The sequence below is a fragment of the Serratia sp. YWN4 genome (assembly GCF_055790845.1).
In genome coordinates this window covers 2,644,538-2,702,208 of sequence record NZ_CM147696.1, presented here as the reverse complement: position 1 = coordinate 2,702,208, position 57,671 = coordinate 2,644,538, and the positions used below count along the sequence as shown (strand labels likewise).

At 53.9% G+C, this 57,671-nt stretch carries 50 protein-coding genes (2 of these 50 running past the window's edge); 23 read left to right on the top strand and 27 right to left on the bottom strand.

The genetic code is table 11. The annotated features are described in order from the left end of the window. Positions 1-605 carry the end of an elongation factor G gene (fusA, locus tag ACX9GT_RS12885; RefSeq protein ID WP_473191420.1) on the top strand. It extends 1,501 nt beyond the left edge of the window, so the window shows 605 of its 2,106 coding nt (coding positions 1,502-2,106); its start codon lies off the left edge, out of view; its stop codon occupies positions 603-605. Between the two features lie 30 nt (positions 606-635). Here fusA and ACX9GT_RS12880 read toward each other — a convergent pair whose 3' ends face one another. Further along, entirely contained in the window at positions 636-1,601 is a 966-nt protein-coding gene (locus tag ACX9GT_RS12880; RefSeq protein ID WP_473191419.1) for a DMT family transporter, read from the bottom strand. Positions 1,602-1,824: 223 nt separating this feature from the next. On the opposite strand from ACX9GT_RS12880, the gene ACX9GT_RS12875 reads away from it, so the two are divergent. Both ACX9GT_RS12875 and ACX9GT_RS12870 read left to right on the top strand, forming a co-directional pair. Then, a complete protein-coding gene (locus ACX9GT_RS12875; RefSeq protein ID WP_459398522.1) occupies positions 1,825-2,172 on the top strand; it encodes an ArsR/SmtB family transcription factor in 348 nt (115 codons plus the stop codon). 3 nt (positions 2,173-2,175) lie between these two features. Continuing rightward, complete coding sequence (locus ACX9GT_RS12870; protein WP_473191418.1) at positions 2,176-2,709, top strand: SRPBCC family protein; 534 nt, start codon at positions 2,176-2,178, stop codon at positions 2,707-2,709. Positions 2,710-2,757: 48 nt separating this feature from the next. On the opposite strand, the gene ACX9GT_RS12865 is transcribed toward ACX9GT_RS12870, so the two are convergent. Continuing rightward, a complete protein-coding gene (locus ACX9GT_RS12865; protein WP_473191417.1) occupies positions 2,758-3,402 on the bottom strand; it encodes a hypothetical protein in 645 nt (214 codons plus the stop codon). Positions 3,403-3,475: 73 nt separating this feature from the next. Between ACX9GT_RS12865 and nudI the strand changes: the two genes are divergently transcribed. Then, the gene (nudI, locus tag ACX9GT_RS12860) at positions 3,476-3,904 is read left to right on the top strand and encodes a nucleoside triphosphatase NudI (protein WP_473191416.1); all 429 of its coding nucleotides are present in this window, start codon (positions 3,476-3,478) and stop codon (positions 3,902-3,904) included. Positions 3,905-3,970: 66 nt separating this feature from the next. Here the strand turns inward: nudI and dcp are convergent, their stop codons facing one another. Continuing rightward, positions 3,971-6,151: a peptidyl-dipeptidase Dcp gene (gene dcp, locus ACX9GT_RS12855; RefSeq protein WP_473191415.1), complete on the bottom strand. Its 2,181-nt coding sequence runs from the start codon at positions 6,149-6,151 to the stop codon at positions 3,971-3,973. A 269-nt stretch (positions 6,152-6,420) separates the two neighbouring features. On the opposite strand from dcp, the gene ACX9GT_RS12850 reads away from it, so the two are divergent. The 4 genes from ACX9GT_RS12850 to ydfG all read left to right on the top strand — a co-directional run bounded on the left by ACX9GT_RS12850 (position 6,421) and on the right by ydfG (position 10,366). After that, a complete protein-coding gene (locus ACX9GT_RS12850; RefSeq protein WP_473191414.1) occupies positions 6,421-7,866 on the top strand; it encodes an MFS transporter in 1,446 nt (481 codons plus the stop codon). A 3-nt stretch (positions 7,867-7,869) separates the two neighbouring features. Further along, on the top strand, positions 7,870-8,928 hold the full coding sequence (locus ACX9GT_RS12845) for an aldo/keto reductase (protein WP_473191413.1): 1,059 nt from the start codon (positions 7,870-7,872) through the stop codon (positions 8,926-8,928). 98 nt (positions 8,929-9,026) lie between these two features. Then, a complete protein-coding gene (locus tag ACX9GT_RS12840; protein WP_473191412.1) occupies positions 9,027-9,551 on the top strand; it encodes a GNAT family N-acetyltransferase in 525 nt (174 codons plus the stop codon). A 65-nt stretch (positions 9,552-9,616) separates the two neighbouring features. Continuing rightward, a complete protein-coding gene (ydfG, locus tag ACX9GT_RS12835; RefSeq protein ID WP_473191411.1) occupies positions 9,617-10,366 on the top strand; it encodes a bifunctional NADP-dependent 3-hydroxy acid dehydrogenase/3-hydroxypropionate dehydrogenase YdfG in 750 nt (249 codons plus the stop codon). A 39-nt stretch (positions 10,367-10,405) separates the two neighbouring features. Here the strand turns inward: ydfG and ACX9GT_RS12830 are convergent, their stop codons facing one another. Further along, positions 10,406-10,732: a YnfA family protein gene (locus ACX9GT_RS12830; protein ID WP_473191578.1), complete on the bottom strand. Its 327-nt coding sequence runs from the start codon at positions 10,730-10,732 to the stop codon at positions 10,406-10,408. A 163-nt stretch (positions 10,733-10,895) separates the two neighbouring features. Between ACX9GT_RS12830 and ACX9GT_RS12825 the strand changes: the two genes are divergently transcribed. Together ACX9GT_RS12825 and ACX9GT_RS12820 are read left to right on the top strand one after the other, a co-directional pair. Continuing rightward, entirely contained in the window at positions 10,896-11,231 is a 336-nt protein-coding gene (locus ACX9GT_RS12825) for a DUF1283 family protein (protein WP_473191577.1), read from the top strand. An 82-nt stretch (positions 11,232-11,313) separates the two neighbouring features. Beyond that, positions 11,314-11,619, top strand: a complete 306-nt coding sequence (locus ACX9GT_RS12820) for a DUF1161 domain-containing protein (protein WP_473191410.1) — start codon at positions 11,314-11,316, stop codon at positions 11,617-11,619. A gap of 38 nt (positions 11,620-11,657) precedes the next feature. Here ACX9GT_RS12820 and ACX9GT_RS12815 read toward each other — a convergent pair whose 3' ends face one another. Genes ACX9GT_RS12815 through ACX9GT_RS12800 form a run of 4 tightly spaced genes read right to left on the bottom strand, consistent with a single transcriptional unit; the run spans position 11,658 to position 20,227 of the window. Further along, positions 11,658-12,134, bottom strand: coding sequence for an Imm26 family immunity protein (locus ACX9GT_RS12815; RefSeq protein ID WP_473191409.1), 477 nt, complete (start codon positions 12,132-12,134; stop codon positions 11,658-11,660). 1 nt (position 12,135) lies between these two features. Continuing rightward, a complete protein-coding gene (locus tag ACX9GT_RS12810) occupies positions 12,136-16,578 on the bottom strand; it encodes an RHS repeat-associated core domain-containing protein (RefSeq protein ID WP_473191408.1) in 4,443 nt (1,480 codons plus the stop codon). A 42-nt stretch (positions 16,579-16,620) separates the two neighbouring features. Next, positions 16,621-17,910 (bottom strand): tetratricopeptide repeat protein, encoded by a 1,290-nt coding sequence (locus tag ACX9GT_RS12805; RefSeq protein ID WP_473191407.1) that lies wholly within the window; start codon positions 17,908-17,910, stop codon positions 16,621-16,623. 13 nt (positions 17,911-17,923) lie between these two features. Further along, positions 17,924-20,227, bottom strand: coding sequence for a type VI secretion system Vgr family protein (locus tag ACX9GT_RS12800; RefSeq protein WP_473191406.1), 2,304 nt, complete (start codon positions 20,225-20,227; stop codon positions 17,924-17,926). A 468-nt stretch (positions 20,228-20,695) separates the two neighbouring features. Between ACX9GT_RS12800 and ACX9GT_RS12795 the strand changes: the two genes are divergently transcribed. Continuing rightward, entirely contained in the window at positions 20,696-22,066 is a 1,371-nt protein-coding gene (locus ACX9GT_RS12795) for a cytochrome c peroxidase (protein WP_473191576.1), read from the top strand. A 122-nt stretch (positions 22,067-22,188) separates the two neighbouring features. Here ACX9GT_RS12795 and bioD read toward each other — a convergent pair whose 3' ends face one another. From bioD to ACX9GT_RS12780, 3 genes are all read right to left on the bottom strand, one after another. Beyond that, positions 22,189-22,869 carry a dethiobiotin synthase gene (gene bioD, locus ACX9GT_RS12790; RefSeq protein ID WP_473191405.1) on the bottom strand — a complete coding sequence of 227 codons (681 nt, stop codon included), beginning with the start codon at positions 22,867-22,869 and terminating at the stop codon, positions 22,189-22,191. A gap of 163 nt (positions 22,870-23,032) precedes the next feature. Next, positions 23,033-24,250: a sugar metabolism global transcriptional regulator Mlc gene (gene mlc / locus ACX9GT_RS12785; RefSeq protein WP_473191404.1), complete on the bottom strand. Its 1,218-nt coding sequence runs from the start codon at positions 24,248-24,250 to the stop codon at positions 23,033-23,035. A 139-nt stretch (positions 24,251-24,389) separates the two neighbouring features. Continuing rightward, positions 24,390-25,289 (bottom strand): LysR family transcriptional regulator, encoded by a 900-nt coding sequence (locus tag ACX9GT_RS12780; RefSeq protein ID WP_473191403.1) that lies wholly within the window; start codon positions 25,287-25,289, stop codon positions 24,390-24,392. Positions 25,290-25,403: 114 nt separating this feature from the next. Here ACX9GT_RS12780 and ACX9GT_RS12775 point away from each other — a divergent pair, with 114 nt between their 5' ends. Together ACX9GT_RS12775 and tus are read left to right on the top strand one after the other, a co-directional pair. Continuing rightward, positions 25,404-26,699, top strand: coding sequence for an MFS transporter (locus tag ACX9GT_RS12775; protein WP_473191402.1), 1,296 nt, complete (start codon positions 25,404-25,406; stop codon positions 26,697-26,699). A gap of 123 nt (positions 26,700-26,822) precedes the next feature. Next, positions 26,823-27,758: a DNA replication terminus site-binding protein gene (gene tus / locus ACX9GT_RS12770; RefSeq protein WP_473191401.1), complete on the top strand. Its 936-nt coding sequence runs from the start codon at positions 26,823-26,825 to the stop codon at positions 27,756-27,758. On the opposite strand, the gene ACX9GT_RS12765 is transcribed toward tus, so the two are convergent. The 4 genes from ACX9GT_RS12765 to ACX9GT_RS12750 form a co-directional block, all read right to left on the bottom strand. Then, positions 27,755-28,123 carry a VOC family protein gene (locus tag ACX9GT_RS12765; RefSeq protein ID WP_473191400.1) on the bottom strand — a complete coding sequence of 123 codons (369 nt, stop codon included), beginning with the start codon at positions 28,121-28,123 and terminating at the stop codon, positions 27,755-27,757. The genes tus and ACX9GT_RS12765 overlap by 4 nt on opposite strands. A gap of 87 nt (positions 28,124-28,210) precedes the next feature. After that, positions 28,211-28,900, bottom strand: a complete 690-nt coding sequence (locus tag ACX9GT_RS12760) for a helix-turn-helix transcriptional regulator (protein ID WP_473191399.1) — start codon at positions 28,898-28,900, stop codon at positions 28,211-28,213. 100 nt (positions 28,901-29,000) lie between these two features. Beyond that, positions 29,001-32,300 carry a sialate O-acetylesterase gene (locus tag ACX9GT_RS12755; protein ID WP_473191398.1) on the bottom strand — a complete coding sequence of 1,100 codons (3,300 nt, stop codon included), beginning with the start codon at positions 32,298-32,300 and terminating at the stop codon, positions 29,001-29,003. Between the two features lie 209 nt (positions 32,301-32,509). Further along, positions 32,510-33,424, bottom strand: a complete 915-nt coding sequence (locus tag ACX9GT_RS12750; RefSeq protein WP_473191397.1) for a LysR family transcriptional regulator — start codon at positions 33,422-33,424, stop codon at positions 32,510-32,512. 101 nt (positions 33,425-33,525) lie between these two features. Between ACX9GT_RS12750 and ACX9GT_RS12745 the strand changes: the two genes are divergently transcribed. Then, positions 33,526-33,804 carry a hypothetical protein gene (locus tag ACX9GT_RS12745; RefSeq protein ID WP_473191396.1) on the top strand — a complete coding sequence of 93 codons (279 nt, stop codon included), beginning with the start codon at positions 33,526-33,528 and terminating at the stop codon, positions 33,802-33,804. A 53-nt stretch (positions 33,805-33,857) separates the two neighbouring features. Here ACX9GT_RS12745 and fumC read toward each other — a convergent pair whose 3' ends face one another. Further along, on the bottom strand, positions 33,858-35,255 hold the full coding sequence (gene fumC, locus ACX9GT_RS12740; protein ID WP_473191395.1) for a class II fumarate hydratase: 1,398 nt from the start codon (positions 35,253-35,255) through the stop codon (positions 33,858-33,860). Positions 35,256-35,426: 171 nt separating this feature from the next. Between fumC and manA the strand changes: the two genes are divergently transcribed. Both manA and ACX9GT_RS12730 read left to right on the top strand, forming a co-directional pair. Then, positions 35,427-36,605 (top strand): mannose-6-phosphate isomerase, encoded by a 1,179-nt coding sequence (gene manA, locus ACX9GT_RS12735; protein ID WP_473191394.1) that lies wholly within the window; start codon positions 35,427-35,429, stop codon positions 36,603-36,605. 141 nt (positions 36,606-36,746) lie between these two features. Beyond that, complete coding sequence (locus ACX9GT_RS12730) at positions 36,747-38,282, top strand: YdgA family protein (protein WP_473191393.1); 1,536 nt, start codon at positions 36,747-36,749, stop codon at positions 38,280-38,282. Positions 38,283-38,326: 44 nt separating this feature from the next. On the opposite strand, the gene ACX9GT_RS12725 is transcribed toward ACX9GT_RS12730, so the two are convergent. Further along, positions 38,327-39,475 carry a serine hydrolase domain-containing protein gene (locus ACX9GT_RS12725; RefSeq protein WP_473191392.1) on the bottom strand — a complete coding sequence of 383 codons (1,149 nt, stop codon included), beginning with the start codon at positions 39,473-39,475 and terminating at the stop codon, positions 38,327-38,329. 100 nt (positions 39,476-39,575) lie between these two features. Between ACX9GT_RS12725 and ACX9GT_RS12720 the strand changes: the two genes are divergently transcribed. Then, positions 39,576-40,493, top strand: a complete 918-nt coding sequence (locus tag ACX9GT_RS12720; RefSeq protein ID WP_473191391.1) for a LysR family transcriptional regulator — start codon at positions 39,576-39,578, stop codon at positions 40,491-40,493. A gap of 30 nt (positions 40,494-40,523) precedes the next feature. Here the strand turns inward: ACX9GT_RS12720 and ACX9GT_RS12715 are convergent, their stop codons facing one another. The 3 genes from ACX9GT_RS12715 to ACX9GT_RS12705 form a co-directional block, all read right to left on the bottom strand. After that, complete coding sequence (locus ACX9GT_RS12715) at positions 40,524-41,171, bottom strand: SdpI family protein (protein ID WP_473191390.1); 648 nt, start codon at positions 41,169-41,171, stop codon at positions 40,524-40,526. Continuing rightward, a complete protein-coding gene (locus ACX9GT_RS12710; protein ID WP_473191389.1) occupies positions 41,168-41,446 on the bottom strand; it encodes an autorepressor SdpR family transcription factor in 279 nt (92 codons plus the stop codon). Before ACX9GT_RS12710 ends, ACX9GT_RS12715 begins: the two co-directional genes overlap by 4 nt. 161 nt (positions 41,447-41,607) lie before the next feature. After that, positions 41,608-42,639: a Mal regulon transcriptional regulator MalI gene (locus ACX9GT_RS12705; RefSeq protein ID WP_473191388.1), complete on the bottom strand. Its 1,032-nt coding sequence runs from the start codon at positions 42,637-42,639 to the stop codon at positions 41,608-41,610. Positions 42,640-42,849: 210 nt separating this feature from the next. Between ACX9GT_RS12705 and malX the strand changes: the two genes are divergently transcribed. From malX to add, 3 genes are all read left to right on the top strand, one after another. Next, positions 42,850-44,433 (top strand): maltose/glucose-specific PTS transporter subunit IIBC, encoded by a 1,584-nt coding sequence (gene malX, locus ACX9GT_RS12700; protein WP_473191387.1) that lies wholly within the window; start codon positions 42,850-42,852, stop codon positions 44,431-44,433. A 46-nt stretch (positions 44,434-44,479) separates the two neighbouring features. Then, on the top strand, positions 44,480-45,661 hold the full coding sequence (locus tag ACX9GT_RS12695; RefSeq protein WP_473191386.1) for a MalY/PatB family protein: 1,182 nt from the start codon (positions 44,480-44,482) through the stop codon (positions 45,659-45,661). Between the two features lie 136 nt (positions 45,662-45,797). Further along, the gene (add, locus tag ACX9GT_RS12690; protein ID WP_473191385.1) at positions 45,798-46,796 is read left to right on the top strand and encodes an adenosine deaminase; all 999 of its coding nucleotides are present in this window, start codon (positions 45,798-45,800) and stop codon (positions 46,794-46,796) included. Positions 46,797-46,846: 50 nt separating this feature from the next. Here the strand turns inward: add and ACX9GT_RS12685 are convergent, their stop codons facing one another. The 7 genes from ACX9GT_RS12685 to ACX9GT_RS12655 form a co-directional block, all read right to left on the bottom strand. After that, positions 46,847-47,167 (bottom strand): NIPSNAP family protein, encoded by a 321-nt coding sequence (locus ACX9GT_RS12685; protein WP_473191384.1) that lies wholly within the window; start codon positions 47,165-47,167, stop codon positions 46,847-46,849. Between the two features lie 126 nt (positions 47,168-47,293). Beyond that, a complete protein-coding gene (locus tag ACX9GT_RS12680; protein ID WP_473191383.1) occupies positions 47,294-47,746 on the bottom strand; it encodes a GNAT family N-acetyltransferase in 453 nt (150 codons plus the stop codon). 14 nt (positions 47,747-47,760) lie between these two features. Continuing rightward, positions 47,761-48,801, bottom strand: a complete 1,041-nt coding sequence (locus ACX9GT_RS12675; RefSeq protein ID WP_473191382.1) for an oxidoreductase — start codon at positions 48,799-48,801, stop codon at positions 47,761-47,763. Positions 48,802-48,880: 79 nt separating this feature from the next. After that, positions 48,881-49,798, bottom strand: a complete 918-nt coding sequence (gene araC, locus ACX9GT_RS12670) for an arabinose operon transcriptional regulator AraC (protein ID WP_473191381.1) — start codon at positions 49,796-49,798, stop codon at positions 48,881-48,883. A 92-nt stretch (positions 49,799-49,890) separates the two neighbouring features. Continuing rightward, the gene (araH, locus tag ACX9GT_RS12665; protein WP_473191380.1) at positions 49,891-50,874 is read right to left on the bottom strand and encodes an L-arabinose ABC transporter permease AraH; all 984 of its coding nucleotides are present in this window, start codon (positions 50,872-50,874) and stop codon (positions 49,891-49,893) included. Between the two features lie 17 nt (positions 50,875-50,891). After that, entirely contained in the window at positions 50,892-52,415 is a 1,524-nt protein-coding gene (araG, locus tag ACX9GT_RS12660; protein ID WP_473191379.1) for an L-arabinose ABC transporter ATP-binding protein AraG, read from the bottom strand. Between the two features lie 58 nt (positions 52,416-52,473). Continuing rightward, the gene (locus ACX9GT_RS12655; protein ID WP_473191378.1) at positions 52,474-53,457 is read right to left on the bottom strand and encodes an arabinose ABC transporter substrate-binding protein; all 984 of its coding nucleotides are present in this window, start codon (positions 53,455-53,457) and stop codon (positions 52,474-52,476) included. Positions 53,458-53,815: 358 nt separating this feature from the next. On the opposite strand from ACX9GT_RS12655, the gene ACX9GT_RS12650 reads away from it, so the two are divergent. From ACX9GT_RS12650 to ACX9GT_RS12640, 3 genes are all read left to right on the top strand, one after another. Next, positions 53,816-55,489 carry a ribulokinase gene (locus tag ACX9GT_RS12650; RefSeq protein ID WP_473191377.1) on the top strand — a complete coding sequence of 558 codons (1,674 nt, stop codon included), beginning with the start codon at positions 53,816-53,818 and terminating at the stop codon, positions 55,487-55,489. Between the two features lie 30 nt (positions 55,490-55,519). Then, positions 55,520-57,025: an L-arabinose isomerase gene (gene araA / locus ACX9GT_RS12645; protein ID WP_473191376.1), complete on the top strand. Its 1,506-nt coding sequence runs from the start codon at positions 55,520-55,522 to the stop codon at positions 57,023-57,025. Between the two features lie 111 nt (positions 57,026-57,136). Beyond that, a protein-coding gene (locus ACX9GT_RS12640) for a glycoside hydrolase family 1 protein (protein WP_473191375.1) crosses the window boundary here: on the top strand, positions 57,137-57,671 show its beginning. 878 nt of this gene lie beyond the right edge of the window; the window shows 535 of its 1,413 coding nt (coding positions 1-535); its start codon is at positions 57,137-57,139; its stop codon lies beyond the right edge, outside the window.

Genomic DNA, 57,671 nt, shown 5'->3' with positions numbered 1-57,671 from the left:
GCAAATTCGTGCGTCAATCGGGCGGTAAAGGCCAGTATGGCCACGTGGTGCTGACGGTTGAACCTAATGAGGCCGGTAAAGGCTTTGAGTTCTTCGATGAAATCAAAGGCGGCGTGATCCCCGGTGAATTCATTCCGGCGGTGAAAAAAGGCATCCTTGAGGCGCTGAACAACGGCGTGCTGGCGGGATATCAGATGGTCGATGTTAAAGTGCATCTGACCTTTGGTTCCTACCACGATGTGGACTCCTCGGAGCAGGCGTTCCGCATGGCGGCGATCTTCGGCTTCAAAGAGGCTTGCCGTCAGGCCAGCCCGGTGATCCTGGAGCCGATTATGTCGGTTGAGGTAGAAACGCCGGAAGAGTACGCCGGTAACGTGATGGGCGATTTGTCGTCGCGGCGCGGCATGGTGCAAGGCATGGAGGACATTCCGGGCGGGGGTGGCAAAGAGATTCACGCCAAAGTGCCGCTGTCAGAAATGTTCGGTTACTCCACAACGTTGCGATCGATGTCGCAAGGCCGAGCAACCTACACCATGGAGTTCAGCCACTACGCGGAAGCCCCGCGCAATGTGGCCGAAGAGATTATTCAACACAGTAAACGCTGATCGTCACGCCTGCCGTTGTTACGGCAGGCGTTATTCTTTCACCGCCAGCGCGACCACCACCGACTCCGGCTTGATGCGCATGGCGTAAATCACCCCAATCATCAGGCAAGCAATGCCGCACAGCGTCAACAGTGGCGGCCAACTGTGGCGCAGCATAAAGGTATAGGCCAGCCCGGCCAGGATCTCAAACACGATCAACGGCCCAACCAGCACCGTCGGCAAACGTTGGCTGGCTTCATTCCAGCACAGCGCACCTATCCATGAACACAGTACGCCAATAATGAGCATCAGCGGGACGAAAACTTCCGGCCTTGGGCCGAATGGCAACGCAAACTGTGGCTGCGTGAGCGCCAACTGGCCGCACACCAACAGGTAGCCCAGCAGTGCCAGCGGCAGCGTTACCACGCCCTGCGCAGTGGCCCAGGTCATTGCCCGTTTATGCGGGTTTTCCCGCAGCCAGCGGGCATTACGCAGCGGGTACCAGGTCCAGCACGCTACGGCCAATATTGCCAACAGCAACCCGCTGATATAGCGCCAAACATCGATTGGTACACTGTTGCCCGTCAGTTCCGCAATATTGACCAGCACCAGCCCGCTGGCAATCAGCACCAGCGCGGGAGTCAATTTACGCCAGGAAAGCTGGCCATCGTGATGACCATAAAGCAGATTGGCACTCACGGAAATCACCACCGGCAGCGTGCCGATAATCATGGTAGAAACCGGTGCGCCGGTACGCTGAATCGCACTGGCCAAGCACAGATAATAAAGCAGATTGCCGATGGCGGTCAGTTTCAGTGCTTCCAGCCAATCCTTGGGCACCAACTGCCGTAAACGGCGGCGATCGAACCACGCCAGCGGCAAAGCGATCAGGCCAAAAGCCAGATAGCGCCCGGTCGATTGCAACGCCGCCGGGTAATCCGGCACCAGCACCGGGCCGACAAAAATCAGCCCCCACATCAACCCGGCCGCCAAAGCAAATAACACGCCAAAAAACATAATCACTCCATGAATAACGTCAGGCTGGTCTGCTTTTTATCTTCCAGAGCGCGCACGGCTGACATGACATCTTCCTTAAGGGTTATCAGAACGTTAAGCAATGAAAAGAATAGTGTATAACAAAAACCGATTTACCATTCTCATTCTGCACCCAGCTCTCAATTCGATAAAAATATTCAACAATGTGGTTGAGCATTATCCGCCCTGTTCTATATTTAACCGTATGGTTAAATTATCCTCGTCACGACTGGACGCTATCTTCCATGCATTGGCCGATCCGACAAGGCGCGCCATCCTGCATACGCTGGCTGAAGGCGAACATAGCATTGGTGAACTGGCAGCGCCTTTCGAGATGTCGTTTGCCGGTGCGTCCAAGCATATCAAAGCGCTTGAGCAGGCTGGACTGGTGCAGCGAACCGTGCAAGGAAGAAACCATATTTGCCGGCTCGCTCCTGAGCCGATGGCGCAGGCCATGCATTGGCTGCAAACTTATGAACATTTCTGGAATGAGCGGTTGGACGCACTGGAACTCGTTTTGCGGCAAGCCGACTCGCATCCTCCAACGGAGTGAACCATGAACGATTACGGTATGATCATTGAACCCGGTACGCTGCGCATTCAGCGGTTGCTGCCTGGCCCGCTTGATCGCGTCTGGGCCTACCTGACCGAATCCGACCAACGTGCCACCTGGTTGGCGACGGGTGAAATGCCGTTACAGAAAGGGGCCAAAATTGAATTGGTGTTCTGCAATTCAGAGTTGGCTGGCGAACATGAAAAACCCCCGGCCAAATATAAGCAATATGGCGGCAAAGTAGCCAACGTTGGCCATATTACCTGTATTTTCCCTCCGCGCCTGCTGAGTTTTACCTGGGCAGAACAAGGCGAAGGCCGCCCTTCCGAAGTCACCTTTGAACTTACCGAACAAGGCGACAACGTGCTGCTGACGGTGATCCACCGCCGCCTGCCCGATCGCGATACTATGCTCACCGTCGCTGGCGGCTGGCATACTCATCTGGATATTCTGCGTGATCGCATGCAGGAGCGCCCTCCGCGTCCGTTCTGGGCCACCTTTACCCAGATGGAAGATGAGTATCGGGCAAAATTGTAATTGCCCTCTACCGGGGATGAGCGCTTTCTCTCATCCCTGGGTGCCGCCTTAAAATGCCAACAGCCGTTGCAGGGCCGCCACCAGTTGCCCTTGTTTGTTGAAGCTTGCCCGATACCAAAGGCTCTCTTTCTGGGTAATGACCTTTTCCAATACCCATGAATGGCTAACAATGGACAGAAGCGTTTTAGCGCTGTCAACGCACTTTAACAGCACCCCAAATACAGCAACCAGCCCGAAGCCTAAGACCCACAGATTGGTAACCTGCCAAAGCTGAAAAATCAGCATCAGCCCTATGCCTGCCTGAATGATAAATTTAACCACGAACGCGCGCAGGAAAAAGGCTTGCAGATGCTCCTGAAAGGCAAAACATGGATTAGTTAATACGCTGCGGGTTTCCTGAACGGGAATGCCCTGTACGTAAACCGTCCATTGTGAAAGCTCTTTTGGGATCACCACCAGGCTTTTTTGTACCAATTGGTGCAGCCGCATAGAGGTTCCCACAGGGATAACCAGACCCACCAATAAGCAGTAAAATATGAGTGCATTGATGCCAAACAATGCCAAACCGATCGCGAGGAATACCATCAAGACTATTTTCCCCGAATAGAACCAAAAAGGTGCCACTTGGTAATTCATAACATCCCTCTCATTGTTACTTTCCCCATATTTTAATCCGTTGCCACAATAAACCACACCAATGAAAGGCTATAATGCGCTGAAACTTTGCAGGATGTCCTTTTGTATCACGTTTGAAAATGGAGCCGCTATGCGCCAACGCATTATTGTTTGCCCGCTAATTGAGAACGACAACGCCTATCTATTGTGCAAAATGGCCGCGCATAAAGGCGTATTCCCTGGCCAGTGGGCACTTTCTGGTGGTGGCACGGAACCGGGGGAAACTATCGAGGAAGCGTTGCGCCGCGAAGTGCGTGAAGAACTGGGCGAAGCCTTGGTGCTGGATCGCATCCAGCCTTGGACCTTTCGCGACGATGTGCGCATAAAAACCTATGAAGACGGCAGCAAAGAGCAGATCTACATGATTTACCTGATTTTTGATTGCCACGCTGCCAATCGTGAGATCACCATCAACGATGAGTTTGCCGATTACGCCTGGGTGAAGAAAGAGGATCTCGCCAGTTACGATCTGAATGAAGCCACAAAATACACGCTGCAACAGCGGGGGTTGCTGGGCTAACCACTATTTTCTCACTCGATAATAAAAAAAACGAGCCCACCCAATCGGATAAGCTCGTCAGGTTTATTATTGCTCTTTCAAACCACGATTAAGCAGCATCGGTTCAATGATCGGTTCTTTACCACGCCACTCGACATAGAGTTTTTCCAGATCCTGACTGTTACCCCGCGATAACACTTTATCGCGGAAGCGCTGACCGTTCTCTGCCGTCAACCCGCCGTGTTCGGTAAACCACTGGAAGGCATCATCCGCCAGCATTTGAGTCCATAAATAGGCGTAATAACCGGCGGCATAGCCGTTACCCCAGATATGCTGGAAATAGCTGGAACGATAGCGCGGCGGCACTGCGCTGAGAGCAATGTGATCTTTTTGCAGCGCTGCCATCTCGAAATTATCCACGTCCTGCTGGGGTTGACCGGCGACCAGCATGTGCCAGTGCATATCCAGCAAGGCCGCAGACAGCAGCTCGGTCATGTCATAGCCTTTGTTGAATTTATCGGCCTGCTCGATTTTGCTGACCAACGCCTGCGGCATGGCTTCGCCGGTTTGATAATGTTTGGCAAAGTGGGCAAATACCTTGGGATCTTTAGCCCAATGTTCGTTGAACTGCGAAGGGAACTCGACAAAGTCGCGAGCGGTATTGGTGCCAGATAAGCTAGGGTACTGCTGATCGGCAAACATGCCGTGCAGAGCATGGCCAAACTCATGGAACAGGGTGATGACATCATCATAAGACAGCAGCGCCGGTTGGCCCGGAGCCGGTTTGGTGAAGTTGGTCACGTTATAAATGACCGGTTTAGTCCCATTGAGTTTCGACTGCTCAACAAAGTTGCCCATCCAGGCTCCTCCGCCCTTATTATCGCGCTTAAACAGGTCGGTATAGAACAAGGCCAACGGTTGGCCGTCTTTATCAAACACCTCATACACACGCACATCCGGCTGATAAACCGGAATATCTTTACGCTCTTTGAAACTGATGCCGTACAGCAGATTGGCCGCGTAAAACACGCCATTATTCAGCACATTGTTCAATTCGAAGTAAGGTCTGATCTGTGATTCATCCAGGTCATACTTTGCTTTACGCACCTGCTCTGCGTAGAACTGCCAGTCCCAGGCTTCGGCCTTAAAGCCCCCTGCTTGCCGATCAATCACCGCCTGAATGTCTTTGGCCTCACGCTCTGCGCGGGCCGTCGCGGCTGGCACAATATTACGCATAAACGCCAGCGCGGCATCCGGGGTTTTTGCCATCTGATTTTGCAGTTTCCAGGCGGCATAGTTCGGGAACCCTAACAAACGAGCCTGAGCAGCACGCACTTTCGCCAATCTGGCAATGGTCTGGCGAGTGTCGTTGGCATCGTTTTGTTCTGCCCGCTGCCATGAGGCGTCAAACAAGGCTTTACGAGCCTCCCGCACGTGCAGGCTTTGCAGAGCAGGCTGCTGCGTGGTGTTTTGCAACGCTAACAGCCACTGTTTATCCAGCTTGCGCTCACTGGCAGCCTGCGCTGCTGCGGCAAGTTCACCTGCGCTAAGCCCCGTCAGCCAGGCTTTATCCGTGACGGCTAACGCCCCGTTTTTGCTTGCGGCCAGCAGTTTATTGGTAAACTGGGTGCTCAGCGTCGCCGCTTCCTGATTCAACGCCTTCAGCTGGTTTTTATTCACATCAGAAAGATTGGCCCCTGCCAGCAGGTAATTTTGATGGGTGACCTCCAGCAGCCGACGAGATTCCGCATCCAACTTCAGCGCATCACGTTGCTCATAAATGGTGTGAATGCGTGCAAACAGCTTGCTGTTCAGCATGATGGCATCGTTCAGAGCCGCCAGCTTTGGCGAGGTTTCCTCATCCAACTTTTGCAGCGCATCGCTGGTGTTGGCGGCAGTCATGGCGCTAAATACGTTAATCGTGCGCGTCAGCAAGGCGCCTGCTTTCTCCAGCGCCACCAAGGTATTATCGAAGGTGGGTGCTGCCGGGTTATTGGCGATCTTCTCGATTTCTTCCAGCTTGTGCTGGATGCCTGCCGCAATCGCTGGCGCGTAGTCATTCGTGTTGATCACATCAAAAGGGGGAGCCTCAAAAGGCAAGCGGCTGGCAGAGAAGAACGGGTTCTCGGCTTGTTTTTCAGTCATATTCGTCTCTTTCATCTGGCCGCTTGGCACGGCGGTGTTATCTGACGGCAACGTGCTCTCTTCTGCCTGAGCCTGCGCGCTCAGCGCCATACCGATCGAAAATACCAGGGTTGTTAAACGCATCAAATTAAAACTCCTCCATGTCTAAGAAACAACGGCTCCCGCCTAGCTTAGGCGCAGTTAACAGTTTCAGCAAAAACAAGTGATTACTTGCCGTTTGTCCAACTGCCCTTAATGGTCAGAATTTACTGTGCCCGCTAATAATCACCTATCCAACCTCTTTTTAACCTCCTCTTGATGCGCTATGCTCAAAAATTCTACTGAGGCCAAGATTTCTGAAACGGGATTTCTGTTATGTCTGCGCTGTTACTGTGCTCCGCCAAGGGTAGCCTATGAGTGGATTTTTCCGCGCCAGTGCGCTGCCGCTGTTGGTTGCTGGGGCGTTCTTTATGGAAAATCTTGATGGCACGGTGATCGTGACCGCCATGCCGCAGATGGCGGCGTCATTCGGTGTACATCCAGTGGACATGAGCATCGGCGTTTCTGCTTATATCCTGACTCTGACGGTGTTTATTCCCGCCAGTGGCTGGATCGCCAACCGCTTTGGCGCGCGCAATATTTTCGCCGCGGCAATCGTGCTGTTCACTTTGGCATCGATACTGTGCGCACTGAGCACTAGCCTGCCGTTTTTTACCGCCGCCCGCATTCTGCAAGGATTTGCCGGTGCGTTGATGGTGCCGGTCGGCCGCCTGGTGGTTTTGCGCAATACCGCCAAAGCTGACCTGATTAAGGCTATCGCCACCATTACCTGGCCTGGATTGGCAGCACCGATCCTCGGCCCGCCGATCGGCGGCTTCATCACCACCTATGCTTCATGGCACTGGATTTTTATCCTCAACGTGCCCTTGGGTATCATCGCCCTGTTCTTCGCCTGGAGCCTGATCCCGCATGAAGCGCCACAGAAAGGCGTGCCGTTTGACGGGCTCGGTTTTGTGCTCACCGGGGTTGCCTGCTTCGGCCTGATGTTTGGGTTAGATCTGATCAACAGCCCACAGCTTTCCTGGCTGATACCGGCATTGTGTCTGGCGGGCAGTTTGGCGCTGGGGGCATTGGCGATACGTCACGCCAAACGTTACGCTTATCCGCTGGTCGATCTGTGGGCCATGCGGATAAAAAGTTACGCTGTCACTATCGGCGGTGGCACGCTGTTCCGCATGGCCATTGGGGCCGTGCCTTTCTTGCTGCCACTGCTGTTCCAGATTGGTTTCGGACTGAGCGCTTTTGATGCCGGGCTGCTGGTGCTGGCAGTGTTTGCCGGTAACCTGCTGATGAAGCCTTTTACTTCCGCCATTCTCTACCGTTTCCGCTTTCGCACCACCTTAGTGGTCAATGGCCTGCTGAATGCCGCCACCATTTTCGCCTGCGCCTTGCTGACGCCGCAAACGCCAACCTGGTTGATTATGGCGCTGCTGTTTGTCAGCGGGCTGACACGTTCAATGCAGTTTACTGCTTTGAATACGCTGGCATTTTCCGAAGTGCCGCAGCCACGCATGAGCGGTGCCAATACACTGTTCAATATGGCTCAGCAGATGGGGAGCGGCCTTGGGATCGCCATCGGCGCGCTGGCGCTGCGTTTGGCGGAAATGCTGATGCCACACCCAAACGGCGGCGTACCGCTCGCCGATTTTCATCTGGCTTTTATGGTTATCGGTGTCATCGCCTTGCTAGCGGTGCTGGACAGCTTTACGTTGGGTGGCGAAGCGGGCAATGCAATCCGCCAGAAAAAATCCCACCCGGAAATTTCTGAAAAATCAATGGCAACCAAAGTAAGGAGTTAAACGATGGAATACCGTCAGCTTGGCCATTCTGGCCTGAAAGTTTCGGTGCTAAGTCTGGGCACCATGACCTTTGGGGGACAAGGCAAGTTCGCCAAAACCGGTGATACCGATGTTAACGAAGCCCGTAATCAGATTGCTATGTGCCTCGATGCAGGTATCAATCTGTTCGATACCGCCGATGTTTATTCTGCCGGTAAGTCTGAAGAAATTCTCGGTCAGGCATTGGGCAGCAAACGCCATGAGGTGCTGATCGCCAGTAAAGCCCGTTTCCCGATGGGCAGCGGGCCCAATAATGCCGGGCTATCGCGCCATCATCTGATCCGTGCCTGCGAAGCCAGCCTGAAGCGCCTGAACACGGATTACCTCGATCTCTATCAACTGCATGAGTGGGACGGCATCACGCCGGTGGAAGAAACCCTGCGGGCGTTAGAGCATTTGGTGAGCAGTGGCAAAGTGCGCTACACCGGGCTGTCCAATTTCTCCGGTTGGCACCTGATGAAGCACCTCGGCAGCGCGGAGCGATTGGGGTTGGTGCGCCCGGTCAGCCAGCAGATCCATTACACCTTGCAGGCACGCGAAGCGGAATATGAACTGCTACCGATCGCCCAGGATCAAGGGGTGGGCGTGTTGGTCTGGGGGCCGCTGGCCGGTGGTTTGCTGTCTGGCAAGTATCGCCGCAATCACCCAATGCCTGCGGGCACTCGCCATTTGGCCAACTGGGGAGAGCCGCCAGTGCGCGATCAGGAAGCATTGTTTGATATCATTGAGGTTTTAGTTGATATCGCACATTCTCGCGGGCTGTCTGCCGCGCAAATCGCGCTGGCCTGGCTGCTGACCCGCCCAGCGGTAACTTCGGTGGTGATCGGCGCACGCAACAGCGAGCAGTTGAAAGACAATCTACATGCCGCTAACCTGATTTTGAACGAAGAAGAGTTACAGCGGTTGCAGGCGGTGAGCCAACCGCCGTTGATTTATCCTTACTGGCATCAGGCCCAAACCGCACCGGATCGCCTCTCCGCCGCCGATCGGTTGCTGCTCGCCCCCTACCTGCAACAAAAATAAGTCGCATCTGACACCAATCAACGTATTATCGATGATCCGCCCTGCTTTTTCGGGGGCGGATTTTTGCCGTTTTGGGCCTGAAAAGCGAGGTAATAATAATGAATCACAGTGACCTTTCTCAGTGCCGAGTAAACACCGATCGGTTGTTGATTGCCCCTTTTACCGCAGCAGATGCTGATGATGTTTACCAGGCGATAACCCCGACGCTGACGCGTTTTATGAACTTTGAACCCGAAGAATCCCCGGAGGCTTTTACTCGCGTCTGGGAAAGCTGGCTGCCGTTGATCCGCGAAGGTGAAGAAGCCATCTTCGTTGCCCGTTTGCGCGACGGTAAACAGTTCGTCGGTATGGGCGGCGTGCATAGCCTGCACACCCCAACCCCGGAGCTGGGTATCTGGGTGAAAGAAAACCTGCATGGCCAAGGTTATGGCCGCGAAATCACCTTGGCCATCGTGGCCTGGGCCAGCGAGCGTTATCATCCACACTACTTTATCTACCCGGTCGCCCAGCAGAATACCCCAAGCCGCCACATTGCCGAATCCCTGGGTGGCGTAGCCAAAGGACGGCGCGAGAATATCAAATATGACTGTGTGGTGTATCACCTGCCAGCGATCGTCGGTTAAATTTGCCGGGACGATAGCGCCGCGCTAGAGTGGATGCCGGGTAAAAACAGTTGAGGAACAGTAAGATGATCATTTTTGTTACAGGTGCCACATCCGGGTTTGGCGCAGCCATTGCCCGCAAATTTGTGCGTGAAGGCCATCAGGTGATTGCCGCTGGCCGTCGCATGGAGCGCCTGGAAGAACTGCAAGCTGAATTGGGTGAAGCACTGCACATTGTGCGCCTGGATGTCCGCAATCGCGCTGCAATTCAGCAGGTGATCGAGGAATTACCGGCCGCGCTGCGCCAGATCGACGTTCTGGTCAATAACGCCGGATTGGCGTTGGGCCTGGAGCCCGCGCACAAAGCCAATGCCGATGATTGGGAAACCATGATCGACACCAATAACAAAGGGTTGGTGAACATGACGCGTGCGCTCTTGCCTGCCATGGTGGAACGCAATATCGGGCATGTGATCAACATCGGCTCTACCGCCGCCAACTGGCCTTATGCTGGCGGCAACGTATATGGCGCAACCAAGGCGTTTGTGCGGCAGTTCAGCCTGGGCCTGCGCGCCGATCTGCACGGCACCCATATCCGCGTCACGGATATTGAGCCAGGCATGGTGGGCGGCACCGAGTTCTCTCACGTGCGCTTCAAGGGCGATGACGGCAAGGTAAACAAAACCTATGACGGAGCCAATGCCCTGACGCCGGAAGATATCGCCGAATCGGTGTTCTGGGTAGCTACCTTGCCTGCACGCGTCAACATCAACACGCTGGAAATGATGCCGGTCTGCCAGTCCTTTGCGGGTTTGAGCATCCACCGCGAGGCGTAATACCAAGTGGCAGGGTAAACGCGCCCTGCCATTTTTCGCTTAAGCCGCACGCCAACCGGCAGCGATGATCAGCATCCCCACCAATGCCACACCCGCTCCCAACCAATCCATTGCCGACAGCTTTACGCCATCCACTACCCGCAGCCACAGCAGCGCCGTTGCTACATAGACGCCGCCATAAGCCGCATACACTCGCCCGCTGGCGGCCGGATGCAGGGTCAGCAACCAGACAAACAGCATCAGGCTAGCCGCAGCGGGTAACAGCAGCCAGGCGCTAGCGCCTTTTTTCAGCCACAGATAGGGCAGGAAGCAGCCGATGATTTCTGCCAGCGCAGTCACAAAAAACAATAAGGTGGTTTTTAACATCGGTGGCATGTTCTCTCTAAAAATTAAACGAATACGGCGGTAGGCTGGCGTAATGCAAGATCACGATGATATATTTAGCCAAATGTTACAACGGGTGTCGCCGAATGACGCAACACTAACTTATAAGGATGAAACGATGAAATCACTTTCTGTTCAACGGCTGATGTGCGGGATGCTGCCAGTCGCCATGTTGATACTGGTTGGCAGTTGGCAGGCTCCTGCGCTGGCGGCAAGTTGTACCCAAGGCAGCACCTGCGTCACCGTCAACGGTGACAGTGCCATGAGTAACGAACAGGCTCGCGAAAGCAAAGAGCAGTGGGACGATACCCGTTCTCTGCGCCGCAAGGTTAACAATCGCGTCGAAAAAGAGTTTGATAAGGTCGAACGCGCCATTGATGATGAAGATAGTTGCAACGACAGTTACAACGTCAATGCCTATTGGGAATCCACCACCCGTAAGTGCCTGGATCGCCAAACCGGACGGCCGATTAGACCTTAATCAGCCGATAGCGTTAAGCCGCCCTGCTGAATGCTGCTATCCTGTCAGAGGAAATTCATTCTCACATAAGGATTGAATCAAGATGAAGAAAGCACTCGTACTCGGCACGCTACTGCTGGCAGCCGCGCCATTAGCCACCCTTGCCGCCGACTCATGCGAAAGCATAAAAGCGGATATCGCGCAGAAGATCGTGAACAACGGCGTACCTGAATCTGGTTTCAAACTGGAGATTGTGCCTAACGATCAGGTAAGTCAGGCCGGTGGGCTGGTGGTTGGTCACTGCGGGTTCGACACGCAGAAAATCGTCTACACTCGCCTGCATAATGGCGACGAAAGCAGCAACGCAGCACAGGCTGGCACCAGCCAGGATGCTAAAGCTGGGCAGTGACCAGAAGAAAAGCCGGATAAACCCCCGGCTTTTCTTGCTTAAATTGTATCCTTTGGCATTTCATAATCAGGCCAATTTTCTAGATGTTCTAAAATCCATTGTGGCAGTTGCTCCGGCCTATTAAATATACTTATTGTAAGCCCTTTTTTAATTAAAGACAGATAATACTGCTCATTTACTTTAACTCTTTGGCCACGACGACTAATTGCTGCACTCCTAACACTGTCCTCAGGTAACCACTCTGCATAATATGCTAAATCAGGTGCATAAATAGCATCACCTTCTAAATTTACCTGTCCAACAATAGGCCATGTCCCATTTTTTATTAATGCCTCATTACAACCTTTATACAATTTTATTTTTTTATCAACAAGTTCAGTAACTGATACTCTCTCTGAAGATATCACGTCATAGAGACCTAACGCAAAATTCCAAAACCAGCAACCATAAGCAAACCGTCCATCAGGAAGAGGAATTTCAATAATCGAACCTAATGGGATTTTCTTTGTTTTCATATTAAGCCCCTTCTTCCATTGCACATTCAATATATTTATTTCTCTTATTATTTCTACTTGAGATTGGTTCTATTTGAACCGTAGCCTTACTTTTCAAGTTATCTTTTTTAATTTGCTCTGCTCCCCTGACGGCTTCGTAAGATTCAGTTTCAAATACAGGAACCATCTCGCCAAGATTTCTGTGATGGCCTGATTTTCTTCTCCTCAGTATTTGATCTGTTGTCTTGCTAGCGTCGCCACTAGTACGTCCTGTATAAATTTTTCCTGGGTGAGCTAGATCAGGTGCTTGATAAACTACATACTTCTTAGCTAAGCCTAGTGGGTCGACCCAAACCAGAGTATTCAGAGCGTACTGATAGAGATTCCCCCCTCCCGCCAGCCCAATCGGGTCTTGACTAACAAACACCCCGCATAAGGGATCATAGTAGCGATAGCGGTTATAATGCAACCCACTTTCCGCATCAAAGTATTGCCCCTGAAAACGAATCGGCTGCCACAGCCCCATCTCACTGCTTACGGTAGTTTTACCGAATACCTCATAGTGCGCAGACCAAACGACCTGGCCAGAACCTGTGCGTAACCGCAACGGCATGCCATTCGGGTCATTTTGATAGAAGCAGAGATTATCGGCCTTCAACCGCGCTTTTTGTTCTTCGTGGGCATCAACAATCCGCTCCCCGGCCATACGCAAAGGCGCTGCATTAACCTCGGCCTGATAGGTTTGCATCAGCAAAGGTTCGAAGGTGCCGGGATGATACACATAGCTCTGCGCTGTCCAACTTGGTTCCCCGGCGGTCAATACCGTGCGCGGTTGTGTGTCTACCTTCGGTTCTGTACACCAATGGCTGACTTCTTGCACCAACCGATCGCCATCCCAGACAAACCAGGTCGTGCGTTGCTCGGTTTCACCCGCAGCATCATATTGCCGCTTGCATACCCGCCGCCCCAGCGCGTCATAGTCATAGCGCCATCGCCCCGCCTTGGTGGCTAACGCCCGTAGTCTGCCGTGACAACCCCACCCCAGGCGCTGTTCATTATTCCCCTCGCGGCGCACGCGTAACTGACCGGCACCATCCAGACGCCATTCAACGCCCCCATCATGCTGCCACACCTGTTCCTGTTCATTTTGCCGCACGGCGCGGAAGCGGTTCCCCAGCGAATCATAGCTAAAGCGCTTAAGCAGCCCCTCTGGATTGGTGTGCTCAATAATTTGCCCTAGGGGGTCATAACGGTAACTGTCCGTTCCCGTCAGGCTGTCGCGGCGCTGAACCAGATTATCGTGTTCATCATAAAAATATTCAGTCTGCCCCGCCGTTTCGCCCCGCACCAGGGCTTGATTACGGACCAGCAACCCGCGCTGGTTATAGCTGAAGTATTGGCTCAAGGTGGAGCTCAACGTCAGTTCGCTTAAACGGTGCTGTTCGTCGTAGCTGAAACTGAGCGGTTGATTATCATCCACGGCCAGCGTTGATACACGCCCGGCAACGTCATAGCCGAAGGTCTGGTGCTGCGACGATAACAGCTCCCGCCCATTTTCGCGGTAAACTCGCTGGCGCTGATGATGCAAGAGGCCGTCACGATATTCATATTCCAGCAACGCCTCAACACCCTGCTGTTTCTGCCGTTCCTCTGCCAGCAAACCATCCGCTCCGTAACGCCGTTTCACGGTTGCGGCAGCGTTAACGGCTTCCGTCAGTCGGCCCGCAGGATCGTAACGGAAACGCTCGGCATTCACCGCCTGCTCATCATCCAACAGCGTTTTGCTGACAATCCGCCCCATGCGATCGCAGGTGATGGCCAGCATGTAACCCAGCGGATCACAGGTTTTGCTCAGATGCCCCGCAGCATTGTAATCGTAACGGCGAACCCGCCCGTGGTAATCCACTTCTTCGGTTAGGCGCCCGGCCGCATCACGCTTCAACCCCCAACGCTCGCCCAACTGGTTTTCCACGCCTATCAGTTGTTCTTCGGTATCGTAGCGGTAACGTACGGTGCTGCCGTCCGGTTCAATGCGCTTTTTCAGCCGCCCTTGCCCGAAATAACTGAACTGCGTTACCCGGCGGTGATCGTCGTGGTAGCGGAGCAGATTGCCTTCTGGGTCATAGCTGCAATCCAAGGTTTTCCCACCCGGCAGTTGGGCATGGATCAGGCGGTTGCAAATGTCGTAGCGATAATGCGTCACCGCTCCGTCGGCATCGGTACGACAAATCAGATTGCCGTAACAATCATGTTCAAAAGTGACCCTATTATCCGCCGGATCGGTCAAGGTGTTCAGGAAGCCGTATTGGTCATAACCCAGATGCGTCACGCCGCCGCCAGGTCGTTCTACCTTCAGCAGCAATCCCAGATTGTCGTACCCGTAGCGGGTGGTCTCGCCCGTCGGCGTCTGTTGCTGCGTCAGGTTGCCGCGCTCATCAAACGCCTGGAGCCATTTACCACCGGTCGGATCGAGCACGCAGATCGGGTGACTCTGCGCGTCATACTCCACCGTTGTTTTGCTTTGATCCGGCTGGGTTTGACTGATTTCATTACCCTGCGCGTCATACTGCCAGGCCGTGACGTTGCCCTGCGGGTCCGTTTGCTGCGACGTGCGGCCACTGCTGTCATACCGATAGCTGAAAGTTTCGCCCAAGGCATTAGTTCGGCTAAGTGGAAATTGGCGTTCGTTATATTGCAGACGGGTGGTATGCCCCAGCGAATCGGTGATTAGCGTTTCCCCACCTTCCGGCCGCCAGTCAAAACGATAGTCGAACAGCCCGCCATCACCCCAGGCATGTACCACGCGTATCACGCCATCGTCATGACGTTGCCAGGCATAATAGAAAGAGAGTCTGTTGCGGTTGGTATGGCGCACCATGCGGTGATCATCTTCATAGCCGAACGTGTAAGGCTCGCCAGCGGCATCCTCCACCGCCACCATATCGCCACGTTGATCATAACGATAACGGGCCAACGTCCGTGTGGCCTTGCCGGAAATCCACAGCGTCAGGCTGCCTATCGCCCAAGAAAACTCGTCGTCATACTCCAGGCGGATTTCCCGCCCGGTGGCTTCGCTGCCGCAATACTCGGTAAACGCGCGCAGTCTGTTCTGGAGGTCATAATTGCACTGCCAGGCATTTTGATTTCGATCGTTAAACCGTTGCAGGTACAGGGTCAATGAGTCATGGGCAGAGGGCCGCCAGTTGCCAGCCAAAAAGGCTTCATCACAATCCGGCAATTTCTCCAGCTTCTGCGGCCACCCGGGCGGCAGGTGGAAATGGTAAATAACCCCCGGTTTGGTTTGCAGCAGCAAGGTATCCCCCTGCCGCCACAGGCTGTCGCCGTAATGCCCATCGTCAACCCGCCCCTCATCGCCTTCCAGTACGGGGAAGCAGTCAAATGCCGTCGCCCGATCGGGGAAGCGTGCCACCACGCCAATCAGCAGACCGTGGCGCACAATCTCCAGCCGACAGTCCGCCAGCGTTTGCCAGGCATGCCCCAGACTGCTGCGCTCAACATAATGCCCGCGGTAATAGCGTTCCCAACTGAACGGCAACCGGCCCGGCAGCTGAAAGTCTTGCTGTTCCACGACCACTTCGCCGGTAATCGAGTGCACCGGCTCGGCATCCAGTACCGTACAGCGTAAAAAACCCGAATCCAGCTTCAGCTTATCTGCCAGTTTCTTGGCCAATGCCGAACCGCGAAACGCTTTCCAGAGCGATTTCGTCAGCGCCAGCAGATTCAGCACCGGCATACCACCAACCAGCACCGGTCGCCCCATAGGAATAGGCAGCATCGTCGCGGTAGGCAACGAGGTGTAGCTGCGTGACGTATGAGCTTTATCGTGATTGCTCGGTTGCAGCCCAGTCATCCAGCAGCTCAGCGCGGGCAGCGCGGCAAAAGAGAGCGGATCGCTGTTGGCCATCACCGTTTTGCTGCCCATGTACGACTCAGCATCCCTGGACGGGTTGGCATCTGTAGGGCCAAAAGAAGCACCCAGTGGGAAATGCAGCCCAGGCAAATGATGGGTATAGGTGCCGACGGTTGCCCGCATCATGCCATTGATCATCACCGGGCGGCCGGAACCACCGCCAGATCCAATGTTGGCACCCAACGCTCCCATTAGCGCATCTTTTTTTTCACTCGCGGCCAGAGCCGTTGCAACCAGGGGATTAGCCATAGCGTTGGCCATCACGCCCCCGGCTTGGCCCGCAACCGCCATCGCTTTAGCGGCCAATGCAGGATTAGCTTGCGCTAACTCACCGGCCCTAGCGGTGACAAAACTCATCGCCATGCAGCCTATCACTGCCTTGGCGGCGTTAATGTATTCCCGCGGGTCAAAAATCATCCCCACATGCGGATGCGGGATAGGCGTCGGCGCGGCGGGCGGGGCCGGTGGAACAATCACCTGGTGGACATCAACTCCGATAACGGGATCGATATGTTTCGTTGCCGGCAATGCCATATTTTTTGCCTCTCTGTCCACCTCAATCGACGGACTCTGCCGCTAACTCTGCGCTTCATGCCTGCGCTCCCCAAACAATTGAAAGAATTTCTGCTGCAACTGGCTTCCCGACAGGCGGTGAGAAATCAACCCTGGGTGCCTAATCAACCAATCCGCCAGCAGGCTCAACCCGCAGTGCGCACGGATCTCCGGTTCAATCAACATACCGGCATCCAATCCCGTCATGGCCGCATCCAGTGCCTCGGGGTATTGCCCGGCTTTATCCAGACACCAGGCCTGCATACGCCACCCTTCTACCGCCAGAATGCCGTCACCGTCCGCCTGCGCCTGTTCACCCGCTAACCGGTAGCACGCAGCAGCTTCTAGCCATGCCTTTTTAGTCAGCCAGACACTGGCTTCGCCAAACAGCGCATTAACGACCAGCTTCCTGCCAGCCGGATGCCCGGCACGTTCCGCCTGGCCCGCCATGCGAACCGCCTGTTGATACTCCTCCAGCGCCTGCCGGGTTTTCCCCCCTTTCAGGTACGCCACGCCGGTGGTCAGAAACACCACCGTGGCCTGATCGAACCATCGCTGGGCATGGGTAATCGCCAGCATCTCCTGCTTTATCTTGGCCAGCCGGGCAAAATCATCATTGCGTAACGTATCCCCGAGCATCACGAACAACCGACGGAACTCCCCCGATGGCCCCCGTTCTCCAGACTCCGCCACCACTTCCCCCGGCAGTTGCCGCATCTGGTAGCGCCCGAATAAGGCAGACATCCGCTTGGGGTGCCGCTGTTGCAGTTGATTCAGCGGTGGAAGATGCGGCTTTTGCGGCACAATAACCCGGATGCGCTCACCTTCGGGCGTGGTCCAGAATGGATCCTCCAACAGTTGTTCCAGCGTTTTCTCAAACTGTTGGGCATGTGCGATTTGCGCGGGCTGCAGGATAAACACCAAGCCGGGAAAGATATCGGGATGGTGGCGCATCAGGCTGGACGCAACGGAGAACAAATCCCGTGCATCGCTGCGCCCGCTTAACGCGGGTGGAGACCAATCCGCCACCATACCCTGTTGCAGGGAAGCCGCCTGGCGTTCCTGGTAATAAGCGATCAGAGCTTGGGCGGCCTGGGCCAGATAAAGCGTATCGGTAAACGGATGCATCAATCGGATAACGGCACAGTCAGCCTCTTGGCGCATCTGCAAATAGAGATCAACCATTTGCTGATCGTCGTCATCGGCCTGCCAGTACAAAAGACGGGCTTCTTTTTTGCCAGCAAAACGCATCCAGTCTTCATGCGCTTGTAAAAACCGGCGCTCAACGGAATTCGAGGGACTCCATTCACTCATGTGCCATCTCCGCTTAAGGATTCAGTTTCAGCAATGCGCCTTCCACAACGTGATCACCGGCCGCCGATGAGGTTATTTTGCCGCCAGAGGTAAGATGATCGCCGGACGCCGCTGACGTAATATCCACGCCAGAGAGAATGATTTTTCCGTCGCTGGTCAATGAGATGCTGGCTGCACCACATTGCAACGTAATGGTGTTTTTCGCGCTAAGCAGTACGCCTGCGGCATCGATCGTTGAGTTACCGCCAGCGCTGAGTAGCGCATCGGTTTTGACAACCACCTGTTGAAATTGCGCATCCATTGAATGCCCGCCGGTGACGCTGATCTGGTTCTCACCGCCGATGGTAGAAACCTGGTTGCCGGTGACGGCAACGCTGCGTGCTCCGCCCACGGATAAGCTCAGATCCGTACCAACGCTTTCCGTCAGGCTCTGACCTATGGTCATAGAGGCGGCTTGATCAATCTGCTCCGTTTTGGCACCACCAACGGTCTGAGTGTGATTCCCGGTAATAGAACGGCTATCCGCTCCCTGTACCGTCAGGTTGCGATCCGCCTTCACCGTCAGGGATTCGTTTTGATCAACGGTTTGAGTCCGCGCTCCCTGAACGCTGGCGGTTTCATCGCCTGTTACGGTCTTCGCACGGTTACCGCTGACGGAGAGAGTTTCATTGCCTTTAATCGTGGAGGTTTCGTTGCCATCAACCGACTTGGTGCGATCCTGCTTGATATGGCTGGTTTCGCTGCCCGCGACGGTTTTGGTGCGGTTGCTGCCTACCGAGTGCGTTTCTTCATTTTCGATATCGGTGTCCATGTTGCGCTCAGCATGCAGCAACACCTGTTCCGAACCGGCTTTATCTTCAAAGCGCAGCGCGTTCGAATTCTCCGGCGTGCCGTCTTCGGAACGGCTCATGAAGCCCATTTGAGTCGCCGCTGCGGGTAATTCCCAAGGCGGCATACTTGCTTCGTTGAACACCCGGCCGGTAATGATCGGGCGATCCGGATCGCCGTTGATAAAATCTACGATCACCTCATCACCAGCCCGAGGGATCTGAATGCCACCGAACCCTTGCCCGGCCCAGGCGCTGGAGACACGCACCCAGCAAGAACTGGTGTCATCTCCCGCAGATAAACGGTCCCAATGAAACTTCACTTTCACCCGGCCGTATTTATCGGTCCAGATGGATTTCCCCTGTGGGCCAACCACTTTTGCCGTCTGCGGCCCGCTGGTTTTTGGCCATTGCGCCTGTTGCGGTGGGCGGAAAGGAACATTGGCGGGGATCACCGTAAAATCAACATGTTGCTCACTCTTGGCCTCGCCGCTGGCATAGGGATTGTCCCGCAAGGAATAGGCTGCACGGATAACCAGATAATTGCCTGCGTCTGAAGAATAGGGGCCATTATTCAGTTCGAACGTATAGCCAGGTACAATCCCCAAAGCGGTACCCGTACCGCTAATTTGCTGATGCTCCGCCTGCCAGGCCTCCTGGCGAACCCGCGCGTAAGCCTCGCCTTGTTGATGCTCCACAAAATGCCCTGGCCAGTCGAAGACATCAATTTGACCGGGTTGAGGAGAAACGGGATTCTGGCGAGCCTGAAACAGCCAGGCATTTGGCTTACGGAAATCATAATCATCAATGCTGTAAATCCCCGGAGTGACAGCGTCACTGATCAACCATTGGTTGATCCCCTCTTCCTGCGCGATACCGCCGGACGGAGTGGCATGATAGCCAATCTGCTCATAGCCGCTGAATGGCTGATGCCGCTGTGGCGCATCGATCAACACCAGGGTGTTTTTGTTCATTTCGTGGCGAAAAAAGTAGTAGATCCCCTCCAGCTCCATCAGGCGGCTGATAAAGTTAAAGCTACTTTCCTGATATTGAACGCAATACTCCCACAGGCGATAGTCGCGGGTCAGCAGGTTCTCAACCGATACCTGATTTTCACGCAGCAAAGCCGTGATGATTTGCGGCACAGTCTGTTGCTGGAAAATACGGCAGTTACGATCGCGCAGCATCGGCCAAACATCAGGCTCCAGACGCAGCTTATAAACAGCATATTGTTCGTCATTGATCGTTTCGCTATGAATGGCCGCGGAGGTGATTTTGCCGTTCAAAAAGCGCGATACCACACGGTATTGGGAAGGGATAGCTAAGGTGACGGATTTTCCAAGTAATGCTTGTCGATCAATCCGGGGGTTTTTACTGAGCAGTTCAACGCAAAGGGCGTATGGCGATGAAAGGCGTTCCTCTCCTTGCAATGACCAAAACAGGAGTTCATCGGGTGGTAATGGAGTATGTGCCGTCGTTCTGCTCAGCATAGACGAAATCCTTTTCAATTCTCGTCAGGTCAAACACAACCGATTAAGATCGTTAATCCTATCAATCTATCTTTTTACAATGCACACAAAGCGATTAAAAAATCATCCAGAATAGTCTGATTGTAAATATCTCTGGGCGGCGAGTAATTGCAAGGCATGAATGTCTAAACCACGATAATTTAGTGACATCGTCACTTAAATCAGTAGATCACTATTACCGAACTGCAGTGTTACGGTCATACATACAGTATACTGAATAATAAGTAATTTCTTAGATTGCGCTACAGACCCCACCGTGCCTGTATCATCGTTAAAACCTATCCGAACAATAGTTAAGAGCTATTAAAGTATTTGATTTCAGTCAAGCTGTAATGTTCTTCGATGTGGCAACCTCGGTTGCCCGTTTTTTCATCAGCATGATCGGGTGTCGGGCAATTTGGAAGCTAAACTCATTGGAGCGAGATCATGATTAAAAAAGTTATTTTGGGATGTGCCGTCGTGGCCGTCGTCGGTTATTTGGGATTTGTCGGTTATATCTATCATTACGATCAGCAACGTGCGCCTGCGGTTGCTGACAACAGAATCGATACTCTGTTAACCCGTTACGGATGTGACTATTGCCACACGGCTTCAGCGAAATTGCCCTTCTATGCCGAGCTGCCGATCGCTAAACAGCTAATGGAATATGATATCAGGACCGGTAGCAGGCAATTTACTCTTGATGCCACGCGTACTGCCCTACAGCAAAAAACCGCCGTACCAGAAGCCGATCTGGCCAAGCTGGAATTTGTACTGAAAAACCAAACCATGCCGCCAGCGCTTTACAACGTGATGCACTGGTCTGGCAACGTTAGCGAAAATGACCGGCAGGAACTGCTCAGTTGGATTCGTCAGCAACGTGAGCAACATTATGCTCACCCTGGCACTCCAGCGGAATTGCGCGGTGCTGCACTGCAACCGTTGCCGGAATCGCTGCCGACCAACCCTCAGAAAGTCGCGCTGGGCTTCCGGTTGTTCCACGATCCACGGCTCTCAAAAGATAACAGCATCTCCTGCGCACACTGCCATCAACTGGGTGCCGGGGGTGTCGATGGCCGTGTGTCTTCGCTTGGGGTGAATAACCAACCAGGCCCAATCAATGCGCCAACGGTGTTCAATGCCGCGTTCAACATCGCACAATTCTGGGATGGTCGTGCAAAAGACCTGCAAGCACAGGCAGGTGGCCCGCCAATGAACCCGATCGAAATGGCCTCAGGTTCCTGGGACGATATCATCGGTAAACTGGAAAAAGATGCGCAGTTGAAAGCCGACTTCAAACGGGTGTATGCCAACGGTTTTACCGGCGATAACATCACCGATGCGATTGCCGAGTTTGAAAAAACCCTGATCACGCCAAACAGCCCGTTTGACCGCTATCTGAAAGGGGATGAAAGCGCCCTGACCGCCCAACAGAAACACGGCTATCAGTTGTTCCAGCAGAACAAATGCGGCACCTGCCATACCGGGGTTAACCTGGGCGGCCAGTCTTACGAACTTATGGGCGTCAAAGCGGATTATTTTGCCACGCGTGGTAAGCCTACCGACGTTGATCTTGGGCGTTACAATGTCACGAAAAATGAAGCGGACCGTAATCGCTTTAAAACGCCAACGTTGCGTAATATCGGCCAGACCGCGCCTTATTTCCATGACGGCAGCGTCAACACGCTTAACCAGGCGGTGAAAGATATGTTGAAATATCAGGTCGGCGTTACTCTGCCAGATAGCGACGTCAACGACTTGGTGGCCTTGCTGGAAAGCATGAGCGGCAAATATCAGCCTGCCACCCCACCCGCCAGTTAACCCTTTCTTTACCACACCAGTGGTTCGGTAAAGATTCACTGGTTTTCAGGTGGGCAGATAAGCACCATGCCCACCTGAAATTTTTCTTATGATTCCTCAACGTTACGCGCGCAGTGAGGCTATCACAACGCGTAGCGATCCATCAGGCTGGAGATATCCAGATATTGCGCCAGTTCGCGCTGTTCAGCGCGTGGTAAATAGGGGATCTCACCCAACAGCGGCGCGGGGATGCGTTGCTGCAACGCATCGATGGTTTCAGCATAGTGCGCTAAACCGGGGTTGATACGGTTGGCGACCCAGCCCAGTAATGGTAAGCCATCGTTAAGAATCGATTGTGCCGTCAGCAACGCATGGCTGACACAGCCCAGCTTGATGCCTACCACCAGGATCACCGGCAACTGTTCCTGCACCACCCATTCAGAATAAGGGCGCAGATCGTTCATCAACACGCGCCAACCGCCACTGCCCTCGACCACCACGGTATCGGCCTTGGTAGCAAGGTGCTGCAACCCACGGCTCATCACGCTGTAATCGATATCCTGTGTGGCATGGGCGTGGAATACTTCATCCAGACAGGTTATCGGGTTAACTTCTTCATAAGACAAAGGCATAGTGGACGAAGCTTGCAGAACCAAAGCGTCTTTATTTCGAATGCCTTCGCTGGTTTCCTGACAACGCGCCGCTATGGGCTTATACCCCGCCGCTGAGCGGCCCTGTGCAGCAAATGCCTGCAACAATCCGCGGGAAACCACGGTTTTACCTACGTCGGTATCCGTGCCTGTAACAAATAAACGCTTTAACATGAATAGATTGCCCTGAAATGCTCCGTTAACAAAAAGATCGCCGCCGATCGCGGCGCGAGTAGCCTGACAGGGAAAAGTCTAGGGGATGCGAACTTGCAGGGGCTTGAGGTAGCTCAATATTTTGTCGGTAAACATTAAGAAATTCTGATAGGAGGAATTTACATTAGCCCTGTAACAGTTTCACCAGCAGCGAACCGTTGTATAACGCATCTTTCACCAGCGCAGCACCCGGCATGGTGCCCTGATTGAAAAACTGAGTGGATTCAACCTGCACATGCTCGCTGTATGCGGGCAGAGATTGCTGGCGGATACAGGAGGCAATCGCCGGATGAAGGATCTCAGCGGCTCGATTCAATGGTGAACCCACCAGGATTTTTTCTGGATTAAACAGGTTGACCATGATCGCCACAATGCGCCCGACGCTATGCCCGACGCCAAGAATGATATCTTTGGCTAATTGATCCCCGGCCAGCGCCGCATCGCACAGGGATTCGACGGTCAAGGGCGCGCCATGCAGCAATGAAGTCATTGAGCCCCCCAAGCGTTGTTGGGCGATTTCCAGCATGTTTTCAATACTGGCTACCGTTTCCAGGCAACCGTGATTACCGCAATAGCAGCGTTTACCGTAAGGATCGACCTGGGTATGGCCAATTTCCACTACGCTGCGGCTACCGGCATGCAGCACGCGGCCATTGGTGATCACACCAGCACCGACGTTATGATCAATCACCACCTGAATCACATTCATGCTACCGCGCGAAGCGCCATACAACGCTTCCGCCATGGTCCAGGCGCAAATATCATGTTGCAGATAGACCGGTAACCCGGTGAGCGTTGCCAACGCCGGGCCGAGCGCCATTTCTTCCACATCGTAGAACGGCATGCGGTGAACGACGCCAGACGCGGTATCGATCATGCCGGGCAAGGTGATGGCGATCGCGGTTAAACGTTCCAGTTTGCTTTGATGACGAATAAAAAAGCGGTCTATTTCACCCACGATGCGTTGCAGTAAAGGGTCAGGGTGTTCAGCATCGAGCGGCAGCAGTTCTTCTACCACCATTTTGCTGCTGAGATCGCGCAGCGCCAGCGTAATGGTGCCACGGCTGATACGAGCAGAAAGGTAATGCCAGGCTTCGGTGTCCAACACCAGCCCGACCGCCGGGCGGCCACGGCTGCCAATTTCCTGATATTCGGTTTCTTTAACCAGATGGGCTTCGAGCAGTTCACGCACAATCTTGGTGATACTGGCGGGCGCAAGCTGTGCGCGCTTCGATAATTCGATGCGCGAAATAGGCCCCAGCTGATCAATCAGCCGGTAAACTGCCCCTGCATTGGTTTGCTTGATTTGATCAATATGCCCAGGCTGCCCATCCGCAATCACAAACCTGCTCCTACTATTTTTCGCGCTTCTAAATAAAGACTAAGGGCTATGGTGGGGCTTTTGGAATACAGCGTCAACTATTTGATTCGTTATGTGATTAACAGCACAAATTCACTGACATTTAGCCCGGAAGAGCGTCTTATTTGTGCAGATTCAGCATTAGCTCCATCAAGGTTTGGGCCGCAACAGTGATTGGGCGGTTACGGTGATGCACCAGCCAGACTTCGGTCATCGCCTCTGGTTCAGCCAGCGGCAGATAGGTGACGCCATCAATTTTAACTCGGCCAAATGACGTCGGCAGGATAGAAATCCCCAGCCCAGCAGCCACCAGGCCGATAATCGTCATTGCCTCGCCCACTTCCTGAGTAATGTAAGGAGCGACTCCGGCATTCGCCAACAGCGCCAGAATTTCGTCGTACAGCGCCGTACCGACCTCACGGGAAAAGAAGACGAACGGTTCCTGCGCCAAATCGGTGAAACGCAGCGTTCCAGGTGCAACATGAGTGAGCGGGTGACCATTCGGCACCACCGCCAGCAACGGCTCGCGCAGCAGCAACTGATGCTGGAGCGCATCCGGTAAACGGGTGTTACGCATGACCCCCAGATCCAGCGCACCGTTCAGCAAAGGCTCGAGCTGCTGTTTGGTATTGATCTCACGCATTTTGATATGCACATTCGGCGACAACTGACGGAACGCCCGCAGGCTGCGTGACACCAGGCTGATAAACGGCGCGGAAGAGGTAAAGCCAATCGTCAACTCACCGATCTCACCGCGCTCAAGCCGAGCGGCCCTTTCTGCCGCACGATTAACCTGATCGAGCACCTGATAGGCCTCCTTGAGAAACATCTCTCCGGCCTGAGTCAGCCCGACGTTGCGGTTATTCCGCGCCAACAAACGTGCGCCGACCATCTCTTCCAGCGCTTGGATCTGCTGGCTCAGTGGTGGCTGGGACATGCGCAGCCGCTCCGCCGCGCGGCCAAAGTGCAATTCCTCTGCGACAGCGACAAAATAGCGCAGGTGTCTGAGCTCGATACTCATATCTTTAAAGTCTCAATCATAATGATTAATATATTAGACAAAAAACTGCCCTCTCCCTATCATTTTGTGATTCAAGACGTGTTTTTGTTCTTCCGAACCCGGTAAGGAAATGCTGTGACAACCCCTACGCGTTCGGCGGCCACCACACCGCTAACGCTGAGTTCCCATGATGCTGCCAGTGCAGAGCCCAAAACCAGGCGCTCAGCGCTGAATAAACACCCCTTTATTGAACGTGGCACCTCGCAGTTTACGCGCGTCACCTTGGCCCTATTTTCTGCCGGACTGGCCACTTTTGCCTTGTTGTACTGTGTGCAACCGATCTTGCCGGTACTTTCGCAGGACTTTGGCATCTCCCCCGCCGAAAGCAGCCTTTCGCTTTCCTTTTCTACCGGATTATTGGCGATCGGCCTGATGTTCACCGGCCCGTTGTCCGATGCCGTTGGCCGCAAACCGGTGATGGTCGTGGCCTTGTTATTGGCGGCGATCTGTACGCTAATTTGCGCGTTTATGACCAGTTGGCACAGCATTCTGCTGATGCGCGCCCTGATTGGCCTTTCATTGAGTGGCGTGGCAGCGGTTGGCATGACCTATCTGAGTGAAGAGATTCACCCCAGCGTTGTCGCCTTTTCAATGGGGCTGTACATCAGTGGTAACTCTATTGGCGGGATGAGCGGGCGTTTGGTGACCGGGGTGCTGACCGATTTCTTCTCATGGCGCATTGCGTTGGCGGTCATTGGGCTGTTTGCGCTGGCCGCAGCTTTCATGTTCTGGCGTATTCTGCCGGCATCGAAACATTTTCGTGCCAGTTCGCTGCGCCCACATACTCTGCTGATCAACTTTAGGCTGCACTGGCATGATAAAGGACTACCGCTGCTGTTCGCCGAAGGTTTCCTGCTGATGGGCAGTTTTATCACTATGTTCAACTACATTGGTTATCGCTTGTTGAACGATCCCTATCATCTCAGCCAGGCCGCCGTTGGGCTGCTGTCGGTGGTTTATCTCACCGGTTCGTACAGCTCACCGAAGGCTGGCTCCCTGACGACCCGCTTCGGGCGCGGGCCGGTGTTGCTGGTTTCAATTCTGATTATGCTGGCAGGGATTCTGATCACCACGCTGGCACCGCTCACGGCGATCTTTATCGGCATGATGCTGTTTACCACCGGATTCTTTGCTGCCCACTCGGTTGCCAGCAGTTGGATCGGCCGCCGCGCACGTCGCGCCAAGGGCCAGGCTTCGTCACTGTATCTGTTCTGTTATTATGTCGGTTCCAGCGTGGCCGGAACCTTGGGTGGCGTGTTCTGGCACAGTTTTGGCTGGGGTGGCGTGGTAACCTTTATCAGCGCTATGCTGCTGTTGGCCCTGTTGGTAGCCCTCCACCTGAAAAAACTGCCGGAAGCCGCCCGTATTTAGGGAATATGGTTATATCTTCCCTGCCAGGCTTGAACCACTCAGAGTTAAATATTGTAAGGGGCCGAAGTTGCCCTTTCTTTGTTTTAACTCACAATGTATGTTGTAACTAAAATCGGAGGTGTGATGGATAAATATAACCTTATTGGCAGAATGAATACGTGTTTTACCGAATTGGAACAGGCGTTGGCGGCACTCCACCAGCAGATCCTGCCGCTACATTTAGTCGCTGCGCGGGTTTTTAGCCTACCGGAAATCGAGAAAGGTAAAGAACATGCAGCGGTAGAGCAAATCAGCGTAACGCAGCATGTTGGCCAAGCGGCGCGCGATCTGGCACTGGAACACTACCAGCGATTATTTATCCACCATAACCTGCCGCACGTCAGTAGCAAAGCAGCGGTACGCCTGCCCGGTGTGATCTGCCTGGCGGTTGATAATGCCGAATACCTCGCCTTGCAGCAGCAAATTGCGCTGATCAATCGCCTTAAAGCCGAGCTGGAACAGATCATCACCGTTGAGTCCGGTTTATCTCCTGAACAACGCTTCGACTTTGTGCATACCCGCCTACACGGCTTAATCACCCTCAACGCCTATCGCTCGCTGACATTACTGACGAATCCTGATTCCGTGCGTTTCGGCTGGGCCAACAAGCACATCATCAAGAACGTGAAGCGGGACGATGTTGTTACACAGTTGGAAAAAAGCCTGAAAGCCGGGCGTGCCGTGCCGCCTTTGGATCGCGAGCAATGGGCCGAATTGGTCAGCCGCGAAATTGATGATGTCAGCCGCCTGCCGCAAAATGCAGTGTTGAAAATCAAACGGCCGGTGAAGGTTCAGCCGATCGCTCGAGTGTGGTATCAGCAGCAGCAAAAACAGGTGCAACACCCCTGCCCGCTGCCGCTGATAGCCCTATGCCAGCTGGAAGCCGGGGCTAAGGTGCCAAAAATGGGTGAGTTACCTAATTACGACGCGGCAACGGTGAAGCATAAATACAAACCGGATGCTCAACCGTTGCGATTATTGGTAAAACGCCTGCACCTCTACACCAACATCCCAGATTAGCCGTAAAACTTATAAACACGCAGACGATGCCCATCAAGATCTTCAGCCACAAAGGTATAACCGAAATCCATCTCTACCGGATGCTGCGCGATCGTCAATCCTTTGGCCTGCCATTGTTGGCAGAGTGCATCCACCTGTTCCGTCTGCTCGCACAGGAAACTGATCTCCGCCCCACCGCCAACGGCCTTCGCGGCGGGCTCCACGGTGTGCTTTGACCACATCGCCAGCTTGAAGCCATTACTAAAGACAAACATCGCAAAGGTCGGTGACTTTTCAACGGGAGCTACCCCCAACAGTTGCTGATAGAAGTCGGCGCTTTTTTCCGGGCTATCCACATAAATGATGGTCATGCTTGGCGTTATCATGTTCTCTCCTGGTAATGAAAGGAACCTCAATGTTCCCGATAACTAAAGCCTAACCTGCCCGACTGTCAGTTTCTGGCAGTAGCCCCGTTACCTTGAGCAAATCCCTTCGGTTTCGCGCCACGCTTTCATTAATGCGCGGCGGCCACGCGGATAGCGTTGCGGTAACTGCGTCAGCGTGCGGATGCGATCGAGGCGGAAATGACGGAATGAAGCACGCAGTTCGCACCAGGCTATCAACACCTGCACCTGTTCAAAGTAGCCCATGGCAAACGGCCAAAGAGTACGTTCGCTGACGTTGCCCGCCTGATCCTGATATTCCACACTGATCTTGCGTTCAAGGCGGATCATTTCACGGATCAACACTCGGGTTTCATCGGCCACCTTGACCTCTTCCACTGGGCCGATCAGCAAGGTGTTAGCGTCGAGTTCTTCCCGCAATTCATTGGGTAACACTGCACCAATCTTTGCCAGCGCATTGGTCGCGGCCTTTGCCAACTGGCTGTCGCCCCTGCGCTCCACCCAACGCATCCCCAGCACCAGCGCTTCAGTCTCTGGTTGTGAAAACATCAGCGGCGGCAGCATAAACCCTGGCCGCAATACGTAGCCGACCCCTGCTTCGCCGGCAATATCGGCGCCCTGCTGCTGCAACGTAGCGATATCGCGATACAGCGTGCGCATACTGATCCCCAATTCTTGCGCCAGAGCATGCCCTGCCAGCGGATAGCGGTGGCGACGCAGGATCTGCATCAGATCAAGCAGGCGTTGGGTTCGGGACATGTTTTATCCCCATTGATAGGGTTTGAAATGTGTGGCCAAGGGTAGCAAAAATAAGCCAGACAACAAGGGCAAAAGCCCCTGTTGTCATTGGATGAAGGGATCAGAAAATAAACAGGCTTTCTTCAATCTTGCTGATTGCAACTCCGCGCAGGGTAATCTGGCTATCCAAATAAGACACCACCGTGTCGTTATTCACCGCCTTGAAGTGCAGATCGTCAAAGCTCACCGTAGAATCGGTGAACATAATCTTGTCTTCTTTGACATTGAAGTCACCAATAATGTCCTTACCCGCGCTCCCGCTGAAGATGAACAGATCGCTGCCCGCGTAGCCATACAAGGTATCATCACCGAGCCCGCCGATAATGGTGTCAATTCCCTGCGTGCCGTAGACCGTATCATTACCCGCACCGGCGTCGATATAGTTCACTTTATCGTTGTCATTACTGCGGTCGAGATCATAGGCAAAAATAATGTCATTGCCCCCGCCGGACTCGATGATGTTATTCCCACCGTACGCATAAATGGTGTCATTCCCGTTCCCGGTCACGATATGGTCATCTGCCCTGCTGGTGTGGATCACATTATTGCCATTACCGGTTTGGATCATGGTTTGATCGCCACTGCCCGCACGGCGATCTACAGCCGTATCAATGTAGTTATTACCATTCCCCGTTTGGACGACATCAATAGCGCCACCGTAGGTATAGATACGTTTATCACCGTCGCCAGTGATGACCAGATCGCTACTGTATGATGTGTAAATCGAGTCTCGTCCATTACCGGTGACTACCTGCTTGGTAGCTCCCAGATCGTCGTTACGGTTGCTGGCATAAGCATAAATATTGTGATCGCCGTTGCCGACACGGATAACGTCGTTGCCACCGTAGGTATAAATCTGCAAATTACCATTACCAGCGGTAATAGTGTCATGGCTGGCTCCGGTCAATAGGGTGCTATTGCCATTACCGAGGCTGATAGAGGCCAAGGTGTTGCCACCGGCAGTTCTGCTAGCCGCCGTATCGATATAGTTATTGCCGTCTCCAGTGATAATCATGTCATCACCACCGTAGGTACGAATCGTATTATTCCCCGCACCGGCATCAATCAGATCGTTGCTGGCACCGGTGTAGATCACATCGTTACCGCTGCCGGTGATAACTTTGACGGTATTGCCCGCCCCTTCGCTGCGGTTTCTGGCTGTATCAATATTGTTGTTACCATTACCGGTAATAATGCTGTCATTACCACCGTAGGTACGGATGATTTTATTACCGTTCCCTACCATGATTTTGTCATTGCCGTAGGAAGCATCGATCACATCACGGCCATTGCCGCTGATGATGGTCTTGGTGACATTGATATCGTCATTACGGTTAGTGGCATAAGCCGCAATAATATTATTGCCGTTACCCACCTTGATACTGTCTGTTCCGCCATAGGAATAAATACGCTTATCCCCATCACCACCCACGATGATGTCGTCGCTGTCCGAGGTTTCGATATAGTCATTGCCATCACCACTGTTGATCTGCTTAGTGAAGCCTTTGTCCTGCTGGCGGTTATTGGAGGCGGCATAAATGGTGTCATTACCTGCACCAGCAATGATCTCATCATTACCACCGTAACTGCGCACGGTATTATTGCCTTCCCCCAGATCGATAAAGTCGTTCCCTTTGGCACCATAGACCGTATCGTTGCCCTCGCCAGCATAGATGATGTGACGAGCATCGGCATCGTCCGTATTACCGTTTTTGGCGGCATAGATAATGTCATTACCTGCACCGGCAAAAATAATCTCGCTGCCCTTATTGCCATAAATAATGTCATTACCTTCATAGCCGTAGATAATGTCGTTCTGTTCGCTGCCGTTCAGTACGTTATTGTATTGATTACCATAAATAGTGGTATGTTCTCCGGCAGAGCCTTGCCCGTAGATCACCAGTTGCAATTGGGCCTGGTCGGTTAACGCGGTTTCATCGCTGATCTGATAGTCGATGGCGATCCGTACTGACTCACCAAAGGCTAAACCGGCATAGGCGCCCTGATGTTCAAAGATGTATTGCCCATCGGCGAAGATCTTGATGCGCCCACCTTGCTCCAGGCTAATCCATTCGCCAACGGCATCCGTGCGATTGTCAACGGCGGAAACCTGGATCACCTGCGGGTTATAGTCGCGATCATTGAGCAGAACGTTGCCGACATCTTCGGTCAGACCTGGGATCACGGTTACGCGATCGTCATTGGCCTCTGGGGCAACTGGCCGCAGCCACAGCGGGATATATCCGGTGATATCTTCCTGTGAAACCGGGCTACCCATCAGATCTTTCAAGAAGTTGACGGCAAACTGATACCCCATGTAGGAATATCCTTCCGCATCAAAGTGTACCAGCCCGTTAGACGATTTCTGGAAGTGCTGCATGCTGAAAAACTCAATACGATCAGAAGCATTAGCCGCCTGCTGTAGCTCGGCCTCGATCTGTGGCCCGCCCTGGTAAGGAGAAGTCCCACTCGCCACCAATTTGAGATCTTCCATGGCAAATTCGTTTTGCATGCGAGCAAGTAAAGTGAGCAGTTTCTGATCGTAGTCACTGTGTCGGCCGTAATCATTTTCCCCCTGAGTCCAACCAACGCCACCGATAAAGGGCGCATATCCCTGATCGGCAATCGCCTGTGATGCCTTGAGGGTGTTGGTAAAAATGCGGGTGAGCATGTCGCCGTTCAGCCAACGATCGATAGAAGTACCGCCAGCCGTGACCTTGGTGAAATAAACTTCTGAGCCTAATGCCTGTGTCAGGTTGACACCAAGAGACAATTCCGAGCCCGCCCACGTATTGGCTGACCCAGCACCGAATTCCAACGGGTGGGTATTTTTATTCGGCGTCAGGCTCTCAAACTGGCTGCCGGTCCAGATTTTTACCTGCTCCTGTACGCCGCGCAGTTCAGGATCAAAATCAGCCACGTCTTCCCAACCCGCCATGTTCGACTGGCCAGACAACACGAAGTTATAGCGTGTTTCTGCAATAATCCCCGCATTGTTCACTCCACCGCTGGCGGTTACCCCTACCACGGCAGGGCCTTCGGTATGCATATTGGTGCCAACCACGGCGTTATATTTTGATATGCCGTTAAGCAGCGCGCCGCCCGAGCCAGGGGCGGTATAGTTCTCTGTGGTGACCCCATCCGTGTGATACACCACTGCGCTGGCACCTTCGCCTAAAATATACTGGTTTTTGAACAGCGCCACGCCAGACGTTTGAATTGCCCCAGCGGAATTCAACAGAACAATAATGCTATTTTCGCCACCAGCATAAACAGCGGTAGCCAGATCCATGGGATTATTCTCGGTTCCCAGCGCGTTTTTAGTGCCATTGGCACTCACATAGATCACATTTAACGACATAATTCCCTCTACATCACGGTTGATATTATCTTGTTTCAGGCCCTGTTCATCAGGCCTGAAAGCGCGGGAACAATACCGAGTCAAAATTGTGATTGGCGAATATAGAGGATGGTGAGCGTTTTTTCACCGGCTTAGAGGTAAATAAGTAGTATCTTAAATAAACCCGAGATGAAAATTAAGAATATGTAAATTTCCAGCAAGAAAATCGCCTATGGCAACTCATGTTTAAGAAGGCAGGATTCCTGTTGCATCAACTGTTGAACAAAGTCTGCAAAAGCACGCGCTTTTGCAGAAACCAAGTGACCACCAGGAAACACCGCCCACAACTCCAGTAGTGGCAGTTGCCATTCCGGTAAAATGGCCACCACAGTGCCGTTACGCAGTTCGGTACGGAACATTCCCTCACAGGCCACCGTTGCGCCAAATCCAGCCATCACCATTTCGCGCACGCACTCCGCAGCACTGACCCTAACTCGGCCGTGCAACTGGATCTCCTGTTGCTGCTGATGATGCCTGAATACATACTGTTCTATTCCCCCAGATCGCCGATGGATAACCATTTCATGCTGCGCCAGATCACGCGGAGTTTTAGGCATGCCTGCTGCGGCAAAATACGCGGGCGTGCCCATAACCGATTGCTTTGCCATACCCAACTTACGGGCAGTAAACGAAGAGTCCTGCAAATTGCCGATGCGCAGAGCGATATCAATACCCTCTTCAACCAACCCTAAATTGCCTTCATCCAATAGCAAATCTATTTCCAACGTGGGATGGGCATACAGGAATCGCGTAAGATCGGGTAACTCGATCAGCCGGGCAAATACGGCGGCCGAAGCAACGCGTAAGCGCCCGCTCAGTGGTTTTCCCACACCACAAATGGCGGACTCGGTTTCCGCCACATCTTCCAGAATACGTTTCACCCGTAAATAAAACTGTTGCCCGGCTTCTGTAGGTTGCAGGCCGTGGGTGGAACGTAACAATAAGCGTGACTGCAATTGCTGTTCCAACCGGGCAATGGCTTTAGATACAGCCGGTTGCCCCACATTCAGCCGCCGGGCAGCAGCGGAGAAAGATCCTGCCTCGTACACGCTGATATAAGTATTAAAGTCAGTAAATTTATCCATCACGCCATTCCTGATTGGAATAACTATTAGTCATATTTTCAATCTACCCTCATAGCCATGGAATAGACAAACTGCTGGCATTGCATTTTTATACCGAGGACATGATGAAACTTCAGGATCAACTTGATGCCTTCAAAGCCGATTTCGAAGCGGGCAAGCTCGATTTTAACCCTCCAGCCTGGATACTCGCCCTGTTGCGCCGTGGCAACGATGAGCTAATACCAATCTGGCGGATTTTAATGGTGTTGACGATTGGGCATTGCCAATGCCCGCGCGCTTTGTCATTGCACCATCCGGTAAAATTGTCTACGCGCAGGTTAGCCCTGATTACACTCAGCGCGCGGATCCACTGGAGTTACTGCCAGAGTTGGAACGGTTGAGGTGAAACAGACAACAGGCGCAGCACAGGCCGCGACTGAAATATTAAGGCAGGTTATTTCTTCATACTCCCCACCATATCTTCTGGCCGTACCCATTTATCAAACTGCTGCTCAGTGAGGTACCCCAGCTTTAACGCGGCAGCTTTCAGCGTCAGCCCCTGTTGGTGGGCATGTTTGGCGATTTCTGCCGCCTTGTCGTAGCCGATGTGCGGATTCAGTGCGGTCACCAACATCAGCGATTCATTCAACAACTGGCTGATACGATCGCGATTCGGTTCAATCCCCACCGCACAGTGCTCGTTGAAACTGCTCATGCCGTCTGCCAACAGGCGGACAGATTGCAGATAGTTGTGGATCACCAGCGGGCGGAAGACGTTCAGTTCAAAATTACCGGAAGCACCGCCGATATTCACCGCCACATCATTGCCCAACACCTGCGCGCATAGCATGGTCATGGCTTCACACTGCGTCGGATTAACTTTGCCCGGCATGATCGAACTGCCCGGCTCATTTTCCGGAATGGAGAGCTCACCAATCCCACAGCGCGGACCAGAAGCCAGCCAACGCACATCGTTGGCGATCTTCATCAGCGATGCCGCCAACCCTTTCAACGCGCCGTGCCCATGTACCAAGGCGTCGCAGCCTGCCAAGGCTTCAAACTTGTTGGGCGCCGTGACAAAAGGTTGCCCGGTCAGATCTGCCAACGCTTTCGCCACCCGTACCGCATACTCGGGATGCGTGTTCAGCCCGGTACCCACCGCCGTGCCCCCCAAAGCCAGTTCACAAATATGCGGGATGCTGGCTTCAAGATGTTTGAGATTGTGTTCCAGCATCGCCACCCAGCCAGAAATTTCCTGCCCCAGCGTCAGCGGTGTGGCATCTTGCAAGTGGGTTCGGCCGATTTTGACGATATCGTGAAAAGCTACGGCTTTACTGTTCAGCGTTTGGTGCAACAGTTTCAGTTGAGGGATCAGATGTTCACGCAGTGCGAGCACTGCCGCCACATGCATAGCGGTGGGGAAAACGTCGTTCGAACTCTGGCTTTTATTCACATCGTCGTTAGGGTGTACCCAGCGCCCCTCACCGCGTTCGCCTCCCAGTAACTCACTGGCCCGGTTGGCCAGCACTTCGTTGATGTTCATGTTGGTCTGGGTACCGGAACCGGTTTGCCAGACAGACAACGGAAACTCGTTTGAGTGTTGATCGGCCAGCACTTCATCAGCCGCCTGGATAATGGCGTTGCCCCGCTCGGCAGGTAGCAGCCCTAAATCCATATTGACGCTGGCGGCGGCACGTTTGGTCATAGCCAACGCGTGAATCAGCGCTGGCGGCATTTTCTCTGAGGATATGCGGAAATGCTCCAGCGAACGCTGGGTTTGCGCTCCCCAGAGTTGATTGGCCGGTACTTCGATCGGGCCCATAGAGTCTTTCTCAATGCGAATGCCTGCCATTACGGTCTCCTTAGCACAATCCCTAAAGGTTAAGGGGTATCATCAGTATAGCGAGATAATAATTATTCGCATTAAGCACTTGGCCGCAGGGCATTTTTAGCTATCTCTGCTTGCATGCACCTTGGCCACATTGTTTACTTAGGCAATTTCCTTTAGAAGCAGGTAGTAATCATGCAAAAAATGACCAATGCGGTACAGAATTACGCCTGGGGTAGCGCTGATGCGTTAACCCAGCTTTACGGTATCGCCAATCCAAGCGGCAAACCAATGGCAGAGCTGTGGATGGGGGCTCACCCGAAAAGCAGCTCCCAGATAACCACTGCCGACGGAGCGCTGCGCTCATTGCGTGATGTGATTGATGAAGACCAGCCGAGGCAACTGGGTACCAAAGTGGCACAGCGCTTTGGCGGACTGCCGTTCCTGTTTAAGGTGCTGTGTGCCGATCAACCGTTATCCATTCAGGTTCACCCGAGCAAGAGCGCCGCAGAAGCCGGTTTTGCCAAAGAGAATGCGGCCGGTATCGCGCTCGATGCCGCAGAGCGCAACTACAAAGATCCCAACCACAAGCCAGAACTGGTGTTTGCTCTAACGCCGTTCCTGGCGATGAACGGTTTCCGTGAGCTTGCCGACATTGTTTCCCTGTTGCAGCCAATCGCCAGTGCACATCACGATATCGCCACCTTCCTGCAACAGCCGGATACCGCTCACCTTGCCACCCTGTTTGCCAGCCTGTTAGGCATGAGTGGCCAACAGAAAGCTCGGGCCTTGGGCGTGCTGAAAGCGGCCCTGAACAACCAACAGGGCGAACCCTGGGATACCCTGCGCTTTATCGCCGGTTTTTATCCGGAGGATAACGGCCTGTTCTCACCACTGCTGCTCAACGTGGTCAAACTGGCACCGGGCGAAGCCATGTTCCTGTACGCCGAAACCCCACATGCCTACCTGAACGGCGTAGCGCTGGAGGTGATGGCCAATTCGGACAACGTACTGCGCGCGGGGCTGACGCCCAAATTCATCGATATTCCCGAATTGCTGGCTAATCTGCAATTTCGCCCACAACCGGCGTCCGGCTTGCTGACTCAGCCAGAAAAACGCGGTAACGAGCTGTTCTTCCCGATCCCGGTCGAGGATTTTGCCTTCTCTTTGCACGATCTTTCCGCCTCCGCGCAGCCGCTGGCGCAAAACAGCGCCGCCATTGTGTTCTGCGTAGCCGGTGAAGCGACCCTGGAAAAACAGGGGCAACAGGTGGTATTGCAACCGGGTGAGTCCTGCTTTATCGCCGCTTTTGAGTCACCGGTTCAGGTCAGCGGAACCGGCCGTATAGCCCGTGTTTATAATATCTTGGCTTAATCACCTGTAAAATTAAGCAAATTAGTTGCTAAGATGAGTCCGTTACCTCCACAATTAAACGCCTGCGGGCGTTTTTTTGCAGGTCCAACTTGCCCATCCATCTATGCGAAATAGGTGGCTAAAGAAAGGATGAACAGAACTATGAAAAAATCGTTAGTCGCTGTCAGCGTCATTGTGGTTCTTGGCGCGGCATGGACCGGAGCCTCCTGGTATACCGGTAAGCTGATCGAACAACGGATGAGTGAGATGGTGGATAACGCCAACAGCCAGTTGAAAGCTTATCTGCCGAATGCTGGGGTTAAACTGAGCTATGAAAATTATCAGCGCGGGATTTTCAGCAGCCATGTGCGCTACGTACTGCGCTCTGATGGCACCATTAAAACCGATAATGGGTTCTTGAAAGCAGGTGAAGAGTTGGCACTGCTTGAAACCGTCGATCATGGCCCGTTCCCGCTTGCCCAGTTGAAAAGATTCAACCTGATCCCAAGCCTGGCGTCGATCCATACCGAACTGGAAAACACGCCGCCAGTCAAACCACTGTTTGAGATCACCAAAGGCAAATCCCTGTTCACCGCTGATTCACGCATTGCTTACAGTGGTGATACCTCTTCGGCGATCGACGTGATCCCGGTGGAATTCCAGAAAGACAAATCCACGCTGAAATTCAGTGGCGCCACCATCAATGCTGACGTGGGTCGTGACCTGAAAACCATCGTACTGGATGGCAACAGTGACAGCACCGTGATCAGCGGCCCAGGCCAATCGGGCCTGATTGAGCAGGTCACGCTGCAAGGTCTGACGTTGAACAGCAATACCCACAAAGGCCAGTTTGATCTCAGCCTGGGTGACCAGAAACTGGGGCTGAAACAGCTGAAGGTCGCCGTTGACGGTAAAGATGTGGTAGCGATGGAAGGTTTAAACCTGGCCAGCCAATTCGATGAGAAAGACACCAAGCTGAATGGTCAGTTTGATTACACGCTGGATGCCGTCAAAATCCAGGGTAACGATTTCGGTTCCGGCAAGCTGTTGCTGAAGATCGATAATCTGGATGGTAAATGGCTGAAAGAGTTCGCCACACGCTACAATCAAGAAGCCATGGCCCTGTTGCAACAGTCTGAAGCGCTGGATCCGCTGGCCTATCAGCAACAAACCACCGAAATGCTGATCAAGAACCTGCCACTGTTGCTGAAAGGCAACCCAACCATCAGCATCGCGCCGTTGAGCTGGAAAAACAGCAAAGGTGAAAGTACCTTTACGCTGAATCTGGATCTGACCGATCCAACGCAGGCCGGTTCTTCAGCCGTCGCCCCCGATCAGTTGCTGGCACAATCCGTGAAAAAACTGGACGCAGTGCTGACTATCCCGGTGGCGATGGCAACAGAAACGGTTACGCAAGCAATCACACTACAGGGGCACTCTGCCGAAGAAGCACAAAAGGCAGCGCAACAGCAAATACAGAGCCTGGCGGCCATGGGCCAGATGTTCAAGCTCACCACGCTGAAAGATGATGTGATCGGCACGACCTTCCGCTACGCCGATAATCAGGTTGAACTGAACGGTAACAAGATGTCGCTGCAAGATTTCGTTGGTCTGTTCGGCATGATGGGCAGCCCGGCTGAAGAAGAAAGCGCACCGGCACAGGATGCCGCGCCGGAACAACCCACTCTGGGGCAGTAAAAAGTAACACCAGAGGCCGACCTTATTGGCCTCTGGTGTATCAACTAATCACCCATCCCATAAACTGCATCACGAATCTGTGCCGGATATAAACCGCACATTCCTTCAAATGCCGTATTGGTCAACGCTACCACGCTCAGTTGAGCGACCGGATCATAAAACCAGCTATGCCCATACACGCCGCCCCACTGCATAGTGCCGTTATGCTGTGGCGTCGCCGCCAGCGCAGCATCCACCAATATTGCCCCACCGAAACCGAACCCCCAGCCCGGCCCTTGAGTCTCTGCTTCGGCCCCGACGTGCGGCATACGCATTAGCTTGGCCGTTTCTGGCTGCAAGATCCCCTCGCAACCATGGCGCAACACCTCTACCAGCCGCAATACATCATCAGCATCCCCAACCATGCCAGCGCCTGCGGAAGGATAAACATAGCGGTCAAAAGCACGGGAAGGCGCCAGCTCCAGATCAACAATACCCTGATCGGATAAGCTGAGCAGAATACCGTTATGCATCGGTAGCGGGTGCGGTTCTGCGTTGTAATATGCAATAGCCAGGTTACTGGGCTCCTCCGCATAGAAACCGGTATTACGCAGCTCCAAAGGTTCACTGACCGATTGCGCGAACAGCGCTGGCAGCGGCATTCCTGCCACTTTTTCCAGCACCGCCCCCAGCACATCGATGGCCAGTGAGTAATTGAATGTGCTCCCCGGTTCAGCTTGTAGCGACGCATCGGCCAACCGATACAGGTTTTGCTCCAACGTCAACGCAGACATTTCCATACCGTCCTGAATGCCTAAACGGTGATAAGGCCCGTCCGCAGGCTGCTTAAAGCGGTAATCCAGGCCAGCAGTGTGGGTCAATAAATGGCGGATGCGGATCTCCGGCTGCCGCCCATCGGGCAACGCGGGGGTAAACCAGGGCAACCAGCGGCTTACCGGCTCATCAAGATTGAGCCGTTGCTGCTCCACCATGCGCATCGCCGCCAGCGTGATATAAGGTTTGGAAACCGAAGACAGCCGGAACTGGCTACTACGCCGCATCGGGCGCTGCTGTTCCCGATCGGCATAACCACTGGCTCCGGCGTAAATCACCGCACCTCGGTGCGCCACCAGCACCACACTGCCCACGATGCGACCTTCGGCGATCGCCTGTTGGTTCACTGCTTCTATCCGTTGTGCTAACGCCTGATCCATTCCCGTTCTCCTTTTAAGGTAATGAAATCAGTCTAAGGTTTTCGTCATTAAATAAAATAAGCTAAAATTTAATGAATTATTAAGCAGGAATTACTGATAGATGAGTTCGTTACTGCAATTGCTCCCGTTTTTTGAAGCTGTCGCCAGATTGGGGAGTTTTACCCAGGCGGCCAATCATCTAGGTGTCACTCCTCCTGCCGTTTCACAGAATATCCAAGCATTGGAGGCTCGCTTGGGGATACGCCTGTTCAACCGTACCAGCCGTTCTGTCAAACTGAGTGATGAAGGCCGGGCGTTTTATGAAAAAGTGGTGCCTGCCATGAGCCAGATTGACATAGCAGCAGAAGACGCACGCACTCTGCATGGTAAACCTGCGGGCCTATTGCGCATCACCCTGCCACAGTTGGCCGCATCCATGCTGGTGATGCCGCATCTGGCAGAGTTCCAGGCGCGATACCCGGAGGTGCAATTGGAATTGTTTACTGACGATCGTTTTTCTGATCTGGTGTTGGACAATTTTGACGCAGGCATTCGTATGTATCAAATGTTGCAAAAGGATATGGTTGCCGTGCCTATCGATAACGGCCTACAGTATGTGATCGTTGCATCGCCAGGCTATCTGGCACGACATGGTCAACCGACTACGCCACAAGATCTACAACAGCATGATTGCTTACGTTATCGTTTTCCCAGCAGCGGCAAACTTTCCCCCTGGTATTTCAAATGCGACGGAGAACACTTCACGTTAGAAGTTAGCGGGCGATTAATCTTCAACGAAAATCGTTTAATTAAGGACGCTGCGATAGCAGGGTTGGGTATTACCCAACGCTTCCGCAACGCGGTACAGCCCGAACTGAAAACTGGGCGACTGGTGGAAATCCTGCAAAACTATGTCAGTGATATCCCTGGCTTCTTTATTTACTTTCCCACTGGACGACATATGCCGCTCAAGTTACGGGTATTTATTGACTTTATGCGCGAAAAACGCGCACAACAAATCACGCCGATCCGCGTTTGATCAGCGTGGGTGGCAGGTGGCGGTAATCGCTTAGTCCTGATTTAACGCATTCAGTCGTTTGTAATAAACCAGAGAAAATACGGTAACAATAACAACCCAACTGCTGGCCAGGACAAGAAGGATCCATGCATTGGCACCGATAAATACCGCGATAAGGCCAAGCAAACCGCTGGCCACCATCACTCGTGCAGAAAGACGGTGGGTGGCGTACCAGACTCGCTCGCTGGCCAAAGTCCACGGCGTTTTAATCCCTATAAAGAAATTGCGTTTAACTTTACCCATTGGGTTGCCCAGCAGGATTAATAGCATGAATACGCCGACATAGATCGTGCGTTGTATTTCTAACGTGTCCGTCAATATTGCATGCAGCACTACGGCGTAAAAAAGACCAAATATACCGACGAGCACAACGATAAAGTAGGAATACGTCGCCTTGAAGGAGGCGAGTCCAAAGCGTTTGGGCGAGAGCCAAGGCGTGCATAGTCCAAGAATTAACATCATACCCATGAGTCCCGGCCCCAGTAGATATAACATAGCGCGCGGACCATATTTGTCGGGCATGCCATCAAAATTCCAGTGCACTGGAATCGATGCAGGCAGGTCAGGGTAGTATATCAGTGTGGCCATTGCGGCTGCTACGATCAGTAACACGCAAACAAGGATATGTATTTTTTTCATATGTTTCCTTTATCTTTGGTTCGGCATGTTAGCTCCATCGCCCATGCAACCATATCTTGTAGTACCGTCGTATTAAGGCCGTACCAGATAGTCTGCCCGTCACGCCTCCGCGTGATTAGATCCGCATTGACCAACACAGAAAAGTGATGGGACATCGTTGACTTGGTCATATTGAAGTGATGGGCTAATTCACCGGCCGTTAACTCCTGGTGGCGCAGCAGGTGTAAGATTTCCCGGCGCGTAGGATCCGCAATGGCCTTAAAGACGTCGTTCATAAATTTTATAGCCCATCTTATTTCGATATGTATCTAATTATATACTTATCGAAATGTAAAGAAAATAGACAAGGCGGTAAAATAATAGACATGGGATATGTCGGATAAGCACAGCCAGAAGACTGCAAATGAAATCAGTTTAAGGTTTTACCAGCAGCACATCACGCCGAGCCCCGTTTGATCAGCGTGGGTTGCAGGATCACGCTCTGTGGCGGTAAGCCGTTATCGCCAATGCGTTGCAGCAACCGTGCAGCGGCGCTGCGCCCGACCTCACGGGCGGAACTGGAGATAAAAGTGAGCGGCGGTTCGGTCAGTTCGGCTTCCGGCACATCGCCAAAACCGATCAGCGCCACCTGTTGGCCGTAGAAACTGTCCATCCCTTCCGAACCAATGCTGCGGCCGCTGCGCACAATGCCGAAGTAGGCCCCCAGAGCCACCGACGCTTTATGGCACACCAGCGCGCTGATATTGGGATATTGGCGCAGCAGATTCTCTGCTGCTTCCGCCGCCGAACGCTGATGGCAATCGCACTCGACGATCCACTCAGAACGGAACGGCAGGCCGTATTGCACCAGCGTGGCACAGAAACCGCCCAAGCGTTCAGCACGCGTCAGGGAATCACTTTGCCCGCCAAGATAGGCGATCTGGCTGTGGCCGCGTTTGATCAAGAATTCGGTGGCCATCTTCGCCGCCTGCATGTTATCCGGCCGCACCACGTCAACGCCTTCCAGACCATTAGAGCGCGCCGCACAGACCAACGGCACGCCCTGCTCTTCGGCCTTCTCTTTCAGGCCGCTGGCTGAACGCACGCCGCCTGCCAGCACCATCCCATCAACGCCTTGTGCCAACAGGGTATCGAAACAGCGCATCAGCCCTTTACCTTCGCGCCCGCTTTGCGTCAGGAACAGCACTTTGCCGTTGGCTTCCAGCACTTCACTCAGCCCGGCGGTCATTTCGGCATAAAATGGCTCGCAGATATCACGCAGAATCAAGCCAATCACCCCCGATTCCCCACCACGCAGCGTGGCCGCCTGGCGGTTACGCACATAGCCAAGCTGCTCGATCGCCTGATTCACACGGTTCATGGTCGCAGAAGAAATACGCCCCTTGCCGCTCAGCACCAAAGAGACGGTGGTCACGGATACACCGGCCAATTGTGCAACGTCGGTGATGGTGATCTTTTTGATAGTCATAGCCTCTGCAAAACAATTATCTGGCGACAAAGGGTATACCGAATCATTCTCTTCGGTAAAACGTTTTACTGGTCTTGCCATTGTCACCGCAAAGCATGGTGCATAATTGTGATTAGCGGCGCATTTTTGCTAGGTAAAACGTTTTATCTTATTTTTACCTAAACTGGGTATACACAACATTGCATGCTTTTTCGCCAGGAGTCGTCGGTTATGCCAGCGTCCAAAAAACAAAAAATTACGCTTTGGGAGTTTTTCCAAAGCCTGGGCAAGACATTTATGCTGCCCGTCGCGCTACTTTCCTTCTGCGGCATCATGCTGGGGATCGGCAGTTCATTAAGCAGCCGTGACGTTATCACCCTGCTGCCATTTATTGGCCATCCGATCTTCCAGTTGATCTTCACCTGGATGAGCAAGATCGGTTCGTTCGCCTTCAGCTTCCTGCCGGTGATGTTCGCCATTGCCATCCCACTGGGCATGGCGCGCGAGAACAAAGGCGTGGCCGCGTTCTCTGGTTTTGTCGGTTTTGCGGTACTGAATCTGGCCACCAACTTCTACCTGACGACCGTTGGCATCCTGCCCTCCAGCGATCCGCTGGTGCTGAAAGCCAACAACATTCAAAACATCCTGGGGATCCAGTCGATCGACACCGGGATCCTCGGCGCGGTGATCGTCGGCATCATCGTTTATCTGCTGCATGAGCGTTACAACACCATCCGCCTGCCGGATGCGCTGGCGTTCTTCGGCGGTACCCGCTTTGTGCCGATCGTCACTACCGTGGTGCTGGGCCTGTGCGGCCTGGTGATCCCGCTGATCTGGCCGTGGTTTGCCGCCGGTATCAACGGCTTGGGGCGGATGATCAACGGGGCCGGTGTGTTCGGGCCGATGATTTTCGGCTCTGGCGAACGTTTACTGCTGCCATTTGGTTTGCACCACATTCTGGTGGCACTGATCCGCTTTACCGAAGCGGGTGGGACGCTGGATGTCTGTGGCCGCGAAGTCAGCGGTGCGCTGACCATCTTCCAGGCGCAGCTCTCTTGCCCAACCACCCAAGGCTTTGCTGAAAGCGCTACCCGCTTCCTGTCGCAGGGTAAAATGCCCGCCTTCCTCGGCGGCCTGCCTGGTGCTGCATTGGCAATGTACCACTGTGCCAAACCAGAGAATCGTCATAAAATTAAGGGCCTGCTGATTTCTGGCGTAGTGGCCTGTGTGGTAGGCGGCACGACTGAGCCGATCGAGTTCCTGTTCCTGTTCGTCGCCCCGTTCCTGTACCTGATCCACGCCGTTCTCACCGGCTTGGGCTTCACCGTGATGGCTGTGCTGGGCGTCACCATCGGCAATACCGACGGTAACGTCATTGACTTCGTGGTGTTCGGCATCCTGCACGGTACCGCCACCAAGTGGTATCTGGTGCCGATCGTCGCAGCCATCTGGTTCGCCACCTACTACGCCATTTTCCGCTTCTCCATCCAGCGCTTTAACATCAAAACGCCGGGCCGTGAGGCTGAAACCACCGCTACCCAAAGCGCTCCCGTTGGCGCAGTCGGCAAATCCGGTTATAACGTTCCGGCGATCCTCGCCGCGCTGGGCGGCAAAGAGAATATCGTGTCGCTGGATAACTGCATTACCCGCCTGCGTATGTCGGTCAACGACATGAGCAAAGTGGATGATGCCGCGCTGAAAGCCAACCGTGCCATCGGCGTGGTTCATCTCAATGAGCATAATCTGCAGGTGGTGATTGGCCCGCAGGTACAATCGGTGAAAGATGAATTAGACTCACTGATAGCCACAGCTTAATTCCCTCTCCGGGCGCAGCCTGCTGCGCCCCAATCCGGAGCTACACATGTTTGATTTTTCCACCCCGGTCGATCGTCACGGTACCTGGTGTACCCAGTGGGATTACATTGCTGACCGGTTTGGTTCAGCCGATCTGCTGCCTTTCACCATCTCCGATATGGATTTCGCCACCGCCCCCTGCATTCTCGACGCCCTGCAACAGCGCTTACAGCATGGCGTGCTGGGCTACAGCCGTTGGCAGCACGAAGACTTTCTCGGTGCAGTGCGACATTGGTATCAGCAACGTTTTAACGCGCCTATCGATACCTCGATGGCGGTTTATGGCCCCTCGGTGATTTACATGGTGGCGCAGTTGATTCGCCTGTGGTCGGCACCGGGCGAATTCGTGGTCACCCACACCCCCGCCTATGATGCGTTTTACAAAGTGATCCTCGGTAATCAGCGCCAGTTGCTGCCATGCCCGCTGCATAAAGTGGATAACGACTGGCAGTGCGATATGGCGCATCTGGAAGCCTTGCTGGCACGCCCACAGACCAAAATTCTGCTGCTGTGCAGCCCGCAGAACCCAACGGGCAAAGTGTGGAGCCAGCAGGAACTGGAACAGATGGCCGAACTGTGTGAACGCCACGATGTGAAGGTGATCAGCGACGAAATCCATATGGACATGACCTGGGGCGCACAGCGCCACACGCCGTGGAGCCAGGTGGCCACTTCGCCATGGGCGTTGCTGACTTCTGGTTCCAAGACGTTCAACATTCCAGCACTGACCGGCGCTTACGGCTTTATCAGCGACGATAGCTCGCGAGAAAGTTATACCCAGGCACTGAAAAGCCGCGACGGGCTCTCTTCTCCGGCCGTGCTGGCGGTCGCCGCCCACATTGCCGCCTATCGTCATGGTGAGCCCTGGCTGGATGCGTTGCGCGACTATCTGCAAGATAACCTCACCTACGTTGCCGAGCGGCTCAATCAGGCCTTCCCGCAGTTGAACTGGCAACCTCCGCAGGCCACTTATCTGGCGTGGATCGATTTGCGCCCGTTGGGCATTGACGATCGCCAGTTGCAGCAGGTGCTGATCGAGCGCGAAAAAGTCGCCATCATGCCGGGCTTTACCTATGGTGAAGAAGGCCGTGGTTTCCTGCGTTTGAACGTGGGTTGTCCGCGCAGCAAAGTAGAAGCCGGGATGGATAAGCTGATCGCTGGGCTGACGTTTGTGTTGGAAAATCAATAATCGAGTTTAGGCAGGCATTAAACCTGCCTATTTTTGTGATTAAAATCACTTTTTAATGCAACGTGATGGCAATTTTCATTGTGTTGTTTTTATACTGATACGCACTTTATCGATAACAACATAACGAGTGCCTACCATGATCGATCCCAACCTGCCGCTTACCGACATTCACCGCCACCTTGATGGCAACATCCGTGCGCAAACCATTCTCGATTTGGGCCACCAGTTTAATCTCGCTTTACCCGCCAATGACTTGGCAGCGCTGCGCCCGCATGTGCAAATCACCCATGCCGAACCTGATCTGATGAGCTTCCTGCAAAAACTGGACTGGGGCGTGGCGGTACTGGGCGATCTGGATGCCTGCCGCCGTGTGGCGTATGAAAACGTAGAAGATGCGGCCAATGCCGGGCTGCACTATGCAGAGTTGCGCTTCTCGCCCTATTACATGGCGCGAAAACACCACCTGCCGGTGGCTGGTGTGGTTGAAGCGGTGATCGAGGGTATCCGCTCCGGCTGCCGCGATCACCGCATGGATGTACGCCTGATTGGCATCCTGAGCCGCACTTTTGGCGCAGAAGCCTGCCTGCAAGAGTTAGAAGGGTTATTGGCTCATCGTGACGCGGTCACGGCATTAGATCTGGCTGGCGATGAACTGAGCTTTCCGGGCGACCTGTTCCTCAGCCACTTCAAGCGCGCCCGTGACGCTGGCCTGCGCATTACCGTACATGCAGGCGAAGCCGCCGGGCCGGAAAGCATCTGGCAGGCGATCCGTGAATTAGGTGCAGAACGTATCGGCCACGGTGTTAAAGCGGTACAAGATCCGGCCCTGATGGATTTCCTGGCTGAGCACGGTATTGGCATCGAATCTTGCCTGACCTCGAACATCCAGACCAGCACCGTGCCTTCGCTGGCTCAGCATCCCCTGGCAACCTTCCTGCGCCACGGCGTATTGGCCTCCATCAACACCGACGATCCGGCGGTTCAGGGCATCGAGATTGAGCATGAATACCGCGTGGCTGCGCCACAGGCCGGGTTAACGCCGCAGGAAATCCGCACCGCGCAAGAAAACGGCCTGAAAATGGCGTTCCTCAGTGAAGCAGAAAAACAGGCGTTGCGTAAAAAGGTTCAGGGCTGAAGATAGACGATGATTGGAGGTAGATTCCCCACCTCCTTTTGGCTAATCACTCACATTGTGCTGCCAGCCTTACGCCAAGGCAGCACCACGCGGTGGCTTTCTTCAATCAGCGCAATAATCTCGGCCCGTGGGCCTTCGAGCCAGGCGTTGCTGTGATAGAAATGGTGCAGTACCTGCTCCATTTCATCGACCCCATCAAACAAGCGCATCAGATAATAGGCGTCTGGCGCATGCAGTGAAATGCCGTACTCCAATACCACCAAGCCGGATTGCTTATGCAATGGCACGCTGCGATCTTGCATGATGGTGTGAAAACGTTCGCCTGAGCCCGCTTTCAGTCGGTATTGCAAAATTTCAACTACTTGGGTCATAGCTTGTTCCGTCATCTTATTTAGCCACTACGGCAGCCTTCTATTATTAATCAGTTTGCGGTGTGGCAAACACCCCATTTACCACTCAAGAACACTTTCAATTGAATTAATATCTATAATTTTAATTTATTGATTTATATCATTTATTTTCTTAACAAATTTAACCAGCCCATTAGGCTGTCTATTGCTTTCCGTCCAACCAATATGGCGGTAGAAGCCGTTAGCTCGTACTTGGATATTGCTGTCAGTTTCGAGCCAGATTTGATTACACCCCATATCAATGAGCCATTTTTCTGCTCCATTCATTAAATTACGCCCGATACCTTGTCTTTCAAAATCTGGCTCTACAAATAAAGCAAAAATTGTCGCATTATCGGCATCAACCATAGCAAAGGCTCTGATCACACCATCAATTTCAGCCACCCATCCTCGGCCTTTACCAGATAACATTTTTGGCAATGATTCTGGTGTTATGCCGTACTCTGCCAAACTAGCCATAGTGGCTTTATTTTCATTGACACTGATACGGACACGAAATAATTCTGCGACATCTGTAATGTCTGCAATTCTTATCAGCATGGAGGTTCTCTATATCAAACGACCGGCAGCGCTTTTTGCTGTTTGGCGGATTCGATGCCCAGCTCGATCATTTCCATCACGCTGATCGCCTCGCTGGCCGGTACAGGATTGTTGCCTTCGCCGTTGATCGCATCACGGATCGCGGCGTAATAGGCCGGATAGTTGCCCGGAATGGTTAATAAAGGCTTTTCAATCAGCGCCCCATCACGTGACAACGTCACCACACCGTCGCGCATATCGTAGCCCCAATCCTCCTGTGGCAAACGTTCCCCGGCCTTCAGGCGGTCTTCCTGCGGATCCAGGCCAAACTTGACGAAGCTGCCTTGCGTGCCATGCACGATATAGCGCGCGGATGCGGCGGGTGCCAGCACCGTGCTGTGCAACACCACGCGGCGCTTGCCGTAATTCAGCACCGCATGGAAGTAATCCACCGACTGTGAACCTGGGCGCAACTCGCCGAGATCGACAAACAACGTTTCCGGCTTGCCGAACAGTTGCAATGTCTGATCGATAAGATGTGGGCCCAGGTCATACCAGATACCGCTGCCCGCTCCAGCCTGTTCCCGCCAGCGCTGGCGGATTTCCGGGCGGAAGCGATCGAAGTGGGATTCGAAGTACACCACCTCCCCGAGTGAGCCTTCTTTTAATAACGCTTTTAACGTCAGAAAATCGCTGTCCCAGCGGCGGTTGTGGAATACCGAAAGCAGCAGACCCGTCTGCTCTGCCTGCTGTTGCAGTTGCTGCGCCTGTGACAATGTCACGGTAAAGGGTTTATCGACCACCACATGTTTGCCAGCGGCCATCGCCTGCTGTGCCAAGGGGAAGTGCGTATCGTTCGGGGTTGGGATGACGATCAGGTCAATGGACGGATCGTTAAACAGCGCCTGCGGGTCGTTCACCACCTGCATCAGCGGCCAGTCGGCATGCACTTTAGCGGCGTCGCTGCTGGAAACGGCAGCCAGCTCCATACCCAGCGTCCCCAAGATCAGCGGGGCATGAAATGTTTTACTGGCGTAGCCGTAACCAACCAGCCCAACGCGGATTTTTTCAGCCATGGTGTTCCTCTCATACGCAAACATCGATAAGGTCGATTTGACACCATGGCGCTGGCGGTCACAAGCAGTAAATTTTGCCTTAACTGGAGGCGGCCGCTAAAGCACGATCGCGAAAGCCGTTCGCCGGATAATTGATTTCCAGGCTGCGGCGGCGAAAATCGCTTGGGCTGACGCCGACGCGCTTGCGGAATACCCGCGAGAAATAGAGCTGATCGTCATACCCCACCACACGGCCGATGGTGGCGATCGATTCCTGCGTGGTCTGCAACAACAACTTGGCGCGGATCACCCGCTGGTCTTCGCGCCAGCGCAGAATATTGATCCCCACCTGCTCACGGAACAGGTGCGCCAGGCGCGAAGGCGACAGGCAAACGTGGCGCGCCACTTCATCAATGCGCAACTCACCGGCCAGATTACCGGTAATAAACTGGCAGGCCTCGATCACCCTTGGATCCATGATTTTCTGCGGGCTAAGAGGATCTTCCTCCATCGCCCGCAGCAGCAGGCGCTCAAGCAGGTTCATGCCCATTTCTTCGGCGAAGCGGCGGCCAGAACGCTGAGTTTGTTCAATATTGGCAAACAGCCGGTCAAACTCCAGCAGCAGATTGTTGTTGGGCAGCGTTAAACGGCCTACTTCATGGGTTTTGCTGTGCCATTCCAACCAGTCGGCCCAGTAAGCACGCGGGCGGAAATAGACCCAGCGGTGATACCAGCAGTCGCTTTCTGGCGAGCGGCCATAGTAATGCGCCGCCTTGGGCGGAAACAGCAACAAATCACCCGGATTGCAGTAAAAAGTATCTTCGCCGTCAAAGACTTTGCCTTGGCCTTTGATGGTCAGATTGAGGATATAACCCTTCATGCCGCCAGGGCGATCGATAAAGAAATCCAGCGGCCCGTCGGCCATGATCGGCGTCAGCCCGGCAACCAGATAGGCGTTAAAGGTGTAACCCGGCAATAGCGGATTCGGTTGAGGTTCCTGAACTATGCGATGGTACATTTGACCTCCGAAAGTATCGTGCCTATATCCCCTCACCCTAACCCTCTCCCACAAGGAGAGGGAACTGAGCGTGCACAGAACTGCGCCGCACCTCACACCGTGCGCTTGGCTTTCTGTTTGTAGCGGTCAAAAATCACCGCCGCCAGCAGGATCACGCCGCGCACCACATATTGCGAGAACGGCGAGATATTCAGCAGGTTCATAGCGTTTTCAACCGTTCCCAGGATCAGCACCCCGGCGATCACATAGGAAATCTTGCCGATCCCGCCTTTGAGCGATACCCCGCCCAGCACGCAGGCTGAAATCACGATCAGCTCATAGCCGATCGAGGTCATCGGTTGGCCGCTGGTCATGCGCGAAGCCAGAATAATGCCCGCAGCGGCCGACACCAACCCGGAAAGCACAAAGATAATGATCTTGGTACGCACCACCGGCACCCCAGCCAAGCGAGCTGCTTCTTCGTTACCGCCAATCGCCAGCGTATTGCGGCCAAAAGTGGTTTTGTTCAGCAGAAAGCCAAACAGGATCAGGCAGACCACGGTGAGCCAGATCGGCGCTGGCAGCCCCAGCCAGTTGGTGTTGCCCAGCATAAAGAAGCGTTCGTCTTCGATCCCCACCGCTTTACCGTCGGAAATAATATAGGCCAGCCCACGGAAGATCTGCATGGTGGCCAGCGTGGTGATCAGGGCGTTGATTTTCAGCCGGGCGATCACAAAACCGTTGATCAGCCCGGAGAGCACGCCCAGCAATAACCCTGCCGTTACGCCGATCCACAGGCTTTCAGTCATATTGATCACCACCGCAGCGGTCACACCGGCGCAGGCGATCACCGAGGCGACCGACAGATCAAAGTCACCGGAGGCCAGGCAGAACAGCATGCCACAGGCCACCATACCGGACATGGAGATCGCCAGGCCCAGGCCTTTCATATTGATAAAGCTGCCGAAGTTCGGCACAAACACCGCACAGGCAATGAACAGCACGGCAAACACCACCAGCATGCCGTAGCTGTCCCAGATCCGCGCCAGCCCTTGGCCGCTGCGGTTTTTTACAGATTCGGTCGTCATGGTCGACATCTCTTTCTCCTTCACAATCAGGCCACCGCCGCAGCGATATTAGGGGTGCTCAGCATCGCCAGGCTGAGGGCGTGTTCCTCAGTGGCATCTTCATGGCTTAACTCACCGGAAATGGCCCCTTCACGCATCACGATGATGCGATCCGCCAGCCCCAGCACTTCAGGTAAATCGCTGGAAGCAAACAGCACGGCAATCCCCTGCTGCGCCAACTGATAGATCACATGGTAAATCTCATGTTTTGCCCCAACGTCAATACCGCGCGTTGGCTCATCCAGCAGGATCACCTTCATCTCCTCCGACAACCAACGGCCAAGGATCGCCTTCTGCTGGTTGCCACCGGAAAGATTCATAATCAGCTGTTCGGCACTCGGCGTTTTAATATTGAGCGCACGGATGTGGTGATCGGCGTTGCTGGTTTCCCAGGCGTTATTGATCAGGCAACCGGCCTTGATGCTTTTGCGGCGCGCGCTGATGTTGATATTGTCACGCACCGAATGCACCGGAATGATGCCGTCGACCTTGCGATCTTCCGGGCACAGCATGATCCCGGCACGGATGGCATCGATCGGGGAGCGGATCGTCAGCGTTTGCCCATCCAGCGTCAAGCGGCCCGCGCTGACCGCTGTGGCACCGAAAATCCCCTTCATCAGTTCACTGCGCCCGGCACCCACCAAGCCAAACAGGCCAACAATCTCCCCGGCACGCACGCTAAGATCGATCGGGGTTTTCACCCCCATCGCTTTGAAGCCTTCGAGCTGTAAGCGTATCGCACCCAATTCGCGCGGCTGATAGCCATAAACGTCGCCGAGATCGCGCCCGACCATCGCCTGCACCAGTTGAGCGTTGTTCACCTGCTGCATATCGCTGAACGTGCGCACATAGCGGCCATCTTTAAACACGGTGATCGCATCGCTAAGGGCAAAAATCTCCTCCATGCGGTGCGAAACATACAGGATCACCCGCCCTTCGGCGCGCAGTTCGCGGATCACCCGGAACAGTTGCTCAATCTCACGCGCAGACAGCGAACTGGTGGGTTCGTCAAAGGCGATCACTTTGGCATTGCGCGCCAGTGCTTTGGCGATCTCCACCATCTGCCACTGGCCGATCGACAGGTACTTCAGCGGCGTATCCGGGTCGATATCCAAGCCAAGATGTTCCAGTTGCAGCCCGGCTTCGTAGCACAACAGTTTGCGATCCACCAGCCCGAATTTGGTCGGCAGTTGGCCAAGATAGATGTTCTCGGCCACCGTCATTTCCGGCACCAAGTGCAGTTCCTGATAGATAATCGCCACACCGGCGTTCAACGCTTCGGTGGTATTACTGAACTGAACCGGCTGGCCGTTGAGAATGATTTCACCCTGGCTCGGGGCGTAATTACCGCTGAGAATTTTCAGCAGCGTGGATTTGCCCGCGCCGTTTTCTCCCATCAAGGCGTGGATCTGCCCGGCCTGACAGCTAAAGCTGATGTCATCCAGTGCTTTTACGCCGGGGAAACTTTTACCGATGCCTTTGAAAGCCAGATAGGGCGTTACGGCGGTCATAATGCTTTCCTCATGGTGTTGACACAAAGCCGCCTGCACGTTGCAGGCGGCACAACAATTACATCAGGCCTTTTTTCTGTAGTTCGGCTTTAAAGTTGTCGCGGGTAATCAGCACTACGTCGGTCACTTCGGTGAATTTCTGTGGTTCCACACCTTTTTCTACCCAGTCATGCAGCATCTGGATGCTCTTGTAACCGTGGATATCCGGGCTTGGTAACAGGGAGCCGTAGAAACCGGTCGCCTGTGCTTTCGAAAGTTCGCTCACCGCATCAACACCGTTGATGCCGATGCCAATCACGTTCGGTGCTTTAAAGCCCTGGCCTTCGGTGGCGCGCACGCCGCCCAGCACGGTGTTGTCGTTCATGCCGACGATCAGCCAGTTTTTCACTTCAGGATGCTGCACCAGCATTGAGTTGGCAGCATCGAATGCCCCAGGGATATCGTTGGATTTGGTGGGCACTTTATAGATCTGCTGTTCTGGGAAGCCCGCGGTTTTCAGTGCCGCCATGGAGCCACCGGTGCGGCGGCGGGCGGTATCCAGTTCATCGGCGGTGATCGCCATTACGCCGGTTTCGGCCACTTTCCAGCCGCGTTTGTTCATCTCGCCCCACAGCTCCTGGCCCTGACGCTCGCCGATTTTGGTCGCCGCCATCATCACCAGCGGCACGCTGTCCATCGGTGCGCCTTTGGCGGTGACGAACTGATCGTCAACGGCAATTACTTTCAGATCGTAACTGCGCGCCTTGGCCACAATCGCCGAGCCGAGTTTCGGGTCTGGCGTGCAGATCACAAAGCCTTTCGCGCCGCTGGCCGCCAGGCTGTCGATGGCGTTCAGGGTTTTCTCACCGTCCGGCACGGCGATTTTGATCACTTCAAATCCGAGATCTTTACCGGCCTTATCGGCAAATTTCCATTCGGTCTGGAACCAGGGTTCCTCTGGCTGTTTAACTAAAAAGCCCAGCTTCATGGTCTCAGCGATAGCCGAATGTGACATAACCGCCGTCAAACCGATTACCGCCAGTGCCTTAGTGAATTTATGCATGATGCTCTCCGCTGTGTTGTTTTCTACAACATTGAAACTGGCTTGCTGTGAAAACGTTATCATTAGGGTGTGTATCACGGCGTAGCGCTTATTGCGCGCCATCTTCCGATCTCAACAGTAAGACGAGATCAGTTTTAACGGGTATTTGTTACTCAAATGTAGAGCGCTATCACATCCAGGAATAACAGCAGACACCTCCATATATTCAGCAAATTTGGCCAGTCGATAACTTTTGACTCCCATCACAAAATCACTGTAGGAAGCAGAAAAGTGCATACTTCCAGCTAACCGCTCCTCACCTGCCTGCCGCCAGCGCTCCTATCGTTAACCACTGTCTAACAACTAAGGAGTCAGCATCATGACGGCAGGCGCGATCGCCCTAGGGCTGGACTTCGGCAGCGATTCAGTACGGGTACTGGCTGTCGAGTGTCATAACGGCAATGAACTGGATACCGAGGTGGTCTACTACCCTCGCTGGCAACGTGGTGAATTCTGCTGCGCTGCGGAAAACCAGTTCCGCCACCATCCGCTTGACTATATCGAAGCCATGGAACAAGCGATTGTTGCCGTGGTGCAGCGCATGAGCCCGGCACAGCGGCAAGCGGTGATCGGCATTGGCGTCGACTCCACCGGTTCCACCCCCGCACCGATCGATGAAAACGGCGATGTGCTGGCGCTGCGCCCGGAATTCGCCAACAACCCCAACGCCATGTTCGTGTTATGGAAAGATCACACCGCGATTGAAGAAGCCGATGCCATTAACCAACTGTGCCGCAGCGGCGACTTCCCTGACTATTCACGTTATATCGGCGGCGTTTATTCCTCTGAGTGGTTCTGGGCCAAGATCCTGCATGTTTCACGTCAGGACGCCGCCGTTCGTCAAGCCGCAGTCTCTTGGGTTGAGCTGTGTGATTGGGTGCCAGCACTGCTTTCTGGCACCACCGCACCGCAGCAACTGAAGCGCGGCCGCTGCAGCGTAGGGCATAAAACCCTGTGGCACCCGGATTGGGGTGGCTTGCCGCCAAAAGCGTTCTTTGCGGCGCTGGATCCGCTGCTGGTGAACGATCTGCCCTATCCGCTGTTTACCGACTCTTATACCGCCGATCTGCCCGTGGGTACGCTCACCAAAGACTGGGCGCAGCGCTTGGGGCTATCTGAAAACGTGGTGCTTTCCGGCGGGGCTTTTGACTGCCATATGGGCGCGGTCGGTGCCGGTGCCCAGCCTTATACGCTGGTGAAAGTGATTGGCACCTCCACCTGCGACATCCTGATTGCCGATCGCCAGCGGGTGGGCGATCGCGCCATCGGTGGTATCTGCGGCCAGGTAGATGGCAGCGTGGTGCCGCAGACCATCGGCATGGAAGCTGGGCAGTCCGCCTTTGGCGATATGTATGCCTGGTTCAGCCAACTGCTCAGTTGGCCGCTGCGCGAAGCCGCCAAGGATCAGCCGCAGTTGCAGGCCCAACTGCAACAGATTGAAAACGGTATGTTGGCGGCTTTGACCGCCGCCTGGGCGAAAAACCCGTCTCTCGACCACTTGCCAGTGGTGCTGGACTGGTTTAACGGCCGCCGCACGCCGTATGCCAACCAGCGCCTCAAAGGGGTGATCACCGATCTGAATCTCGGCACCGATGCCCCAACCCTGTTTGGCGGCTTTATCGCCGCCACGGCGTTTGGTGCCCGCGCCATCATGGAATGTTTTGAACAGCAGGATATTCCCGTCGATAACGTGCTGGCATTGGGTGGCATTGCGCGTAAATCGCCGGTGATTATGCAGGTTTGTGCCGACGTGATGAATCGCCCGTTGCAGATCGTCGCTTCCGATCAGTGCTGCGCGTTGGGGGCTGCGATCTTCGCCGCCGTTGCCGCCCAGCACTTCAGCGATGTCCCGCAGGCACAACAGAAAATGGCTTGCAGCATCGAACGCACCTTACAGCCCGACTCACAGCGCGCGGCACGTTATCAGCAACTGTATGAGCGTTATCAGCAGTGGTGCCAAGCCGCTGAGCCGCGCTACGCCGCACAGCATTAATACACCTAACCCTATTATCAGGAGTCTTTGATGGACGTCTTTAAGCAGCGTGAAGTCTGGTTCGTGATCGGCAGCCAGCATCTGTATGGCCCGAAAACCTTGCAACAAGTGAAAGAAAACGCCGAGCAGGTGGTCAACAGCCTGAATCGCGAAGCGGGCTTGCCGGTAAAACTGGTGCTGAAACCCTTGGTTACCACTCCGGATGAAATCACCGCCGTCTGTCGTGATGCCAACTATCACCAGGATTGCATCGGTATCCTCACCTGGCTGCATACCTTCTCACCGGCCAAAATGTGGATTGCCGGGCTGTCGATCCTGCATAAGCCGCTATTGCAGTTCCATACCCAGTTCAACGCTGAAATTCCGTGGAACAGCATGGATATGGACTTTATGAACCTGAACCAGACCGCCCACGGTGGCCGTGAGTTCGGATTTATCGGCGCACGCATGCGCCAGCAGCACAGCGTGATCGCCGGTCATTGGCAGGATCCCGCCGCGCATCAGCGCATCGCCCAGTGGATGCGCGTGGCAACCGCCAAGCAGGAGAGCCAGCAGCTGAAAGTGGCGCGCTTTGGCGACAACATGCGCGAAGTGGCGGTGACTGATGGCGACAAAGTGGGCGCACAGATCCAGTTCGGTTATTCGGTTAATGCCTATGGCATCGGTGATTTGGTCAGCGTGATCAACGAAGTCAGCAAAGGCGAAGTCGATACGCTGATCGAAGAGTACGAAGCCAGCTATGAACTGACCGAGGTGGTAAAAAGCCATGAGGCGAAACGTGAAAACCTGCTTGACGCCGCCCGTATCGAACTGGGGATGAAACGCTTTTTGGAACAGGGTAAGTTCCACGCGTTTACCACCAATTTTGAAAACTTGCACGGCATGAAACAGTTACCGGGGCTGGCGGTGCAGCGCCTGATGCAGCAAGGCTACGGCTTTGGCGCCGAGGGCGACTGGAAAACCGCTGCCCTGCTGCGCATTCTGAAGGTGATGGGTTCTGGGTTGAACGGCGGCACCTCGTTTATGGAGGATTACACCTACAACTTCCAACCGGATAACAATCTGGTGGTTGGCTCACATATGCTGGAAGTTTGCCCGTCGATCGCCAAAGAGAAAAAACCGTTGCTGGATATTCAGCATCTGGGCATCGGTGGCAAAGCCGATCCGGCACGCCTGATTTTCTCCACCCCGGCAGGCCCGGCGGTGAATGCCAGCCTGATCGATATGGGCGATCGTTTCCGCCTGCTGGTGAATCAGGTCGATGCGATTGAGCAACCGCACCCCATGCCGAAACTGCCGGTGGCCCGCGCCATCTGGCGGGCGCAGCCAACGCTGGCTACGGCAGCAGAAGCCTGGATCCTGGGCGGTGGTGCGCACCATACGGTGTTCTCGCAGGCGCTTAATGCCGATTATCTGCGCCTGTATGCCGAGATGCATAACATCGAGTTCCTGCTGATTGATCATGCCACCACCCTACCGGCCTTCAAGAACGAGATCCGCTGGAATGAAGTCTATTACCAACTGAATCGCCGTTAACTCTGCCACAAAACTGCAACCGGTTTCAGAAACCGGTTGCAAACACATTTCCGATCCACATAAACTATCCTCAATGTTGGTTTGTTATCTTCTACAAGAGAGAGAATAGTTATGTCTGCTTTCCCGAAAGAGTTTCTCTGGGGCGCGGCTACCGCAGCGTATCAGGTTGAAGGTGCGCATGATGTTGACGGTAAAGGCCCTTCCATCTGGGATACCTTCTCCCACCTGCCCGGCACCACTTATCAAGGCACCAATGGCGATGTCGCCGTCGATCACTATCACCGCTTCCGTGAAGACGTCGCGTTGATGGCAGAGATGGGCATGCAGAGCTACCGCTTCTCCATCTCATGGCCGCGCCTGCTGCCGCAAGGCCGTGGCACTATCAACGAAGCCGGAGTCAAGTTCTACAGCGATCTGATCGATGTATTGCTGGAACACAACATTGAACCGATGATCACCCTGTACCACTGGGATCTGCCGCAGGCGTTGCAGGACGAAGGCGGCTGGGAAGCCCGCAGCACTGCGGAAGCCTTCGAAGAATACGCCCGCCTGTGCTACCAGCGCTACGGCGATCGCGTCAAACTCTGGTCGACTTTCAATGAAACCGTGTGCTTTATCGGTTTTGGCTACATCACCGGCGGCCACC

What these genes read in the sequence shown, in the direction of transcription:
- ACX9GT_RS12880 (WP_473191419.1), bottom strand. Translation starts at nt 1,601, where the DNA reads ATGTTTTTTGGCGTGTTATTTGCTTTGGCGGCCGGGTTGATGTGGGGG.
- ACX9GT_RS12875 (WP_459398522.1), top strand. Translation starts at nt 1,825, where the DNA reads ATGGTTAAATTATCCTCGTCACGACTGGACGCTATCTTCCATGCATTG.
- ACX9GT_RS12870 (WP_473191418.1), top strand. Translation starts at nt 2,176, where the DNA reads ATGAACGATTACGGTATGATCATTGAACCCGGTACGCTGCGCATTCAG.
- nudI (WP_473191416.1), top strand. Translation starts at nt 3,476, where the DNA reads ATGCGCCAACGCATTATTGTTTGCCCGCTAATTGAGAACGACAACGCC.
- dcp (WP_473191415.1), bottom strand. Translation starts at nt 6,151, where the DNA reads ATGCGTTTAACAACCCTGGTATTTTCGATCGGTATGGCGCTGAGCGCG.
- ACX9GT_RS12850 (WP_473191414.1), top strand. Translation starts at nt 6,421, where the DNA reads ATGAGTGGATTTTTCCGCGCCAGTGCGCTGCCGCTGTTGGTTGCTGGG.
- ACX9GT_RS12845 (WP_473191413.1), top strand. Translation starts at nt 7,870, where the DNA reads ATGGAATACCGTCAGCTTGGCCATTCTGGCCTGAAAGTTTCGGTGCTA.
- ACX9GT_RS12840 (WP_473191412.1), top strand. Translation starts at nt 9,027, where the DNA reads ATGAATCACAGTGACCTTTCTCAGTGCCGAGTAAACACCGATCGGTTG.
- ydfG (WP_473191411.1), top strand. Translation starts at nt 9,617, where the DNA reads ATGATCATTTTTGTTACAGGTGCCACATCCGGGTTTGGCGCAGCCATT.
- ACX9GT_RS12830 (WP_473191578.1), bottom strand. Translation starts at nt 10,732, where the DNA reads ATGTTAAAAACCACCTTATTGTTTTTTGTGACTGCGCTGGCAGAAATC.
- ACX9GT_RS12825 (WP_473191577.1), top strand. Translation starts at nt 10,896, where the DNA reads ATGTGCGGGATGCTGCCAGTCGCCATGTTGATACTGGTTGGCAGTTGG.
- ACX9GT_RS12820 (WP_473191410.1), top strand. Translation starts at nt 11,314, where the DNA reads ATGAAGAAAGCACTCGTACTCGGCACGCTACTGCTGGCAGCCGCGCCA.
- ACX9GT_RS12815 (WP_473191409.1), bottom strand. Translation starts at nt 12,134, where the DNA reads ATGAAAACAAAGAAAATCCCATTAGGTTCGATTATTGAAATTCCTCTT.
- ACX9GT_RS12810 (WP_473191408.1), bottom strand. Translation starts at nt 16,578, where the DNA reads ATGGCATTGCCGGCAACGAAACATATCGATCCCGTTATCGGAGTTGAT.
- ACX9GT_RS12805 (WP_473191407.1), bottom strand. Translation starts at nt 17,910, where the DNA reads ATGAGTGAATGGAGTCCCTCGAATTCCGTTGAGCGCCGGTTTTTACAA.
- ACX9GT_RS12800 (WP_473191406.1), bottom strand. Translation starts at nt 20,227, where the DNA reads ATGCTGAGCAGAACGACGGCACATACTCCATTACCACCCGATGAACTC.
- bioD (WP_473191405.1), bottom strand. Translation starts at nt 22,869, where the DNA reads ATGTTAAAGCGTTTATTTGTTACAGGCACGGATACCGACGTAGGTAAA.
- ACX9GT_RS12780 (WP_473191403.1), bottom strand. Translation starts at nt 25,289, where the DNA reads ATGAGTATCGAGCTCAGACACCTGCGCTATTTTGTCGCTGTCGCAGAG.
- tus (WP_473191401.1), top strand. Translation starts at nt 26,823, where the DNA reads ATGGATAAATATAACCTTATTGGCAGAATGAATACGTGTTTTACCGAA.
- ACX9GT_RS12765 (WP_473191400.1), bottom strand. Translation starts at nt 28,123, where the DNA reads ATGATAACGCCAAGCATGACCATCATTTATGTGGATAGCCCGGAAAAA.
- ACX9GT_RS12760 (WP_473191399.1), bottom strand. Translation starts at nt 28,900, where the DNA reads ATGTCCCGAACCCAACGCCTGCTTGATCTGATGCAGATCCTGCGTCGC.
- ACX9GT_RS12755 (WP_473191398.1), bottom strand. Translation starts at nt 32,300, where the DNA reads ATGTCGTTAAATGTGATCTATGTGAGTGCCAATGGCACTAAAAACGCG.
- ACX9GT_RS12750 (WP_473191397.1), bottom strand. Translation starts at nt 33,424, where the DNA reads ATGGATAAATTTACTGACTTTAATACTTATATCAGCGTGTACGAGGCA.
- ACX9GT_RS12745 (WP_473191396.1), top strand. Translation starts at nt 33,526, where the DNA reads ATGATGAAACTTCAGGATCAACTTGATGCCTTCAAAGCCGATTTCGAA.
- fumC (WP_473191395.1), bottom strand. Translation starts at nt 35,255, where the DNA reads ATGGCAGGCATTCGCATTGAGAAAGACTCTATGGGCCCGATCGAAGTA.
- manA (WP_473191394.1), top strand. Translation starts at nt 35,427, where the DNA reads ATGCAAAAAATGACCAATGCGGTACAGAATTACGCCTGGGGTAGCGCT.
- ACX9GT_RS12730 (WP_473191393.1), top strand. Translation starts at nt 36,747, where the DNA reads ATGAAAAAATCGTTAGTCGCTGTCAGCGTCATTGTGGTTCTTGGCGCG.
- ACX9GT_RS12725 (WP_473191392.1), bottom strand. Translation starts at nt 39,475, where the DNA reads ATGGATCAGGCGTTAGCACAACGGATAGAAGCAGTGAACCAACAGGCG.
- ACX9GT_RS12720 (WP_473191391.1), top strand. Translation starts at nt 39,576, where the DNA reads ATGAGTTCGTTACTGCAATTGCTCCCGTTTTTTGAAGCTGTCGCCAGA.
- ACX9GT_RS12715 (WP_473191390.1), bottom strand. Translation starts at nt 41,171, where the DNA reads ATGAAAAAAATACATATCCTTGTTTGCGTGTTACTGATCGTAGCAGCC.
- ACX9GT_RS12710 (WP_473191389.1), bottom strand. Translation starts at nt 41,446, where the DNA reads ATGAACGACGTCTTTAAGGCCATTGCGGATCCTACGCGCCGGGAAATC.
- ACX9GT_RS12705 (WP_473191388.1), bottom strand. Translation starts at nt 42,639, where the DNA reads ATGACTATCAAAAAGATCACCATCACCGACGTTGCACAATTGGCCGGT.
- malX (WP_473191387.1), top strand. Translation starts at nt 42,850, where the DNA reads ATGCCAGCGTCCAAAAAACAAAAAATTACGCTTTGGGAGTTTTTCCAA.
- ACX9GT_RS12695 (WP_473191386.1), top strand. Translation starts at nt 44,480, where the DNA reads ATGTTTGATTTTTCCACCCCGGTCGATCGTCACGGTACCTGGTGTACC.
- add (WP_473191385.1), top strand. Translation starts at nt 45,798, where the DNA reads ATGATCGATCCCAACCTGCCGCTTACCGACATTCACCGCCACCTTGAT.
- ACX9GT_RS12685 (WP_473191384.1), bottom strand. Translation starts at nt 47,167, where the DNA reads ATGACCCAAGTAGTTGAAATTTTGCAATACCGACTGAAAGCGGGCTCA.
- ACX9GT_RS12680 (WP_473191383.1), bottom strand. Translation starts at nt 47,746, where the DNA reads ATGCTGATAAGAATTGCAGACATTACAGATGTCGCAGAATTATTTCGT.
- ACX9GT_RS12675 (WP_473191382.1), bottom strand. Translation starts at nt 48,801, where the DNA reads ATGGCTGAAAAAATCCGCGTTGGGCTGGTTGGTTACGGCTACGCCAGT.
- araC (WP_473191381.1), bottom strand. Translation starts at nt 49,798, where the DNA reads ATGTACCATCGCATAGTTCAGGAACCTCAACCGAATCCGCTATTGCCG.
- araH (WP_473191380.1), bottom strand. Translation starts at nt 50,874, where the DNA reads ATGTCGACCATGACGACCGAATCTGTAAAAAACCGCAGCGGCCAAGGG.
- araG (WP_473191379.1), bottom strand. Translation starts at nt 52,415, where the DNA reads ATGACCGCCGTAACGCCCTATCTGGCTTTCAAAGGCATCGGTAAAAGT.
- ACX9GT_RS12655 (WP_473191378.1), bottom strand. Translation starts at nt 53,457, where the DNA reads ATGCATAAATTCACTAAGGCACTGGCGGTAATCGGTTTGACGGCGGTT.
- ACX9GT_RS12650 (WP_473191377.1), top strand. Translation starts at nt 53,816, where the DNA reads ATGACGGCAGGCGCGATCGCCCTAGGGCTGGACTTCGGCAGCGATTCA.
- araA (WP_473191376.1), top strand. Translation starts at nt 55,520, where the DNA reads ATGGACGTCTTTAAGCAGCGTGAAGTCTGGTTCGTGATCGGCAGCCAG.